General features: G+C 71.6%; 54 protein-coding genes (1 of these 54 cut by a window edge). 24 read left to right on the forward strand and 30 right to left on the reverse strand.

Annotated elements, in window-relative coordinates:
- Window positions 1-166: 166 nt before the first annotated feature.
- Entirely contained in the window at window positions 167-1444 is a 1278-nt protein-coding gene (locus AC3E6M_RS14990; protein WP_490530402.1) for an isochorismate synthase, read from the forward strand.
- A 3-nt stretch (window positions 1445-1447) separates the two neighbouring features.
- Here the strand turns inward: AC3E6M_RS14990 and AC3E6M_RS14995 are convergent, their stop codons facing one another.
- From AC3E6M_RS14995 to AC3E6M_RS15005, 3 genes are read right to left on the reverse strand one after another with little or no spacing between them, the layout of a single operon-like run.
- Window positions 1448-2305 carry a polyphosphate kinase 2 family protein gene (locus AC3E6M_RS14995; RefSeq protein WP_490530403.1) on the reverse strand — a complete coding sequence of 286 codons (858 nt, stop codon included), beginning with the start codon at window positions 2303-2305 and terminating at the stop codon, window positions 1448-1450.
- A 54-nt stretch (window positions 2306-2359) separates the two neighbouring features.
- Window positions 2360-4135 (reverse strand): 2-succinyl-5-enolpyruvyl-6-hydroxy-3-cyclohexene-1-carboxylic-acid synthase, encoded by a 1776-nt coding sequence (menD, locus tag AC3E6M_RS15000; protein ID WP_490530404.1) that lies wholly within the window; start codon window positions 4133-4135, stop codon window positions 2360-2362.
- A gap of 2 nt (window positions 4136-4137) precedes the next feature.
- The gene (locus tag AC3E6M_RS15005; protein WP_138174276.1) at window positions 4138-4566 is read right to left on the reverse strand and encodes a PLD nuclease N-terminal domain-containing protein; all 429 of its coding nucleotides are present in this window, start codon (window positions 4564-4566) and stop codon (window positions 4138-4140) included.
- Window positions 4567-4641: 75 nt separating this feature from the next.
- Here AC3E6M_RS15005 and AC3E6M_RS15010 point away from each other — a divergent pair, with 75 nt between their 5' ends.
- Window positions 4642-4953 carry a DUF4229 domain-containing protein gene (locus tag AC3E6M_RS15010; RefSeq protein ID WP_138174274.1) on the forward strand — a complete coding sequence of 104 codons (312 nt, stop codon included), beginning with the start codon at window positions 4642-4644 and terminating at the stop codon, window positions 4951-4953.
- A gap of 20 nt (window positions 4954-4973) precedes the next feature.
- On the opposite strand, the gene AC3E6M_RS15015 is transcribed toward AC3E6M_RS15010, so the two are convergent.
- From AC3E6M_RS15015 to AC3E6M_RS15030, 4 genes are read right to left on the reverse strand one after another with little or no spacing between them, the layout of a single operon-like run.
- Window positions 4974-5945 (reverse strand): 1,4-dihydroxy-2-naphthoate polyprenyltransferase, encoded by a 972-nt coding sequence (locus AC3E6M_RS15015; RefSeq protein ID WP_490530405.1) that lies wholly within the window; start codon window positions 5943-5945, stop codon window positions 4974-4976.
- Between the two features lie 11 nt (window positions 5946-5956).
- On the reverse strand, window positions 5957-7108 hold the full coding sequence (locus AC3E6M_RS15020) for an AMP-binding protein (protein ID WP_490530406.1): 1152 nt from the start codon (window positions 7106-7108) through the stop codon (window positions 5957-5959).
- A gap of 28 nt (window positions 7109-7136) precedes the next feature.
- Window positions 7137-8039 carry a 1,4-dihydroxy-2-naphthoyl-CoA synthase gene (locus tag AC3E6M_RS15025; RefSeq protein ID WP_490530408.1) on the reverse strand — a complete coding sequence of 301 codons (903 nt, stop codon included), beginning with the start codon at window positions 8037-8039 and terminating at the stop codon, window positions 7137-7139.
- A gap of 4 nt (window positions 8040-8043) precedes the next feature.
- The gene (locus AC3E6M_RS15030) at window positions 8044-8841 is read right to left on the reverse strand and encodes an LLM class F420-dependent oxidoreductase (RefSeq protein WP_490530409.1); all 798 of its coding nucleotides are present in this window, start codon (window positions 8839-8841) and stop codon (window positions 8044-8046) included.
- 47 nt (window positions 8842-8888) lie between these two features.
- On the opposite strand from AC3E6M_RS15030, the gene AC3E6M_RS15035 reads away from it, so the two are divergent.
- The gene (locus tag AC3E6M_RS15035) at window positions 8889-9890 is read left to right on the forward strand and encodes an o-succinylbenzoate synthase (protein ID WP_490530410.1); all 1002 of its coding nucleotides are present in this window, start codon (window positions 8889-8891) and stop codon (window positions 9888-9890) included.
- On the opposite strand, the gene AC3E6M_RS15040 is transcribed toward AC3E6M_RS15035, so the two are convergent.
- Window positions 9877-10503 carry a TetR/AcrR family transcriptional regulator gene (locus tag AC3E6M_RS15040; RefSeq protein WP_138174262.1) on the reverse strand — a complete coding sequence of 209 codons (627 nt, stop codon included), beginning with the start codon at window positions 10501-10503 and terminating at the stop codon, window positions 9877-9879. The genes AC3E6M_RS15035 and AC3E6M_RS15040 overlap by 14 nt on opposite strands.
- Before the next feature lie 126 nt (window positions 10504-10629).
- Between AC3E6M_RS15040 and AC3E6M_RS15045 the strand changes: the two genes are divergently transcribed.
- Both AC3E6M_RS15045 and AC3E6M_RS15050 read left to right on the forward strand, forming a co-directional pair.
- Complete coding sequence (locus AC3E6M_RS15045) at window positions 10630-13527, forward strand: MMPL family transporter (protein ID WP_490530411.1); 2898 nt, start codon at window positions 10630-10632, stop codon at window positions 13525-13527.
- On the forward strand, window positions 13524-15608 hold the full coding sequence (locus AC3E6M_RS15050; RefSeq protein ID WP_490530413.1) for a YhgE/Pip domain-containing protein: 2085 nt from the start codon (window positions 13524-13526) through the stop codon (window positions 15606-15608). The genes AC3E6M_RS15045 and AC3E6M_RS15050 overlap by 4 nt, the downstream gene beginning before the upstream one ends.
- A gap of 336 nt (window positions 15609-15944) precedes the next feature.
- Here the strand turns inward: AC3E6M_RS15050 and ccsB are convergent, their stop codons facing one another.
- From ccsB to AC3E6M_RS15085, 7 genes are all read right to left on the reverse strand, one after another.
- The gene (gene ccsB / locus AC3E6M_RS15055; protein WP_490530415.1) at window positions 15945-16961 is read right to left on the reverse strand and encodes a c-type cytochrome biogenesis protein CcsB; all 1017 of its coding nucleotides are present in this window, start codon (window positions 16959-16961) and stop codon (window positions 15945-15947) included.
- 4 nt (window positions 16962-16965) lie between these two features.
- Window positions 16966-18675: a cytochrome c biogenesis protein ResB gene (gene resB / locus AC3E6M_RS15060; RefSeq protein ID WP_490530416.1), complete on the reverse strand. Its 1710-nt coding sequence runs from the start codon at window positions 18673-18675 to the stop codon at window positions 16966-16968.
- 13 nt (window positions 18676-18688) lie between these two features.
- The gene (locus tag AC3E6M_RS15065) at window positions 18689-19438 is read right to left on the reverse strand and encodes a cytochrome c biogenesis CcdA family protein (RefSeq protein ID WP_138174252.1); all 750 of its coding nucleotides are present in this window, start codon (window positions 19436-19438) and stop codon (window positions 18689-18691) included.
- Window positions 19435-20028, reverse strand: coding sequence for a TlpA family protein disulfide reductase (locus AC3E6M_RS15070; RefSeq protein ID WP_138174250.1), 594 nt, complete (start codon window positions 20026-20028; stop codon window positions 19435-19437). The genes AC3E6M_RS15065 and AC3E6M_RS15070 overlap by 4 nt, the downstream gene beginning before the upstream one ends.
- Entirely contained in the window at window positions 20028-20672 is a 645-nt protein-coding gene (locus tag AC3E6M_RS15075; protein WP_138174248.1) for a histidine phosphatase family protein, read from the reverse strand. Before AC3E6M_RS15075 ends, AC3E6M_RS15070 begins: the two co-directional genes overlap by 1 nt.
- Before the next feature lie 87 nt (window positions 20673-20759).
- Window positions 20760-21446 (reverse strand): DedA family protein, encoded by a 687-nt coding sequence (locus tag AC3E6M_RS15080; protein WP_138174246.1) that lies wholly within the window; start codon window positions 21444-21446, stop codon window positions 20760-20762.
- Window positions 21447-21543: 97 nt separating this feature from the next.
- The gene (locus AC3E6M_RS15085) at window positions 21544-21936 is read right to left on the reverse strand and encodes a DUF6264 family protein (RefSeq protein ID WP_138174244.1); all 393 of its coding nucleotides are present in this window, start codon (window positions 21934-21936) and stop codon (window positions 21544-21546) included.
- 68 nt (window positions 21937-22004) lie between these two features.
- Between AC3E6M_RS15085 and AC3E6M_RS15090 the strand changes: the two genes are divergently transcribed.
- From AC3E6M_RS15090 to AC3E6M_RS15105, 4 genes are read left to right on the forward strand one after another with little or no spacing between them, the layout of a single operon-like run.
- Window positions 22005-22769, forward strand: a complete 765-nt coding sequence (locus AC3E6M_RS15090; protein ID WP_138174242.1) for a hypothetical protein — start codon at window positions 22005-22007, stop codon at window positions 22767-22769.
- The gene (locus AC3E6M_RS15095) at window positions 22766-24022 is read left to right on the forward strand and encodes an adenosylhomocysteinase (protein WP_171024248.1); all 1257 of its coding nucleotides are present in this window, start codon (window positions 22766-22768) and stop codon (window positions 24020-24022) included. Before AC3E6M_RS15090 ends, AC3E6M_RS15095 begins: the two co-directional genes overlap by 4 nt.
- Window positions 24019-25314 (forward strand): amidohydrolase family protein, encoded by a 1296-nt coding sequence (locus AC3E6M_RS15100; protein ID WP_138174238.1) that lies wholly within the window; start codon window positions 24019-24021, stop codon window positions 25312-25314. Before AC3E6M_RS15095 ends, AC3E6M_RS15100 begins: the two co-directional genes overlap by 4 nt.
- On the forward strand, window positions 25307-26674 hold the full coding sequence (locus tag AC3E6M_RS15105) for an NtaA/DmoA family FMN-dependent monooxygenase (protein WP_138174236.1): 1368 nt from the start codon (window positions 25307-25309) through the stop codon (window positions 26672-26674). The genes AC3E6M_RS15100 and AC3E6M_RS15105 overlap by 8 nt, the downstream gene beginning before the upstream one ends.
- 42 nt (window positions 26675-26716) lie before the next feature.
- On the opposite strand, the gene AC3E6M_RS15110 is transcribed toward AC3E6M_RS15105, so the two are convergent.
- Window positions 26717-27709, reverse strand: coding sequence for a nucleoside hydrolase (locus tag AC3E6M_RS15110; RefSeq protein WP_138174234.1), 993 nt, complete (start codon window positions 27707-27709; stop codon window positions 26717-26719).
- Window positions 27710-27889: 180 nt separating this feature from the next.
- Here AC3E6M_RS15110 and AC3E6M_RS15115 point away from each other — a divergent pair, with 180 nt between their 5' ends.
- The 5 genes from AC3E6M_RS15115 to AC3E6M_RS15135 all read left to right on the forward strand — a co-directional run bounded on the left by AC3E6M_RS15115 (window position 27890) and on the right by AC3E6M_RS15135 (window position 33460).
- A complete protein-coding gene (locus AC3E6M_RS15115; RefSeq protein ID WP_138174232.1) occupies window positions 27890-29125 on the forward strand; it encodes a sugar ABC transporter substrate-binding protein in 1236 nt (411 codons plus the stop codon).
- Complete coding sequence (locus AC3E6M_RS15120) at window positions 29122-30069, forward strand: carbohydrate ABC transporter permease (protein ID WP_138174230.1); 948 nt, start codon at window positions 29122-29124, stop codon at window positions 30067-30069. The genes AC3E6M_RS15115 and AC3E6M_RS15120 overlap by 4 nt, the downstream gene beginning before the upstream one ends.
- The gene (locus AC3E6M_RS15125) at window positions 30066-30947 is read left to right on the forward strand and encodes a carbohydrate ABC transporter permease (RefSeq protein WP_138174228.1); all 882 of its coding nucleotides are present in this window, start codon (window positions 30066-30068) and stop codon (window positions 30945-30947) included. Before AC3E6M_RS15120 ends, AC3E6M_RS15125 begins: the two co-directional genes overlap by 4 nt.
- A 41-nt stretch (window positions 30948-30988) precedes the next feature.
- A complete protein-coding gene (gene aspS, locus AC3E6M_RS15130; protein ID WP_138174226.1) occupies window positions 30989-32329 on the forward strand; it encodes an aspartate--tRNA(Asn) ligase in 1341 nt (446 codons plus the stop codon).
- Window positions 32330-32401: 72 nt separating this feature from the next.
- Window positions 32402-33460: an ABC transporter ATP-binding protein gene (locus AC3E6M_RS15135; RefSeq protein WP_138174224.1), complete on the forward strand. Its 1059-nt coding sequence runs from the start codon at window positions 32402-32404 to the stop codon at window positions 33458-33460.
- 9 nt (window positions 33461-33469) lie between these two features.
- On the opposite strand, the gene AC3E6M_RS15140 is transcribed toward AC3E6M_RS15135, so the two are convergent.
- The 6 genes from AC3E6M_RS15140 to AC3E6M_RS15165 form a co-directional block, all read right to left on the reverse strand.
- A complete protein-coding gene (locus AC3E6M_RS15140) occupies window positions 33470-33772 on the reverse strand; it encodes a Dabb family protein (protein WP_138174222.1) in 303 nt (100 codons plus the stop codon).
- The gene (locus AC3E6M_RS15145; RefSeq protein WP_138174220.1) at window positions 33769-34047 is read right to left on the reverse strand and encodes a glutaredoxin family protein; all 279 of its coding nucleotides are present in this window, start codon (window positions 34045-34047) and stop codon (window positions 33769-33771) included. The genes AC3E6M_RS15140 and AC3E6M_RS15145 overlap by 4 nt, the downstream gene beginning before the upstream one ends.
- Before the next feature lie 31 nt (window positions 34048-34078).
- A complete protein-coding gene (locus AC3E6M_RS15150) occupies window positions 34079-34372 on the reverse strand; it encodes a rhodanese-like domain-containing protein (protein ID WP_138174218.1) in 294 nt (97 codons plus the stop codon).
- Between the two features lie 84 nt (window positions 34373-34456).
- Entirely contained in the window at window positions 34457-34555 is a 99-nt protein-coding gene (locus AC3E6M_RS15155) for a 30S ribosomal protein bS22 (protein WP_003792170.1), read from the reverse strand.
- Window positions 34556-34638: 83 nt separating this feature from the next.
- Window positions 34639-34830, reverse strand: coding sequence for a helix-turn-helix domain-containing protein (locus AC3E6M_RS15160; RefSeq protein WP_056224003.1), 192 nt, complete (start codon window positions 34828-34830; stop codon window positions 34639-34641).
- Between the two features lie 140 nt (window positions 34831-34970).
- Window positions 34971-35366 carry an ArsR/SmtB family transcription factor gene (locus AC3E6M_RS15165; RefSeq protein ID WP_138174216.1) on the reverse strand — a complete coding sequence of 132 codons (396 nt, stop codon included), beginning with the start codon at window positions 35364-35366 and terminating at the stop codon, window positions 34971-34973.
- A 95-nt stretch (window positions 35367-35461) separates the two neighbouring features.
- On the opposite strand from AC3E6M_RS15165, the gene AC3E6M_RS15170 reads away from it, so the two are divergent.
- Together AC3E6M_RS15170 and AC3E6M_RS15175 are read left to right on the forward strand one after the other, a co-directional pair.
- Complete coding sequence (locus AC3E6M_RS15170) at window positions 35462-36877, forward strand: TrkH family potassium uptake protein (RefSeq protein WP_171024249.1); 1416 nt, start codon at window positions 35462-35464, stop codon at window positions 36875-36877.
- Window positions 36870-37541 carry a potassium channel family protein gene (locus tag AC3E6M_RS15175; protein ID WP_138174212.1) on the forward strand — a complete coding sequence of 224 codons (672 nt, stop codon included), beginning with the start codon at window positions 36870-36872 and terminating at the stop codon, window positions 37539-37541. Before AC3E6M_RS15170 ends, AC3E6M_RS15175 begins: the two co-directional genes overlap by 8 nt.
- Before the next feature lie 146 nt (window positions 37542-37687).
- Here AC3E6M_RS15175 and proC read toward each other — a convergent pair whose 3' ends face one another.
- Window positions 37688-38533 carry a pyrroline-5-carboxylate reductase gene (gene proC, locus AC3E6M_RS15180; RefSeq protein ID WP_138174210.1) on the reverse strand — a complete coding sequence of 282 codons (846 nt, stop codon included), beginning with the start codon at window positions 38531-38533 and terminating at the stop codon, window positions 37688-37690.
- Window positions 38534-38632: 99 nt separating this feature from the next.
- On the opposite strand from proC, the gene AC3E6M_RS15185 reads away from it, so the two are divergent.
- The gene (locus AC3E6M_RS15185; protein ID WP_138174208.1) at window positions 38633-39745 is read left to right on the forward strand and encodes an alpha/beta fold hydrolase; all 1113 of its coding nucleotides are present in this window, start codon (window positions 38633-38635) and stop codon (window positions 39743-39745) included.
- A 10-nt stretch (window positions 39746-39755) separates the two neighbouring features.
- Complete coding sequence (locus AC3E6M_RS15190) at window positions 39756-40685, forward strand: LLM class F420-dependent oxidoreductase (RefSeq protein WP_138174206.1); 930 nt, start codon at window positions 39756-39758, stop codon at window positions 40683-40685.
- 4 nt (window positions 40686-40689) lie between these two features.
- Here AC3E6M_RS15190 and tadA read toward each other — a convergent pair whose 3' ends face one another.
- Entirely contained in the window at window positions 40690-41124 is a 435-nt protein-coding gene (tadA, locus tag AC3E6M_RS15195) for a tRNA adenosine(34) deaminase TadA (RefSeq protein ID WP_138174282.1), read from the reverse strand.
- Between the two features lie 86 nt (window positions 41125-41210).
- Between tadA and upp the strand changes: the two genes are divergently transcribed.
- A complete protein-coding gene (gene upp / locus AC3E6M_RS15200; RefSeq protein ID WP_138177245.1) occupies window positions 41211-41843 on the forward strand; it encodes a uracil phosphoribosyltransferase in 633 nt (210 codons plus the stop codon).
- A 62-nt stretch (window positions 41844-41905) separates the two neighbouring features.
- Here upp and AC3E6M_RS15205 read toward each other — a convergent pair whose 3' ends face one another.
- The gene (locus AC3E6M_RS15205) at window positions 41906-45442 is read right to left on the reverse strand and encodes a TM0106 family RecB-like putative nuclease (RefSeq protein WP_490530420.1); all 3537 of its coding nucleotides are present in this window, start codon (window positions 45440-45442) and stop codon (window positions 41906-41908) included.
- A 109-nt stretch (window positions 45443-45551) separates the two neighbouring features.
- On the opposite strand from AC3E6M_RS15205, the gene AC3E6M_RS15210 reads away from it, so the two are divergent.
- Window positions 45552-47612: an NAD(+) synthase gene (locus AC3E6M_RS15210; protein WP_138177239.1), complete on the forward strand. Its 2061-nt coding sequence runs from the start codon at window positions 45552-45554 to the stop codon at window positions 47610-47612.
- A 2-nt stretch (window positions 47613-47614) separates the two neighbouring features.
- Here the strand turns inward: AC3E6M_RS15210 and AC3E6M_RS15215 are convergent, their stop codons facing one another.
- Window positions 47615-48112 carry a DUF427 domain-containing protein gene (locus tag AC3E6M_RS15215; RefSeq protein WP_138177236.1) on the reverse strand — a complete coding sequence of 166 codons (498 nt, stop codon included), beginning with the start codon at window positions 48110-48112 and terminating at the stop codon, window positions 47615-47617.
- Window positions 48113-48225: 113 nt separating this feature from the next.
- On the opposite strand from AC3E6M_RS15215, the gene AC3E6M_RS15220 reads away from it, so the two are divergent.
- From AC3E6M_RS15220 to AC3E6M_RS15235, 4 genes are all read left to right on the forward strand, one after another.
- Window positions 48226-48423: a hypothetical protein gene (locus AC3E6M_RS15220; protein WP_138177233.1), complete on the forward strand. Its 198-nt coding sequence runs from the start codon at window positions 48226-48228 to the stop codon at window positions 48421-48423.
- On the forward strand, window positions 48420-48566 hold the full coding sequence (locus AC3E6M_RS15225; protein WP_171024365.1) for a hypothetical protein: 147 nt from the start codon (window positions 48420-48422) through the stop codon (window positions 48564-48566). The genes AC3E6M_RS15220 and AC3E6M_RS15225 overlap by 4 nt, the downstream gene beginning before the upstream one ends.
- Before the next feature lie 70 nt (window positions 48567-48636).
- Complete coding sequence (locus tag AC3E6M_RS15230) at window positions 48637-49581, forward strand: aldo/keto reductase (protein ID WP_138177230.1); 945 nt, start codon at window positions 48637-48639, stop codon at window positions 49579-49581.
- Between the two features lie 58 nt (window positions 49582-49639).
- Window positions 49640-50197 carry a phosphorylase family protein gene (locus AC3E6M_RS15235; RefSeq protein WP_138177227.1) on the forward strand — a complete coding sequence of 186 codons (558 nt, stop codon included), beginning with the start codon at window positions 49640-49642 and terminating at the stop codon, window positions 50195-50197.
- On the opposite strand, the gene AC3E6M_RS15240 is transcribed toward AC3E6M_RS15235, so the two are convergent.
- From AC3E6M_RS15240 to AC3E6M_RS15255, 4 genes are all read right to left on the reverse strand, one after another.
- Window positions 50185-51672: an MFS transporter gene (locus AC3E6M_RS15240; protein ID WP_171024364.1), complete on the reverse strand. Its 1488-nt coding sequence runs from the start codon at window positions 51670-51672 to the stop codon at window positions 50185-50187. The two genes, AC3E6M_RS15235 and AC3E6M_RS15240, sit on opposite strands and share 13 nt — an antisense overlap.
- A 94-nt stretch (window positions 51673-51766) precedes the next feature.
- Window positions 51767-51949, reverse strand: coding sequence for a hypothetical protein (locus AC3E6M_RS15245; protein ID WP_138177224.1), 183 nt, complete (start codon window positions 51947-51949; stop codon window positions 51767-51769).
- 9 nt (window positions 51950-51958) lie between these two features.
- Entirely contained in the window at window positions 51959-55030 is a 3072-nt protein-coding gene (locus AC3E6M_RS15250; protein WP_138177221.1) for an AAA family ATPase, read from the reverse strand.
- Window positions 55027-55354: the final stretch of an exonuclease SbcCD subunit D gene (locus AC3E6M_RS15255; RefSeq protein ID WP_138177218.1), read on the reverse strand. The gene runs 827 nt beyond the window's last position; only the last 328 of its 1155 coding nucleotides appear in the window; its start codon lies off the right edge, out of view; the stop codon is at window positions 55027-55029. Before AC3E6M_RS15255 ends, AC3E6M_RS15250 begins: the two co-directional genes overlap by 4 nt.

Raw genomic sequence — 55354 nt, forward strand, 5'->3', positions numbered from 1 at the left:
CATACAACGCCGTCACCTACCTGCTGCAGCCGTCGTGCTGAACCGAGGCGTGAGCTCACCCCAATAATCGCAGTCGCGGTCGGCACCAGAACGGACGGTGCCGACCGCGAGCCGATCACGACGGGAGCTCATGCCGCGAGTCTCAGTGGCGGTCTACTGTGGAAAGGTGCAGCAACCGGCGGACGACACCGTGCCTCGTCTGCGCGTCGTCACGCGGGAACTGCCGCCGATGGACGACGTGCTCGACTACACCACCGGCTACGACCCCCTGTTCTGGAGTCGCCGCGGCGAGTCCCTCGCGGGTTTCGGCGACCTGCTGACGATCCGCTACACCGGCTCTCAGCCGGGTGACACGACGATCGCAGACCGCTGGCGGCGGATCGCCGCGGCCGCCGAGGTCGATGACCCGGTGAACCTCCCCGGAACAGGTCTCGTCGCATTCGGGTCGTTCGTCTTCGACCCCCGCTCGGCGCGCGAGAGCGTCCTGCGGGTTCCCGGCACGATCGTGGGACGCCACGGCGGTCGCGCGTGGGTCACGCGGCTGGCCTTCGCCGACACCCCCGACGAGCCCGAACCCGAGCTGCCGCCCCGCTCCCCGTTCGGTCCGCACTGGTCGGCCACGCTCGGTCCCGGGAGGCAGACCGCCGAGGGATACCAGGAGGCCGTGCACCACGCCGTCGAGGCGATCGGAGTGGGTGAGGTCCGGAAGGTCGTGCTCGCCCGCGACATCGTCGGCACCGTCCCCGCCGGATCCGACCTGCGCCGTCTCGCGCGGTCGCTGCTGGAGGGGTACCCCGACTGCTGGGTGTTCGCCGTCGACGGCCTGATCGGTGCGAGCCCCGAGACCCTCGTCACCGTGTCCCGGGGCACGGTCACCGCCCGGGTGCTCGCCGGGACGACCGCGCGCGGCGGCGACGCCGACAGCGACGTCGCCGCCGCGCTCGCACTGACCGAAAGCGCGAAGGACCAGGAAGAGCACCGCTTCGCCGTGCAGAGCGTCCTGGCGGCCCTCCGCCCGCACACGTCGGCACTCGCCGCCGCCGAGGAGCCCTTCACCCTGAAGCTCCCCAACGTCTGGCACTTGGCCACCGACGTCGAGGGAGAGCTGTCCGAAGCGGCATCCTCGCTCGATCTCGTCGCCGTGCTGCACCCCACCGCGGCCGTCGCCGGGACCCCCACCGCCACGGCGATGGAAGTCATCCGACGCCTGGAGCCGTTCGACCGCGGGCGCTACGCCGGAGCCGTCGGCTGGATCGGCGCCTCGGGCGACGGCGAGTGGGCCATCGCCCTGCGGTGCGCGCAGATCGATCCCGCCGCGCCGTCGTCTCCGACCGCCCCGATCACCGCCTACGCCGGCGCGGGGATCGTCGCCGACAGCGTGCCCGAGTCGGAGCTGCTCGAGACACGCGTGAAGTTCCGGCCCATCGTCGAGGCGCTCGCGTAGGACTCAGGATGCCGCGAGGCGCTGCTTCTCGGTCTCGATGTCGTAGTCGGCCGCGGGCCACTGCGGGTCGATGTCCGCGAGGGCGTCGATGAGCAGCCGCTGCACGGCGAGCCGCGCGTACCACTTGCGGTCGGCGGGCACGACGTGCCACGGGGCGAGCGGCGTCGAGGTCCGTTCGAGCGCCACCTGGTAGGCATCCATGTAGTAGTCCCAAAGGGCGCGCTCGTCGACGTCGGACGGGTTGTACTTCCAGTGCTTGTCCGGGCGGTCGAGGCGTGCGGCCAGACGGTCGCGCTGCTCCTCCTTCGAGATGTGCAGCATGACCTTGACCACCCGGATGCCGAGCTCGGCGGCCTCGGCTTCGAAGGCCGTGATCGCGCCGTAGCGACGCTCGATCTCGTCGGCGGGCGCCAGTTCGCGCACGCGCCCGATCAGCACGTCCTCGTAGTGCGATCGATCGAAGACACCGAGGCGACCGGCATCCGGGAGGCGCTTGCGGATGCGCCAGAGGAAGTCGTGCGACAGTTCTTCGGCCGTGGGCTTCTTGAACGAGGCCAGCTCGACCCCCTGCGGGTCGACGGAACCGACGACGTGCTTGACGATGCCGCCCTTGCCCGCGGTGTCCATCGCCTGGAGCACCAGCAGCACCGATCCGGTGGCCGTTCCGGCGATACTCTGCGCGAAGAGGCGTTCCTGCAGGTCGGACAGCGGCTCGACGCCGGCATCGAGGTCGGCCTTTCCGTGCTCCTTGTCGCCGTCGTACCCCGGGGTCGACCGGGTGTCGATGTCGGCGAGACGGAAGCCCGGCGCGACGCGGAGGGCGTCGGCGACGGGCGTGGACCAGCGGTTCGGCGTGCTCATCGTCACATCGTGGCGGGTGGGAGCGTGCCGCGCCAGAGGTTGACGGCCCCCGGCTCAGCGCTCGAGCGGCACTTCGATGAGCTGTCGTCCACCCGCGGGCGCGGTGAGAGCCTGGTCGAGCGCGACCCGCGTGGTCACGCGGCGATACTCCCACCCGTAGGCGAGCGCAAGCTGCTCGAGCCGGGCGTTCTGGGGGGTGTACTGCACGCGGCGCATCACGTCGTCACCGGCCACGGCGGCGACCTCGAGCCCGTCGAAGATGGTGCCCCCGCCGTCGTTGCCGACGATCACCTGCAGGCGCGGCTCGTGCTCACCGGGCGGGAGGAGCAGCGCGCCGACGTCGTGCAGGAACGCCAGGTCGCCCAGCAGGACGCGCGTGACGCCGGGACGCTCGCCGTCCTGGCTGGCCACGGCCACCCCGGTCGCGGTCGCGATCGTGCCGTCGATGCCGGCGAGCCCGCGGTTGGCGTGCACCGCGACCTTCTTGCCGCCCAGCACGTCGTCGGCGACCCGCACGAGCCGCGACGAACCGAACACGAGCCGGTCGTGCGGCCACGTCGCCCGCCACAGCGCGTCCACGAGGGCCGCCCGATCGACGGGGGCCCGGATGACCTCGACCTCGGCGTTGAGGGCGCCCAATCGCTCGTGCGGCACCGCGGACGACAGCCCGTCCGCATCGGGGGCGGGCGGGGTCAGGTCGACCGCGGCGGCGCGCGACGCGCGCATCCACTCCCCCAGCCACACCCGGTCGGCCTCGCCCGTCGCCTGCACCGCGTCGACCGCGTGCGTCGCGCCATTGAGGTTGACCGGCTCGCCCGGACCTCGCACCGCGATCACCTCCACGTCGTCGCGACCGAGGAGGTGCGTGACCTCACGGCTGAGGGTGGGGTGGCCGAACACGACGACGCGCTCGATGCGGTCGCCCAGCCCCGGGGCGCGGAGCAGAGCGCGGTACGAATGGACGACGTGGCGCCCGAACCGTGCGCCGCTGACGATCTCGGCCACCAGGGGAAAGCCGCCGTGGTGGGCGAGGTCCTCGGCCGCGGGCCCGGCATCCGCTCCGGCGACGACGACGGTCCGCGGCCCCGGGACGAGGGCGAAGGCGGCCTCGGGCTCGGGCGGCACGTCGGCGATGCCGATCCCGCCCCCGCCCTGGTACAGGGCCCCGGATGCCTCGTCGTCGGCGACCGCGTCGACGGGAGCCGGACGTGCGGCGCGGGCGATCAGCCACTCGGGGGACGCTCCGGCGAGCGGCTCGCGGAGAGGGATGTTCAGGTGCACCGGACCGGCGGCGCGGGTGCCTTCGCCCAGGGCCGCGGCGAGCGCCGTCGCCGCGACGGCGTCGAAATCGGCGGTCTGTTTCGCCGTGGCATCCGGATCCACCTTCTCGGGGACCGGGAGATCGGCCTCGTACCGGACGGCCGCGCGGAACAGGCCCGGCTGCCGCGTCGTCTGATTCGCACTGATGCCCCGCAGCTCGGGCGGGCGGTCCGCGGTGAGGACCAGGAGCGGGACCCCCGCGTGGTGCGCCTCGAGGACGGCGGGAAGGAGGTTGGCGACGGCGGTGCCCGACGTGCAGATCACCGCGGCCGGCATCCCGCTCTCGCGAGCGATGCCGAGGGCGGTGAACCCGGCGACGCGTTCGTCGATGCGCACGTGCAGGCGCACGAGACCGGCTCGCTCGAGGTCGGCGGCGACGAGCGCGAGCGCCTGCGAGCGGGATCCGGGGCTGACGACGAGGTGACGCACGCCGCGCGAGACCAGGCCCGCCAGGAGGGCGGCGGCCGCGTCGGTGGCCGGGGCCGAGGCACCCCGTTCGGTCGGTGCCACGGTCAGCCGACGGCGCCGCGCTGACCGCGGCCGTCGTCGTCCGTGCCCGGCTTGCCGCCGGGGCCGTCCGTGTTCGGGCCCGGCGCCGGGGGCGTGTCCCGCGGGTCGTCGGCCTCGGAATCGAGCTGCGCGAGCTCTTCTTCGAGCCGGCGGATCCGCTCGTCCTGATCGGCTCGGGCGCGAGCGGAGAGGCCGCCGAGGAATTCGGGGTCGTCGTCGGGGGCGCGGCGCAGCAGCGGGCGACCCGCACGGCCGCGACCGATGACGAACCACAGGATGCCACCGAGCACCGGCAGCACGATGACGATCACCATCCACGCGGGCTTGCTGACCCCGCGGTGGCGGGCGGCCGGTTGGACGGCGCAATCGACGATCGTGTAGACCCAGAACGCGGTCGCCACGAGCGCCAGGATCAGCAGCAGGCGTGCCATGCACCGATTCTACGTGTGCTGCCTGGACACGGGCCGGGCGCCGGGGCCTGAGGCGGCGGTCGTAGAGTGGGGGGTATGCGTGCCCGTTCCGCCCTGGTCTACACGGTGCTGCGTCTGCTGGCGTTCCTCGTGCCGCTGGGCGTGCTGCTGCTCTTTCCGATCTTCCGCGAGCTGCCGTGGCTCGCCGCGGTCTTCGCCGCCCTCATCGGCCTGAGCCTGTCGCTGCTGTTCTTGCGCCGCCCCCTCGACCAGGTGACCGGCGACCTCGCCGACCGCCGCGAGGCACGGCGCGCGGCGAACCGCCGCACCGCGGCCGAGGCGGACGCCGACGCCGAGGATGCCGCCGTCGACGCCACGCGCGACGAACGGCCCGACGCCGCCCGCTGAACGCCCGGGCCGGTGCCCGCTCAGGCCACGAACGCCCAGAAGAGCAGGGCGCCGTACGCGACCGACGTGAAGCTCGTCACCTGCAGGGCCGTGACGAGCTCGCGCGGTGCGCGGTAGGTCCACACGATGAGGGTCGCCGCTAGTGCGCCGAGCAGGGCGATCAGGGTCAGCCACGCGACGGGATACACCAGGGCGAGGAACACCGCGATGCCGAAGGGGGCGAGCACGAACAGCGTGAACAGCGCTTGCGTGGCCCGGCGGCCGATGAGCACCGAGAGGGTGCGCTTGCCCGCGAGACGGTCCTGGTCGATGTCGCGCAGGTTGTTCGCCAGCAGCACGGCACAGGCCAGCAGGCCCGCCGCCACCGCGCCGAACCACGCCTCCTGCGTCAGCGACTGCACCTGCAGCCACGTGGTGCCGAGGGTCGCGACGAGTCCGAAGAAGACGAAGACGAACACTTCGCCGAGCGCGTTGTAGCCGTACGGGCGCTTACCTCCGGTGTAGAACCAGGCAGCGACGATGCACGCCGCCCCCACCGCGATGAGCCACCACTGTCCGGTGCGGATCACGAGCGCGAGACCGATGACCGCGGCGAGGGCGAAGAACGACAGCGCGACGATCAGCACCGTTCGCGGCTTTGCCTTCTTGCCGCCCGTCAGCCGGCCCGGTCCGACACGGACGTCGTCGGTCCCGCGGATGCCGTCGCTGTAGTCGTTGGCGTAGTTCACGCCGATCTGCAGCGCGAACGCCAGCGCGAGGCACGCCAGGGCGATGACCCAGTGGAAGCGGTCGTCGACGAGTGTCGCTGCCCCCGTGCCGATGAGGACGGGCGTGACCGCCAGCGGAAGGGTGCGCAGCCGCGCGGCCGCGATCCAGTCGCGCGCCGTCGCGGGGGTCGCTGCCCGCGGCGCGGGACGCTGCGCTTTCTGGGGGTTTCCGCCGGGACGTCGTTTCGGTGCGGGACGCGAACGCTTGCGAGACTGTGCTGCCACGGAGGGACAGCCTAATTCCTGGCGGAGCCGAACCGACGCCGGAGGGCCGCCCGGTCGGGTTTGCCCGAGGTCAGCAGCGGCAGCGCGTCGATCGTGATGACGCGTGCCGGGCGGGCGACCGCGCCGACGGCCGCGGCGACCGCCTCCCGCACGCGGGTGAGCAGCACCTGCTCGTCGAGGCCGGGCGCTCCCGCGACCACGACCGCCGATCCCTGGCCCCACCGCTCGTCGGCGACGGGCACGACCACCGCCGACTCCATCCCGGGGAGCGCGCGCACCGCGGCCTCGACGCGGTCGAGCGAGACGTTCACGCCGCCCGACACGATGACGTTGTCGAGACGGCCCGTGATCCTCAAGACGCCGTCGACCAGTTCGCCGCCGTCCCCGGTGCGGTACCACCGGACGCCCGCGGCATCGGTCGGGAACACCTCCCCGGTGCGGTCGGGATCCCCCACGTATCCGTCGGCGAGGGTGGGACCCGAGATGCGCACCTCGCCGTCGACGATCGCGAGGTCGACGCCGTCCAGGGGGACGCCGTCGTAGACGCACCCGCCGCTCGTCTCGGTCGATCCGTAGGTGCGGACGATCCGCGCCCCGACGGCGTCGGCGCGTTCGCGCAGAGAGACGGGCAGAGCCTGACCGCCGATGAGGATGCGCTCGAAGGACCGCAGCGCCCGGGCGACCTCGGCGTCGGTCTCGGCCGCATCCAGCAGGCGCTGCAGTTGCGCGGGCACGAGCGAGGTGTAGGTGGGCACCCGGGAGCCGTTCTCGTACGAGGCCATCCCGAGGGCCGCGGCCGCGAAGGGTTCGGGGCGGAAGGCACCGGAGAGCACGGCGGGCTCGCGCCCGGCCGCCAACGCCCGCACCAGCACCTGGACGCCCGCGACGTACGTCGCCGGCACAGCGAGCAGCCACGCGCCATCGCCGATCCGTGCGGCGGTCGCGAACGCGCTCGCGATGAGCGCGTTGCGGCCGATCGCGACGGACTTGGGCACCCCGGTCGACCCCGACGTCGTGATGACCACGGCGGTGCCGGCGGGCACCTCGGCCGGCAGATCCGTCCCCCCGCCGAGGCTCACGGCGGGCCCGGCCCCGAGGACCGCGTGTCGGAGCGTCCGCAGGACGTCGCGCGGATCCTCGGATGCCACCGCCTCGAGTCTCACGGGAGCACCGGGCCGCGGCATCCGGGGCTCAGTAGTGCCACGGGACGTCGGACCAGTCGGGGTCGCGCTTCTCGAGGAACGAGTCGCGGCCCTCGGCGGCCTCATCGGTGCCGTAGGCCAGACGCGTGGCCTCGCCGGCGAAGATCTGCTGCCCGACGAGTCCGTCGTCGACGGCGTTGAACGCGAACTTCAGCATGCGCACGGCGGTGGGCGACTTGGTGAGGATCGTCCGTGCCATCGCCAGCGCCTCGCGCTCCAGATCGGCGTGCGGCACGACCCGGTTGACCGCCCCCATCTCGTAGGCGCGTTGGGCGGAGTACTCCTCCGCGAGGAAGAAGATCTCGCGGGCGAACTTCTGCCCGATCTGCCGGGCGAAGTACGCGGAACCGTAGCCGGCGTCGAACGAGCCGACATCGGCATCCGTCTGCTTGAAACGCGCGTGCTCCGCGCTCGCGATGGACAGATCGCAGACGACGTTGAGCGAGTGCCCACCGCCCGCGGCCCACCCGGGGACGACCGCGATGACCACCTTCGGCATGAAGCGGATCAGCCGCTGCACCTCGAGGATGTGCAAGCGTCCCGCGCGACCGTGGTCGGCGACCGCGGTCTCGTCGTCCGAGTACTTGTAGCCGTCTCGTCCGCGGATGCGCTGGTCGCCGCCGGAGCAGAACGCCCACCCGCCGTCCTTCGGACTCGGGCCGTTGCCGGTGAGCAGCACGACGCCGATGCGGTGATCCTGCCGGGCGATGTCGAGGGCCCGGTGCAGCTCGTCGACCGTATGAGGGCGGAAGGCGTTGCGCACCTCCGGCCGGTCGAAGGCGATCCGCGCGATGCGGCCGTCGTGCGTGACGTGCGCCGTGATGTCGGTGTAGTCCTCGGCACCGGGCGCCAAGGTCCACTCCGCCGGGTCGAAGATGTCGGAGACGGTCATGGGATCAGGCGTTCTTGCTGTCGCGCCAGGCCAGCCAGCGCTCGATGAGCGAGTAGTCCCACTCCGGGCCCGAGAAGCCGAGGGTGAACAGACGCGTTCCGGCGTCGTACAGGGCGTCGGCCATGTCTTCGTCACGGTCCTTGAGCTCGTTCGAGACGAGGAGCCCGGACAGGTCGCGCTCCTCGGTCTCGGCCCACCGCTGGATGACGTCGAACTTATGCGGCAGCTCGTCGGGGGTGACGAAGCTGTGCCAGATGTCGGCGTGCCGGGCGACGATGCGCAGCGTCTTCTGCTCACCCTTGCCCCCGATCATGACGGGGATCTTGCGCGTGGGGGCGGGGTTGAGCTTTCCCCAGCGCTCGACGATGCGGTCGAGGTCGCTCGCGAGGGCGTTCAGCCGCGAGCCGGCGGTGCCGAAGTCGTAGCCGTACTCGTCGTAGTCGCGCTGGAACCAGCCCGAGCCGGTGCCGAAGAGGAAGCGGCCGGTGTCGCCGCCCTTCTTGCTGATGTGATCGATCGTGCGGGCCATGTCGGCCTGCAGGTCGGCGTTGCGGTAGCTGTTGCAGTTGACGAGGGCGCCGAACTCGACGCGCTCGGTCTGCTCGGCCCACGCGGCGAGCATCGTCCACGCCTCGAAGTGCTCGCCGTCGGGGTCCCCGTAGAGCGGGAAGAAGTGGTCCCAGTTGAACAGGACGTCCACGCCCATCTCCTCCAGACGGAGGACGGCGTCGCGGATGTCGGAATACTGCACGTGCTGCGGCTGGATCTGGACGCCGAGCCGGACCGGGGTGTCGAAGAGCATGGGCCCAGCCTATTCCCGGGGCTCCGGACGGAGGCCAGGATGGGACGATGAGCCCGCTCCCCCCTCTCTCCGACGTCCTCGCCACGGCGCGGGTCGTCGCCCTCCCGCTCGCGACCCGCTTCCGCGGCATCCGGACCCGGGAGGCCGTCGTCTTCGAGGGCCCCGAGGGATGGACGGAGTTCTCCCCGTTCGTCGAGTACGACGACGCCGAGGCGGCGACGTGGCTGGCGGCCGCGATCGCCTTCGGATGGCATCCCGCTCCCCCCGCGGTGCGCGCGAGCATCCCCGTCAACGCGACCGTGCCCGCCGTGGCGGCGGCAGAGGTCGCCGCGGTGCTCGCCCGGTACGACGGATGCCGCACGGCCAAGGTGAAGGTCGCCGAGCCCGGTCAGGTGCTCGCCGACGACGTGGCGCGGGTGCGGGCGGTGCGCGAGGCGATGGGTCCCGAGGGCCGCGTGCGGGTGGACGCGAACGGCGGCTGGAACGTCGACGAGGCCGAGCGCGCCGTCCACGCCCTGGCCGGATTCGACCTCGAGTACGTCGAGCAGCCCTGCGCCGAGGTCGAGGAGCTCGCGGAGCTGCGCGAGCGCATCGGCTACCTCGACATCCCGATCGCCGCCGACGAAAGCGTGCGCAAGGCCGCCGACCCGCTACGCGTGGCCCGGGCCGGCGCCGCCGACCTACTGGTGATCAAGGCGCAGCCGCTGGGCGGCGTGCGCGCGGCGATCGCGATCGTGGCGGAAGCCGGCCTGCCCGCCGTGGTTTCCAGCGCCCTGGACACCTCGATCGGCCTGTCGATGGGGCTCGCCCTCGCCGCCGCGCTGCCCGAGCTGGAGTACGACTGCGGGCTGGGCACCGCCGCCCTGTTCACCGCCGACGTCGTCGCCGAGCCCTTGCGCCCCCGGGCAGGCGCCCTGGCGGTCACGCGTCCGTTCCCGACGACGTCCGGGCTCGACCGCGTCGAGGCTCCCGCCGATCGGTGCGACTGGTGGCTGCAGCGGCTCGCGCGGTGCTACCGGATCCTGGAGGCGGACGTCACTCGAGGATGAGCGCCACGATGTGCGAGAGCCGGTGGGCGAGATCGCGGCGTGCGCCGTCAGGGTCGCTTCGCGTGATGAGCGCGTGCTCCGACACCGACACCCACGTCGACAGCAGCAGATCCGTCGCTTCGTCGAGGGGCACGCGCAGCGCGAGGCCGCGCGCGTGGGCGACGTCGCGGATAAGGTGCGAGACGTTGTCGGACAGCCCCCGGTCCAGCGCGAGATAGGCCTCGGCGAAGTCGGCGTTGCGCAGCGCCTGCATGCGGATCTCCGCGCCCAGCAGCACGTCCAGCCGATCGTGTCCGGCGACCTCGAGCACCTCCTGCACGAGGTTGCGCACTTCCATGTCGGCATCCAGGCCGCGTACCTCGAGCGACTCGATGCGCTCGCGGACCGCCGACAGCGTCGTCTCGCCGGAGCGTTCGCACAGGGCGAGGAAGAGCTCCTCCTTGGACGCGAAGTTGGAGTAGAAGGCACCACGGGTGAATCCGGCGCGTTCGCAGATCGCCTCGACCGATGAGGCGTCGATGCCCTCTTCGGCGAACATCTGGGCCGCGGCATCCATCAGGCGCGTGCGGGTGTTCTCGCGTCGACGCGACGGCGCCGGTGCCGTGTCGGTCATGCCCCGACTCCTTCTGGCTTCACGGGCGAGACTCAGGTTGATGCCCACCCCGAGTCACTACGATACATTGTTGTATCCGATACGGTGCTGTATCGACCATCCGCCGACTTTCCGGGAGCAGCCACCGTGTCCACATTCCTGTACACCCTGGGCCGCTGGTCATTCCGGCACCCGTGGCGCGTCCTGTCGGCCTGGCTGCTCATCCTCGTCCTCGCCGGGGGTGGAGTCGCCCTGTTCGCCAAGGGCACCGACAACACCTTCGCGATCCCCGGTACCGAGTCGCAAGCCGGTCTCGAGATGCTCTCTCGCACGTTCCCGCAGGTCAGCGGGGCCAGCGCCGACATCGTCGTCGTCTCCGCGGACGGCACGACCGTGCGCGACCAGGGATATCAGGATGCCATCGGCACGACCGTCTCCGACATCCAGAAGCTCGATTTCGTCGAGGCCGTGACGAACCCCTTCGACGAACGGGTCTCCGGGGGCGTGTCCGACGACGGCCGCGCGGCGATCATCCGCATCCAGTTCTCCGGCGAGTCCACCGCCGTTCCCGCCGCGACCGAGGACGGCCTGCGCGAGCTCAGCGCCACGCTCGGCACCGACCTGCCCTCCGGGTCGCACACCGTGCTCGGCGGCCAGCTCTTCGCCACCGAACTCCCCGCGCCCAGCATCACCGAAGCACTCGGCGTGGTCATCGCCGCGATCGTCCTCATGCTGACGTTCCGGTCGCTCCTGGTGGCCGGGATGCCGCTGGCCACCGCGATCCTCGGTGTCGCGCTCTCGGTCGCACTCATCTTCATCGCCACCGGCTTCGCGACCGTCTCCTCCACGACCCCGCTGCTGGCGGTGATGCTGGGGCTGGCGGTCGGCATCGACTACGCCCTGTTCATCGTGTCGCGACATCAAGACCAAGTGCGCGGCGGGATGGACCCCGAGGAATCCGCCGCGCGGGCCACGGGTACGGCCGGATCCGCCGTCGTGTTCGCCGGCATCACCGTGCTCATCGCGCTCATCGGCCTCGGCTTCGCCGGCATCCCGTTCCTGACCACGATGGGCGTCGCCGCCTCGGTCGCCGTCGCGATCGCCGTGTGCATCGGACTGACCCTGACGCCCGCGTTCCTCGGGTTCGCGAAGGGGCGCGTCGTCGGCTGGGGCTTCGCGAAGAAGCGCACGAGCGCGCGCCGGCGTCGGGGGATGTCCGCACAGGAGGACACCGACGCCCTCGCGGCCGCCGCCGCGGACCGCGGAGAGAAGATCGCCGCCCAGAAGGTCCGGGCCGCGCGCAACGGCCCCGCCCGCCGTTGGGTGGGTCTGGTGACGCGGCATCCCGTGGTCACGTCCGTGGCCGTGATCGGACTTCTCGGGGTGGCAGCCATCCCCGCCGGCAGCCTCGCCCTCACCCTCCCGACCGCCGGCCAGCTGACCCCGGGCAACGAAGCGCGCACCGCCTACGAACTGACCGACGAATACTTCGGCCCGGGCGCGAACGGCCCGCTCATCATGACCGGGACGATCGTGACCTCCAACGATCCGCTCACCCTGATGCAGAACATCGGCGACGAGGTCGCGAAGATCCCCGGCGTCGCAGAGGTGGCCCTGGCGACCCCGAACGAGACCGCCGACACCGGCATCGTGCAGATCGTGCCCGAGACCGGCCCCGAGGACCCGCGCACCGCCGACCTCGTGCGCGAGCTCCGCGCCGCCGAGGACCGCTTGTACGACGAGTTCGGCGTGCGGCTGCTGGTGACCGGCTACACCGCCGTCACGATCGACATCTCCGATCAGCTGGGAGCGGCGCTCCTCCCCTTCGGTGTGTTCGTGGTCGGTCTCTCGCTGATCCTCCTCATGATCGTCTTCCGCTCGATCTGGGTGCCGCTGACCGCCGCGGCCGGCTACCTGCTGTCGGTCGCCTCGTCCTTCGGCGTCGTGGCCGCGGTGTTCGAGTGGGGGTGGTTCGCCGACGCGCTCCACGTGGCCAAGGTCGGCCCCGTCATCAGCTTCATGCCGATCGTCGTGATGGGTGTGCTGTTCGGCCTCGCGATGGACTATCAGGTGTTCCTCGTCTCGCGTATGCGAGAGGACTACGTGCACGCCGACCGCGAAGGTCGCACGCCGCGCGAAGTGGCCCTCGGCGCCGTCCGCAGCGGATTCGTGGGCTCAGCGCGTGTGGTCGTGGCCGCAGCCGTGATCATGTTCTCGGTGTTCGTCGCGTTCGTCCCCGAGGGCGATTCGAGCCTCAAGCCCATCGCCCTCGGCCTCGCTGTCGGCGTCGCCGTCGACGCGTTCCTCGTGCGCATGACCCTGGTCCCCGCCGTGCTCGCCCTTCTGGGCGCGAAGGCCTGGTGGATGCCGCGCTGGCTCGACCGACTGCTCCCGAAACTCGACGTCGAGGGTGAGGCCGTCGAACGCGAACTGGGGTTGTCCGACTGGCCGAGCGAGCCCTCCATCGCGATCGCCGCCGACGACCTGCGCGCGACCCCGGCCTCCGACGACGCCGAACCCGCGTTCGCCGACGTGAACCTGCGCCTCGGCTACGGCGGAACGCTCCTCGTCACCGGCGAGACGCGTGTCACCCGCCCGCTGCTGCTCGCACTCGCCGGCCGCCTGTCGACGCTCGAGGGTCGCCTGCGCGTCGACGGGCTCCTCCTCCCCGAACGCGCGGGTGCCGTGCGCTCGCGCGTCGGTGTGGCGCTGCTGGACGACGCCGAAACCGCCGTCGACGAGGTCGCCCGCGCCGTCGCCGGCCGGACCCGCCTCGCCGTCCTGTGCGACGTCGATCGGCTGGACGCCGATGCCCGCGCCGACATCGCCGAGACGCTGCGACGCGCCGCCGTCGAGGCGCGCGAGCGCAACGACGACGCCGGGTCGGCCTTCACGCTCGTCGTGTCGGCCCGCGACGAACGCCGCGCGCTCGCCCTCCTCTCCGACGCGCATCGGCCCGATGTGACCTCGCTCGCGCTGCCTGCGCCCCACCGGCATCGCCCGGCCCCCGAGTCCTCCCCCGATCCCTCCGAGGTGTTCGCATGACCGTCCCCGTCGAGCGCTCCCGCTCGCGCCGCCCCGTGACCTGGCTCACGCTGATCGGTGTGCTCCTGCTCCCCGCCGTGATCGGCGGCATCCTGGTCGGTGCGCTGTACAACCCGACCGACCGCCTCGACAACATCACCGCCGCGATCGTCAACGACGACAAGGCGGTCGAACTGAACGGCCAGCTCGTGCCACTCGGCCGTCAGCTGACGGGCGGCCTCGTGAAGGGGGCCGACGACCAGCCGAGCAACATCGACTGGGTCATCTCCAATGACGCGGACGCCGCCGCCGGTCTCGAGGACGGTACCTATACCGCCGTCGTCACGATCCCCGAGAACTTCACCTCGGCCGCCCTCTCCACCCGCCCCGGTGAGACACCCGAACGCGCGACGATCGGCGTCGAGACGGCACCGAACGCGCGAGTGGTCGACGGTGCGATCACCGCACAGCTGGCCACCACCGCCTCCACGGTGTTCGGCAGCGAGCTGTCCTCGCAGTACCTCACCAACGTGTTCCTCGGCTTCACGACGCTCGGCCAACAGCTAGGCACCGCGGCCAGCGGCGCGCACCAGCTCGCCGACGGCGCGGGCCAGGCCGCCACGGGCGCGACCGGTCTGCAGGATGGACTCGGGCAGCTCTCGAACGGCGCCGGGCAACTCGCCACCGGCGCGCAGCAGTTGGCCGCGGGAACGGGTCCGCTCGCCGACGGCGCGGCCCAGGTCGCGGGGGGCGCGACGGCCCTCGCCGGTGGCACGCGCGAAGCCGCCGCGGGTGTCGGTGACCTGGCGGGGGGCGCGAACGGCATCGCCGACGGCAACCAGGCGCTCGCCACCAACGTCAACGCCCTCGCCGACCGGATCCCGCCGCAGTTCGCGCAGGTGGCGACCGACCTGTCGAAAGCCGCTCCCCAGGTGAACGACGCGCTCGTGAAGGCCGCGGCCGCGCTGCAGAAGGCCGCCGACGACTGCACGGGCACCCCCGCGCAGTGCGATGCCCTGCGCGCCGCCGCCGCCGACGCGAACGCGGCGCTGCCGCAGGCGACGGCGACCGTGACGCAGATCGGCGAGCTCGCCGGTGAAGCCGCGCAGCTCCCCGCCGGAATCAGGTCGATCGCGGAAGCGAACCAGCAGCTCGCGAACGGCGCCCGGGGCCTCGCCGGGGGCGCGACGAAGGCGGCGAACGGTCTCTACACGATCGCCGGCGGCATCGACGGCCTCGCGGGCGGGGCGAGCCAGGTCGCCGACGGCATACGCCAGCTCGGCACGGGTGCGGCGGGCCTCAGCAGCGGCGCCGCCCAGGTGGCATCCGGAGCCTCCGGGGCCGAGGATGGCGCGGGCCAGCTCGCCGACGGCGTGCAGCAGGTCGCCTCGGGCACGTCATCCCTCGCCGACGGCCTCGACACTGCGGTCGCGCAGCTGCCCACCTACACCGACGCGCAAGCGAAGAGCCTCGCCGCCATCGTCGCAGACCCCGTGTCGGCGAACGGTGTCAGCGACTCGCTGTTCGGCACCGCCGCCGTGCCGCTGCTCGCGATGGCCGTGCTGTGGTTCGGCGGCGTGGCCTCGTACGTCGCCTTCCAGGCCGTGTCGGCGCGATCGCTCACGAGTCGGCGCGCGTCGGGGCTCGTCGCCCTCCGCAGCTTCGCCCCCGCCGCGATCATCGGCGCCGTGCAGGGGCTGCTCGTCGCGGGCGTCGTGCAGGTGGCATCCCGCTTCGACTGGGGAGACTGGGCGCTGTTCGCCCTCGTGTGCGTCGTCGCCGGAGTCGCCTTCGCCGCAGTGAACCAGGCGCTCGTCGCCCTCTTCGGGGGCGCCGGACGCTGGATCGCCGCGATCGTAGGCGCCCTGGCCCTGGCGGCGAACATCGTCTCGACCGTCCCACCGGTGCTCGCGGGCCTCGCCTCGCTTCTGCCGACCTCCCCGGCGTACGCGTCGATGCTCGGCGCCCTCGCCTCCTCGGGCGGGGTGGGCGCGGGAATCGTGGGTCTGGTCGTCTGGGCCGCGCTCGCGCTGATCGTGACGACCCTCGTCGTGGTCCGTCGTCGTACCGCATCGCTCCGCGCCGCCGCCCAGCCCGCGTAGGCGGGCGCGCGGTCGGGGCGGTGGCGGCGGGGTGTCGACCGCCCAGCCCGGGCCGCGCAGTCGGGGCGTACTCGGCGGCCGAACTCCTGGGTTTCGAGCCGTGAGGCGCTGTGCCCGTGGCCGCGACCGCCACGGCCTCCGTTTCTCAGGAGTTCGGCCCCCACGCGTGGCCAGCGGGATGCCGCGACCCCGGCCGAAACTCCTGAGTTCGGGGCAGCCCCGCCACCAGACGTGCGCCCGAAACCCCCACGGTCCCCGGTTTCTCAGGAGTTCGGCCCCACGGGCACCGGGCACAGTCCGCTGCTCAGGCAGCGACGGCCACGCAGCGGCGGGGTGTCAGGACGTCAAACCGGAGTAGGCGTGCAGGCCCTTGAAGAAGACGTTGACGATCGTGAAGTTGAACAGCACGGCGGCGAAGCCGATGATCGACAGCCAGGCCGACCGGGTACCGCGCCAGCCGCGCGTCGCGCGGGCGTGGATGTAGCCGGCGTAGAGGACCCAGATGACGAAGGTCCACACCTCTTTGGTGTCGAAGCCCCAGAAGCGGCCCCACGCGTCATTGGCCCAGATCGAGCCCGCGATGAGGGTGAAGGTCCAGAAGATGAAGCCGACGATCGCGAAGCGGTAGGCGAGCGACTCCAGGGCGTCGGCCGTCGGCAGCGTCTGCAGGAAGCTCCGGCGCGGGGCTGCGGCATCCGAGGACGCGGCGGCGGCGAGCTTCCGTTCGCGACGCGTCTGCAGCAGCTGCATTACCGACAGACCGAACGCAAGGGCGAAGAGGGCGGTGGCCAGCGAGGCGACGAAGACGTGGATGACGAGCCACACCGACTTCAGCGGGTCGGCCAGCGGCACGACCTCGACGTGGAACGCCAGCGTCGCGCCGCCGAGCAGCACGACCGCGAGGCCGGTGATGAGCGAGCCGAGGAAGCGCAGATCGAAGCGTGTCAAAACGATGAGGTAGACCGCGACGACCAGCAGCACACCGGTCAGGGCGAACTCGTACATGTTCGACCACGGCACGCGCTCGGCGGCGATTCCGCGCAGCACGGTACCGGCGAGGTGGAAGAGGAAGCCGAGGGCCGTGAGGGCCGTGCCCATGCGCGCCCACAGGTAGCGCGGCTTCGCGGGGGTGTTCCCGGATGCCGTCGACCCCGAGGACGCGTCGAGCACACCGCCGCCGCCCGCCGTGACGAGTTCGCGCGCGACGACCTCGTCCTTGGCCTTCAGCGCGAGGTCGGAGCGCCGTGCGAGGTCGATCGCGTACGCGATGAAGGCGAGCACGTAGATCGCGACGGCCGTCCACACCAGAAGGAGCGAGATCTCATCGAGGAGGAGCGGGTCGGTTCCGGGCATGGTGTCAGTCTACTTTTCCGGTGTCGGGGCGGGTCTGATCTTCCGGGACCGGAAGCGAGGGGCGGTGGCGCTCGACGACCTGGTCGACGGCGGCGGCGAGAGTGGGGTCCTCGCCGCGGGCGAGGCCGGCGTACTCGACGAGCACCGCGCCGTCCTTCGGCGTCGCCTTCACCCACATGCGTCGACGCGGCACGAACAGCGCGGCGAGCAGACCGAGGGTCGCGAGCGTGGCGAACCCGAGCACCCAGGGGCCGGCGAGATCGCGGTGGATCGACAGCGACGCGAAGCGCTTGACCGAGCCCTGGTATCCCGTCGCCCCGGCCGGCGCTTCGTTCTCGAACGTGATGGTGCCGAGGCCGTTCGGCAGGTCTTGGGTCTCGCCGGGCATGAGCCGCAGGGCGGGGGTCCCGCTGTCGCCGCCGGCGATCTGCGTCATGCCGCTGGGATCGAGGGTGTAGACCGACCGCGGGGTGCCGTCGTCGATGCCGAGGTCTCCGGCGTAGACGCGCAGCGTCAGGACGGGGTACTCGAGATCTCCGAACGTCGACGTGAGCGCTCCGGTGTCGAGGGTGTCCATCGTCGGGTAGAAGAACCCGATGAGACCGAGCTGCTCGGGCATCCCGTCGGCGACCTTGACGACGCCGAGCGAGGTCATGTTGGCATCCTGCGGGAGGAAGGCGACCGAGTCGTGGAAGACCTCTTCGCCCTGGGCGTTGCGGATCGTGACCGTGGGGGCGTACCCGTTGCCGAGCAGGTAGACGCGGTCGCCCTGCACGTCGAGCGGGTGGTTGACGCGCACTTGGCCGTCCTGACGCTCGCCGTCGGGAGTCAGGGTCGTGACGTTGGCGGCGAAGTCGCCGGCCTGCCCCGATCCGGGCTGTCCCGGCGGCACGTAGCGCACGTCGAAGCGGTCGAGGGTCATGGAGTACGGCGCGAGGGCGTTGCTGTCGACGAAGCGGCCGGGGTTGAACGAGGAGTAGTCCAGCAGGCTGTTGGTGAACGCCTGACCCTCCACGAGCACGCGCTGGCCCGTGTAGGTGAAGCCGCCGCCCACGCCGACGGCGATCAGCACGCCCACCAGCGCGGCGTGGAAGACGAGGTTGCCGGTCTCGCGGAGGTACCCGCGCTCGGCCGAGGCCGAAAAGGTGCCGCGCCCGTCGTAACGGGCCACGCGGTAGCCGGCCTTCCGCAACTGCGCGGAGGCACTGTCGACGGCTGCGGCCGCGACGGAGGCGGCATCCTGCCCCGCCGGCACCGGCACGGTGACGGTGCGGTGATCGTCCAGGCGCGCGAGGCGCGCGGGCGTGCGCGGGGGCTGCGAGCGCAGGGCCTTCCAGTGGTGCTTGGTGCGCGGGAGCACGCAGCCGATCAACGAGATGAACAGCAGGATGTAGATCGCCGAGAACCACGGCGAGGTGTACACATCGAACAGGCTGAGCTTGTCGAGCACCGGCGCGAGGTCGGGGTTGTCGGTGAAGTACTGCGTGACACCGTTCGGGTCGGCACTGCGCTGCGGCACGAGCGAACCGGGGACCGCCGCGATGGCCAGCAGCAGCAGCAGCACGAGGGCGGTGCGCATGCTGGTCAGCTGACGCCATCCCCAGCGCAGCCAGCCCACGACCCCGAGGCGGGGCGAGGCGACGTCGTCGCCGGAGGGCGACGCGGAGTCGGCGTGGTCCGAGGGCCGGAGCACGCCGTCGGTGGATTCGGTCACGGTGTTCCCTCGATCAGAGCGGGAGCTGGACACTGCCGATCACCCCCTGCAGGTTCGACATCCACGAGCCCCAGACTCCCGTCACCATCAGCAGACCCAGCGCGATGAGCAGGCCGCCGCCGATGAGGTTGACGACGCGGATGTGCTTCCGCACGAACGCCACCGAGCGCGTGGCCCAGCCGAAGCCGACCGCGAGGAGCAGGAACGGGATGCCGAGCCCCAGCGAATACGCCAAGCCCAGGAGCGCGGCCCGCCCCGGGTCGCCCATGTTGTAGGACACCGACAGGATCGCCGCGAGCGTCGGGCCGATGCACGGGGTCCAGCCCACGCCGAGGGCGATGCCCAGCAGCGGAGCGCCGATGAGGCCGAGGTTGCCGCGCGCCCGGAGCCGCACGGTGCGCTGGGCGAGGCCGAAGAGGCCGATGAACACCAGTCCGAGCAGGATGATGACGACGCCCATGATGCGGGTGATGACGTCGGCGTAGCGCAGGAAGAACAGGCCCACGGTGCCGCCCAGGACGTTCACCGCCATGAACACGAGTGTGAATCCGGCGATGAACAGCAGCGTCCCGCCGACGAGGCGCCCGCGACCGGGGGCGGATGCCGAGCCCCCGCGCGGCGCGACGGATCCGCCGATGAAACCCAGGTAACCCGGCACGAGGGGCAGGACGCACGGGGAGAGGAAGGAGATCAGCCCGGCCGCGAGAGCGACGGGCAGGGCGAGCCACAGTGCTCCGTCGAAGACGAGGGCTCCCGGGTTCACGCGCTCTCCGCGAGCACGGTGCGCACCATGGCCTCGAGGATCGACGCCTCGGGCAGCTCGCCGATCACGCGGGCGGCGACCCGGCCCTGCCGGTCGAGCACGAGGGTCGTGGGGGTGGCGTTGATCGGCGTCTTCTCGGCGAAGGCGAGCTTGAGTTCGGCGTCTCCGACGGCCATGGCGCTGGAGTACGACACCCCGTTGTCGCGCGCGAACGACAGCGCGGTGGCGGGCTGGTCGTACGTGTTGATCCCGAGGAAGGACACGCCCTGACCCTCGAACGATTGGTAAGCCTGCTCGAGACGCGGGGCTTCGATGATGCACGGACCGCACGTGGCGTACCAGAAATTCACCACGAGCACCTGTCCGGCGAAGTCGGCGCTGGATACCGCGGAACCGTTGTCGAGCGATCCCGAGAACTCGACCGCCTCACCGCGCTGGTCGGGCGCGATCTCTTGCGTCTGGAACCCGTTCGCGGCGATGTACCCCTTGTTGTCACCGGCACGGTACTGATCGGCGAGCGGGTCGGCACTGCATGCCGCCAGTGTCACGGCCAGCGCCGCGGTCACGGCGAGCGAGAGGATTCGGCGCATCAGACGGCTCCTACGTCGACGGCTCCGGCGGTCGCGGCCGGCTCGGCGTACGCCACCTCGACCCAGCGGGACGTCCCGGCGGCGCCGTCTCGCCGCTCGAAGCTCGTCACGCTCGACAGCGCGCAGCGGCGCTTGCGGGGGTCGTGGCGGGTGGGTTGGTGGGAGAGGGCGAGGTGCGTGACCCAGATGGGCAGCTGGTGCGAGACCACCACGACGTCGCCCGAGGGTACGCGCTCCCATGCGTCGGCCATCGCCTCGGTCACGCGCGCGACGACGCGCTCGTACGGCTCGCCCCAGCTCGGGACGGCGGGCCGGGCGAGGTGCCGCCAGTTCAGCGGGTTCGCGAGGGCCTGCTTCATGCGCCGGCCCTCGAAGACGTTGGTGGGCTCGATCACCCGATCGTCGATGAACGGCTCGATGCCGAACAGCTCGACGAAGGGCTCGGCGGACTCGCGCGTGCGCTGCAGCGGCGACGCCACGAGCGCGCTGACCGGTCGCTCCAGGCCGCGGATGTACTCGGCGGCCTGCCGAGCCATTCGGCGTCCGTCGACGCTCAGACCGAAACCGGGGAGCCGCCCGTAGAGCACGCGGCGGGGGTTGTGGACTTCCCCGTGGCGCACGAGATGAAGGCGGTCGGCGGGCACGGCGTCCAGTCTACGGTGGCGTCTTGTGGGCCGGCTGAGCGGGGGCGGCCGTTGGTTCGACGCCGTCCTACCTCGTCGGCACCGCGCTCAGGCGTCGCGGCGGGAGGCCAGCAGCGACCGGATCCGCGCGTACATGAACCACGCGACACCCACGGCCACGCCCACGATGACGACGTACTTCAGGATGTCGGCGTACTGCTCGATGACGTGCCAGTTCTCGCCCAGGAGGTAGCCGGCCAGGACGAAGATCGTGTTCCAGATGAGGCTGCCGGCGGCCGTCAGGAGCCCGAACCGCCAGAGCGGCATCTTCGACACCCCCGCGGGGATCGAGATGAGGCTGCGGAAGATCGGCACCATCCGTCCGAAGAACACCGCCTTGCCGCCGTGCCGCTCGAACCAGGCGACGGTGCGGTCGACGTCTTCGGGGTGCAGCAGCGGAACCTTCGCCGCGATCGCCCGCAGGCGGTCGACTCCGAGCCAGCGGCCGAGGCCGTAGAGCGCGAAGGCGCCGACGACTGACCCGAGCGTGGTCCACAGCAGTGCTTCGAAGAGGGTGAACGATCCGCGGCTCGCGGTGAGGCCCGCCATGGGGAGCACGACTTCGCTCGGCAGCGGCGGGAAGAGGTTCTCGAGGGCGATCGCGATGCCCGCGCCCACGGGTCCGATGACCTCCATGAGCGAGACGGTCCAGTCGGCCAGCGAGGTCAGCCAGGACTGGTCGCCCGACGAGGAATCCGCGGACGCGCGGTGCAGGGAGAGGGTGCTGTCGGTCATCGGGTGCCTTCGCGCTCGGTGATCGGCCGCCCGTCCGGGCGCCCGCCGAGAGACTACGGGCAGCGGCTTCGCAGCACCTGTGAGGGGTGCAGGCGATTCAGGATGCCGAGACCCCGGCGCTGACGATCGCCGCGGCGACGAACCACGTCGCCGCCATCGCCACGACGCCCACCAGCGGCACCCAGAAGCTCACGCGATGACGGACCAGACGCACGATCGCGAGAACGACGGCGAGCAGCAGCACGACCCACGGGGCGATGACGGCGGACCAGAACCCGACGTTCATCAGCCCGAAATTGCACGTCATCGACCCGCACGCGTCCGAGGCGAACGCGAGGAAGAACCCGGCGTACGAACAGGCCAGGGCCGCGAGCGGAAGAAGGACGAGCAGCACGATCGTGAGCACGAGATCCCACGCCCGCCGCGCGGGGCGGGACGGCCGCTCAGGCCGGAGCATCCGATAGGACTCCGGGGAGAGGGAGTAGGTCACGAGCCACATCCTAGAGACGCGGCGTCACGAATTGGCGCCGGGGCGCCTTCGCGCCCTACGTTCGAGCCGTGTCGTCCTCCTCGTCCGCTCTGCCCGCCGGGCTCGACGGCGCGTTCCCGATCTCCTCGCGGATCCGGGACGCGCGGTCCGCCGCACCCGCCGCCGTCGCGTACGGCGGCCCACTGCCCGACCTTCCGCCCGCGATCCGTGCGGCTCTCCGCGACGCGGAGCGCATCGACGTGGTCCATGACCCGGCGGCGCCGGACCCGCTGGAGTCACGGGTGTTCGGCCTCCTGTACGCGCACGTGCGCGCCGAGCAGGTCGTCCTCGCCCTCTCCGCCCGAACGAATCTCACCCTCGCCGGCAGCACCGTGCGCATCGTCGGCGACGGCCGCGTGGCGGCAGCGCTGACGACGGTGCTGCGCCGGCTGGGCGCCGCGGTGGTCCGCGCCAGCGACGACCCGGTCGAGCGGCTCGCGGCGGCGCTGGACGGCGTGCGCGTCGAGTCCGTCGCGGCCCCCGAAGCAGCCACGGTGCACGTGACGCTCCTGACCGGTGTCGGTCACGACGCCGTGACGGCCACGGACGTGGACGGCCTCGTCGCCGACGCTTCCCCCCGACCGATGGATGCCACGGCCTGGCCCTCACCGCGCGCGCACGTGCGCACGACCCCGAAGGGAGCGCTCGTGGAGATGCCCTCACCCCTCCCCACCGCGGCGGAGCCGCCCACGGCGGCGCAGTGGCACCTCGCCGACGCGCTGCTGGCCGCGTTGCTCGTGGACGGCGGCCCCGACGACGGCCGCGGCGTGTTCGCGGCGGCGGTGACCCCGTGAGCGGCCGGATCGCCGACGCGAGCCTGTGGCGCTCGGGCCTCGATCGGATCGAGTGGGCCCGCGCGCACATGCCGGTCACCACGGCGCTCGCGGCACGACTGAGCCGCGAGGGCACCGTCGCGGGAGTACGCATCGGCGTCTCCGACGTCCTCGAGCCGAAGACGGCCACGATCGCGCTCGCGCTGGCCGAGGCGGGCGCCGAAGTGACCGTCACGTCCGCGGGACGCAACACCGACGACGCCGTCGCCGCGGCGCTGGACCACGCCGGCATCCCCGTCTACGCCCGCGCGAGCGCCGACCACGCCGAGGACCGCGCGAACGCCCTGGCGTTGATCGATCACCGACCCGAGGTGATCGTCGACGACGGAGCGTCCACGATCCGCCTCGCCCACCTCGAGCGCCCCGACGTCGTCGACCGGATGCGCGGGGCGACCGAGCAGACCACGTCGGGCGTGCGGCCCCTGCGGCGCATGGAGGCGGCCGGCGCCCTGCGCATCCCGGTCGTCGCCGCCAACGACGCCCGCTCCAAGTCGCTGTTCGACAACATGCACGGCACCGGACAGTCGGTCGTGTTCGCCGTGGCCGATGTCGCCGACCGCTCGTTCCGCGGGGCGACAGTCGTCGTCGTCGGCTTCGGCCGCGTCGGAACCGGCATCGCCCAGCACGCCGCCGCGCTCGGAGCGCGCGTCGTCGTGACCGAGACCGACCCGGTCGCGGCCCTCCAGGCCGCTTTCGCCGGGTTCCGGGTGCAGACCCTCGCCGAGGCCGTGCGGCACGCCGACATCGTCATCTCGGCCACCGGTATCCGGCACACGATCGATGTCGCCCACCTCGACGCCCTGCGCAGCGGCGCGGTGGTCGCCGTCGGCGGCGGTGTCGGTCAGGAGATCGCGCTCGACGCGGCGCACGCGGCCGGTGCGGTCGAGATCACCCGCGACGGTGCCGTCTCGGTGCTCCGGATGCCGAGCGGGGGCGAGGTGCGGGTGCTCGACGACGGCAATTGCCTCAACGTCAGCGCCGCCGAGGGCAACCCGGTCGAGATCATGGACCTCTCGTTCGGCGTGCAGTTGGCCTCGGTCGCCCACGTGCTGACGTCCCGCGATCTCGCCGCCGGCGTCCACGAGCTGCCCCGCGCGGCCGACGACGAGGTCGCCGCGATCGCCCTGGCCTCGTTCGGCGGGACGCTGGACACCCCGTCCGCGGCGCAGCAGGCGTTCCTCGCCGCCTGGAACCCCGAGGCGGACGAAGAATGACGGTCGTCGTCCACCGCGCGCCGGTCGTCCTTTCCGCGGGCTCCGCCCCGCTGTCCGACGGCGCCGTCGCGGTCACGGGCGACCGGATCCTCGCGGTCGGCCCGACCGACGAGGTCCTCGCCTCCCTCGCGGGCACGGATGCCGAGGTGCACGAGTGGGACGGCGCGCTGACCCCGGGACTCGTGAACGCCCACACCCACTTGCAGTACAGCGACATGGCCGCGGTCGGTCAGGCCGAGCACGGCGGCTTCGAGGCGTGGATGAGCGCCTTCATGGAGCTGTACCCCCTCCCCCGCGACTGGAGCGCGTCGGCGGCGGCGGGGGCCGCGCTGTGCGTGCGCGCGGGCACGACCGCGGTCGCCGAGATCGTCACCGACGCCGAGGCCGGGTCGGCGGTGCACGACGCCGGCCTCCACGGCATCGCGTTCTGGGAGGTCCTCGGCTGGACCGATCGGGCGTGGGCCGAGGGCGGCGAGAGCATCGTCCGCGCCGAGCTCGCGGCGCTCCCTCCGCACCCCGCCGTCGGCCTGTCCCCGCACGCGATCTACTCGCTCGACACGAGTGTCATCCGCGATCTCGCGCGGCTCGCCGGCGAGCTGGGCGTGCGGCAGCACATCCACGCCGCCGAGTCGGCGTGGGAGGACGCGTACGTGCGCACCGGAACCGGCGACCTCGCCGAGCGGTGGCGACAGAACGGCCGCGGCGAGTTCGCCCTGCTCCGCGACGGCGGCGTCGGCACCGGCGTCCTCCGTTATCTCGACGGCCTCGGCGCGTTGACCCCGACGACGCACCTCGCCCACGGCATCTACGTCGACACGGACGACCGCGCCCTGCTGCGCGAACGCGGGGGCAGCGTGGCGCTGTGCCCGCGCTCCAACGCGGTCATCGGTCTCGACCCGGCCCCCGTGGCCGCGTACCTGCGCGAGGGCAACGCGATCGCGGTCGGCACCGACTCGCTGTCGTCGTCGCCGAGCCTGTCGCTGTGGCATGACGTCGCCGCCCTGTACGGCATCGCCCGCAGCCAGGGGTACGACGGGGACGATCTGCACGCCCGACTGTTCGCCGCCGCGACCGCCGGAGGGGCCCACGCCCTGGGGCTGGCGGACACCGGCGTGCTCCGCGCCGGCACCCGAGCCGACCTCGCCGTCTTCCCCGTCTCGGCCTCCGCGCCGCGCGACGTCCTCGCCGAGCTCGTCGAAGCCGGGCCCGCCGAGGCCTCCCTCACCCTCATCGGCGGGCGCGTCCGCTGGGCGAACTCCTCCGATCACGAACGGACCACCGCACATGTCTGATCCCCGCCCCTTGCTGTTCGGCCTGTACGAACAGGCCTGCGTCGGCAACGGCTCCTCGGCGGCGAGCCTGTGGACGCACCCCGCCGACGACCGGCTCTCGGCGACGTCGTTGCGGTACTGGATCGACCAGGCGCGTCGCGTCGAGGACGCCGGCATGGATCTGTTCTTCTTCGGCGACGTGCTGGGCCTCTACGACACGTACCGGGGCGGTGCCGACACCGCCCTGCGGCACGGCGTCGAGGTCCCCGCCCTCGACCCGATGCTGCACATCCCCGCGCTCGCCGCCGTGACCGACCGGCTCGCGTTCGGCACCACCGTGTCGACGACGTACGAGCACCCCTTCGCCCACGCGCGCCGCTTCTCGACCCTCGACCACCTCACCGCCGGCCGCATCGGCTGGAACGTCGTGACCTCCTACCTGCCGGGCGCCGCGGCCAACTTCGGCCTCGACGTCGTGGCGCACGACAGCCGGTACGACCGTGCCGACGAGTTCCTCGACGTCGCGTACGCCCTGTGGGAGCGCAGCTGGGACGACGACGCGTTCGTCGGCGACACGGCATCCGGAGTGTTCGCGGACCCCGCGAAGGTGCACCGGATCGACCACGTGGGTGAGTACTTCCGCGTGGCCGGCCCCCATCTCGTGACCCCGTCGCCGCAACGGACCCCGGTCATCATCCAGGCGGGCTGGTCACCCCGCGGCCGCGAGTTCGCCGCACGCCACGCCGAGCTGATCTTCGTCGGGGACTCCGACCCCGTGGCCGTGCGCGAGGGGCTCGCCGGCATCCGTCGCCGAGCCGAGGAACTAGGCCGGGATGCCTCGCAGACCCGCGCGGTGGTCGGCATGAACCTCATCGTGGCTCCGACCGCGATCGCCGTGCAGGAGAAGATCGACTCGCTGCAGGCGCACTACTCCTCGGAGGCGCAATTGGCCGCCTACGCCGGGTGGGGCGGCATCGACTTCTCGCAGTACGCCGACGACGAGCCGCTGGTCAAGCGCGCGACGAACGCGACGCAGACGAAGGAGACCCGCGGTGACGCCCCCGTGCTGACCGCCGGGGACGTCCGCCGGCAGTTCTCGAAGGTCACCGCGTTCGCGGACGAGCGGTTCCTGGGAACCCCGGATGCCGTCGCGGACGCGATCGGGGCGTTCGTGGAGGAATCCGGGGTGGACGGCTTCCTGCTGCACCCGTTCCTGTCGCCGGCCTCGGTCGAGGACTTCGCCGAGCTGCTGGTGCCCGCCCTCCGCGAGCGGGGCCTGTACGGCGGGTTCCCCACCGACGGCACGTTCCGCTCGCGCCTGCGCAGCGACCGACGGGATCGTCTCGGCGACGACCACCCCGCGCGCTCCGGCGCCCGGTGAGACCGGTGCCGCGGGGCGGTCCCCGCGGCACCGACCGTCGGATCAGTCCCGCGGCGCGGGTCCCGTCGACAGAGCGTGCACGAACCGCCGCAGGAATTCGGTGCCGTCGAACGCCGTGACCGCACGCACCGTCGGGCCCTCGGGCGTGCCCCACGCGAGCGGCAGACCGTCGTGGGTCAGCGCGATGCGCGTGGCCAGCGAGTCGGCGTACGGCGTGTAGTCCACCGGTCCTTCGATCCAGCCCGTGACGATCTCGGGCCGGTGCAGGATCACGGTGGCCAGGCCGTCGTGAGCGGACGAGATCCGGCGGCCCCACTTGTACTGGTAGAAGTCGTTGTACGCGTCGAGGACCTCGCCGGCGAACGTCGCCCACGGGGTGCCCGTTCCGCGCAGCACCGCGAGGACGTGCTCGTCGAGGATCGCCGTCGCGGTGACGTTGACGCCCACCATCACGACGTTGCCGGAGTTGCGCGCGCCGAACACGATCTCGGCGGCCCGGCGGTCGTTGGCCGTGTTGGCATCCGTCAGCGTCGCTCCCCCGGGCGCCGGGTAGGGGCCCGCTCCGCCCATGATGACGACCGAGCGGTACTTCAGGAACAGGTCTGGGTCGCGCTCGAGCGCGCGGGCGATGTTGGTGAGGGGTCCGAGCGGGTGCAGATCGACCTCGCCGGGGTGCTCCGCGGCGATGCGCACGATGGCATCCACCGCGCTTTCGTCCTCCACGCGCAGCTCGGCGCGTTCGAAACGGTCGCCGAGGCCGTCGGTGCCGTGCACGAAGTCCGCGATCGAGGCCTCGCCCTCGATCGGCGCGGCCTCACCCAGGTGCAGCGGGATGTCCTCTCGGCCGGCCAGTCGCAGCACCGTCCGGACGTTGCGCGCGGAGTCCTCCACGGGGGTGTTGCCGTAGATCGTCGTGATCGCCGCGATCTCGACGTCGGGCTGCGCCAGCAGGTACATCAGCGAGTGCGCGTCGTCGAGGCCGGTGTCCGTGTCGACGAGGACGCGCCGGACGGAAGGAGAAGAGAGGGATGCCATGCTCTCACCCTGCCGGTTCCGCACCGACGACACGGCGCGGTGTTACATCACGTGACATGCCCGTTCCCTGTTCGTCACGCGAACACCCCAAAGTGATCAGTGACACGGGCGGCCCCGACCCGCGTCCCACACAGCACAGGTCGACCGGCGCCTCCGGCGTCGTCGGGAAACGGACACACCATGGCTTCCTCTCAGCGACTGCGCCGCGCCGCTCTGCCGGCGGTCGGTCTCACCGCCGCCCTCGCCCTCACCGCCTGCTCCGGCGGGCAGACGACCCCCGCCGCGACCGACGGCTTCGAGGGCGTGCAGCTCACGGTGTGGAACAACATCGACTTCGAGCCCTACCAGGGGCTGCAGAAGAAGTACTTCGAGACCTGCGCCGCCGACCTCGGCATCACCGTCGACGTGCAGACCCAGTCCGGTGACTACACCACCCGCCTGCTCCAGGCCGCGGGCGCGAAGTCGCTGCCCGACGTGGCCCTCCTCTCCACCGACACGCAGCTGCCCCAGCTCGCCTCGCAGGGGGTGCTCGCCGATCTCGGCCAGTACGACGTCTCCACCGACGGTCTCGCCGACAGCGCCGCCGACCTCGGCCGGTACGACGGCACGCTCTACGGCCTCCCCGTCCAGGTCGAGGACTACGCGATCTTCTACAACAAGGCCGCCTTCGCCGCCGCGGGGGTCGCCGAGACCGCCCCGAAGACGTTCGACGAGTTGGTCGCCCTCGCCGGTGCAGTGACAACCCCGGCGCAGAAGGGCATCGCCCTGCCCGGCATCGGCGGCGACGGCTCCACGTCGTCCTACTTCCTGCCCTTCCTGCTCTCGGCCGGGGGCGACCCTGCCGACCCCACCGGCAGCGGTGCCGTGGAGGCCGTCGACCTCTACAAGAACCTCGTCGCGAACGGCTCGCTCTCGTCGGAATTCGTCAACTGGGGCTGGAAGTCCATCGACCAGTGGACCTCCGGTGCCGCCGCCATGACCGTGTCGGGCCCGTGGAATCTCGTCGACACCTCGATCCCGTTCGAGTGGGGCACGTTCCCCTTCCCCACGGCGGAGGCCGGTGAATCGCCGAAGGTCAACCTCCTCGGCTACGCGTACGGCGTCGCCGCCAACGCGGACGCGAACAAGGAGGCCGCCGCCGCCGCGCTGGTGAAGTGCCGCGCTTCGGAGGAGAACCAGATCGAGACCGCGACCCAGGGCGGGTACATCCCCGCGCTGCAGAGCGCGCAGAAGGCCTTCGTCGAGAAGGTCCCGGCAGCCGCTCCGTTCGTCGACGCGGTCGACGGCGCCTACAACTCCGCGCAGCTCGGCACCGAGTGGAACAAGCTGCAGCAGCAGTACGTCGACGCCATTCAGGGTGCGACGGTCGGCGGGCAGACGGCTCAGGCCGCGCTGGAGCAGGCCAGCGGCAAGTGACGGCGGACACGCTGACGACGACCGGCCGGTCGGGGGCTCGTACCCCCGGCCGGTTCCGGCGTTCTCTCGCGACCCGTCAGCGGCAGGAACTGTGGGCCTTCCTCGCCCCCGCGGTGGTGTTCTTCGTCGTCTTCTTCCTCTTCCCGCTCGGGTACGGCGTGTTCATGAGCACGACGGAGTTCCGCACCGGCACCTTCATCACGGGGCGAGCCCCATTCGTGGGGACGGCCAACTTCGAGGCGATCCTGGCCGAGCCGGTGACCTTCCGGGCACTGGCGAACACGTTGACCATCACGATCGTCTCCGTCGTGATCGAGCTCGTGCTCGGGCTCCTCCTCGCCCTCCTCTTCGCCCGCACCTTCCCCGGCAGCCGGTGGCTGCCGACGTTGATCCTCCTGCCGTGGCTCCTCCCGGCGGTCGTCGTGGCGACCGTCTGGAAGTCGCTCCTGGCCGGCGACGGGCCCATCAACGACGTGCTCGGATCGCTCGGCATCCCGGTCGAGGCCTGGCTGGCCAACCCCGCCACGGCCCTGCCGGCCGTCATCGTCGTCGCCGTGTGGGCGAGCCTGCCGTACTGGGCGACCATCCTCGGCGCCGCCCTCAAACAGGTACCCGCGGAACAGCTCGAGGCTGCACAGCTCGACGGCGCGGGGGCATGGCGGCGGCTCACAGCGATCGTGCTCCCCACGATCTGGCCGGTCGTCTCCGTGCTCGTGGTGATGAGCGTGGTCTACACCCTGCTGATCGTCGACCTCGTCCTCGTCCTCACAGCCGGCGGTCCCGCCAACAGCACGGTCACCCTCGGTCTGCTGTCCTACCGGCAGGCCTTCCAGCAGTTCGAGTTCGGACTCGGCGGAGCGTACGGGATGCTGCTGCTCGGCATCAGCGTGCTGTTCGCGATCGTGTACACCGTGATGTCGATGCGCCGGGAGCGTGACGAATGACCGCGACCCTGCCTTCCGCCCCCGTGACGGTGTCCGCCCCTCCGTCCGAGCCGGTGCCCGCCGTGCGCCGTCGCCGTCGCGGCTGGACCTGGACGCTCCTGACCGTCGTGGTGCTCGCGGTCTACCTCTTCCCGGTGTATTGGATGGTCTCGGCGTCGCTGCAGCCCTCGGCGAACTCCGCCGACACCGCCTGGATCCCCGCATCGCCCGGCCTCGGTGGCTACGAGAAGGCCCTCGACGACGCCGGGGTCAGCGGGCTACGCGTCTCGATCCTCGTGTCGCTCGGCTCGGTGCTGGTCACCCTCCTCGTGGCGATCCCGGCCGCGTACGCCCTGAGCCGCTTGCGCTCGCGCGCGGTGAGTCTCGCTCTGATCCTGCTGCTGCTGGCGCAGATGATCCCCAGCGTCGTCCTGGCGACGTCGTTCTACGCGATGTTCAACTCCTGGGGCCTGCTCAACACGTTCATCGGCCTCATCCTCGCGAACTCCACCGCGGGCGTGCCGTTCGCGGTGATCGTGATGCGGGCGTTCATGCTGCGCCTGGACACCGAGGTGATCGAGGCGGCCACGGTGGACGGCCTCGGGCCCCTCGGGACGCTCTGGCGCATCGTCGTGCCGCTCTCGCGCAATGCGATCGTCACCGCCGGCGTCTTCGCGTTCCTCTTCAGCTGGGGCGACCTGCTCTTCGGACTGACGCTGGTCAACCGCAACGAGATGTACCCGATGTCGGTGCTGATCTTCGCGCTCTCGAACTCGAACCTGAACACGTGGGCCGCGACCATGGCCGCCTCGCTCATCGCGAGCGTCCCGGCGCTCGTGGTCATCCTCGCCGCGCAGCGGCACGTCAAGGCGGGTCTGACCGCCGGCGCCGGACGCTGAGACGCGGGAGGGCACCCGGCCCGCACGTAGACTGGGGGATCGTGAGCGAACGCGTCCTGGTCAACCAGCTGAAATCCCTTCCCGCCGGCCCCGTCTCGGTGTCGGGGTGGGTCGAGACCGTCCGCGATCAGAAGAAGGTGCAGTTCGTCGTACTGCGCGACGAGACCGGTGCGGTGCAGCTCGTGAACCCGGCGACGCGTCCCGCCGAGGACGCCGGTGAGCAGGATGCCGCGGCCCTTGCTCTGACCGAGACCATCGGGGCCCTCGCGAACGGCACGTTCCTCACCGTCCACGGTGAGCTCAAGCACGACGAGCGCGTGAAGCTCGGTGGCGTCGAGATCAAGGTCGGCGAACTCGACATCGCCGCCGCGGCCAACCCCGAGACGCCCATCGCCGCCGACAGCGGAATGGACAAGCGCATGGACTGGCGCTTCCTGGACCTCCGCCAGCGCCGCAACAACCTCATCTTCCGGGTGCAGACGACCCTCGAGCACGCCATGCGCACGTACTGGGTCGAGCGCGACTACATCGAGATCCACTCCCCCAAGCTCATGGCATCCCCGTCGGAGTCCAACGCCGAGCTGTTCGAGGTCCCCTACTTCGAAGACAAGACGGCCTACCTCGCGCAGAGCCCGCAGTTCTTCAAGCAGATGGCGCAGGTCGCCGGTTTCGGCAAGATCTTCGAGATCGCCCCCGCCTTCCGCGCCGACCCCTCGTTCACCAGCCGTCACGCGACCGAGTTCACCTCGATCGACGCCGAGATCAGCTGGATCGACTCGCACGAGGACGTCGCGCGCATGCAGGAGGAACTGCTGCAGACGGCCATCCGGGCGGTCAAGGACAAGCACGGCGACGAGATCCGAGAGCTGTTCGACGTCGAGGTCGAGGTGCCGAGCCTGCCCTTCCCGCGCATCCCGCTCGCCGAGGCGCGCGAGATCGTGGCCGCCCGCGGGTACGAGATCCCCCGCACCGACGGCGACCTCGACCCCGAGGGCGAGCGTCAGATCGCGGCGCACGTGCGCGAGGCCTTCGGCCACCAGTTCGTCTTCGTCACCGACTACCACCCCGAGATCCGCGCGTTCTACCACATGCGCGACGCCGAGACCGGGCTGACCAAGTCGTACGACCTGCTGTTCAACGGCGTCGAGATCACCACCGGTGCCCAGCGCGAGCACCGCGTCGATGTGCTCGTGGAGCAGGCGAAAGAGAAGGGGCTCGACCCCGAGCACCTCGACTTCTACCTCGACTTCTTCCGCTTCGGCGCCCCTCCCCACGGCGGGTTCGGCATGGGCCTCGCGCGCGTGCTGATGCTGCTGCTCGGTGAGTCGTCGATCCGCGAGGTCACGTACCTGTTCCGCGGCCCCACACGCCTGGCCCCCTGAGTTCGCCCGCCCGACTCCCGAGGTTCACTCGCCGGGCCGGGTCGGTCCACCCGTGACGCCTAACGTGTCGTCATGGTCGTCGACAGCGCCGCGTTGACCGTCCCCGCGGACGGCTCCTCCGGTGCGGGTCGGAGCATCCGCCTCGCGGATGTGGGGCGGATGCGCGCCGGCCGACGCGTGCTGGACGGCATCCATCTCGATGTGGCCGCCGGTGGCATCCTCGCCGTCGTGGGCGAGTCCGGCTGCGGCGCGACGACCCTCGCGCGGATCATCGCCGGGCTCGAACGGCCCGACGGCGGGGAAGTCCGCATCGACGGACGCGCCCGCCCCGACGCCCCGAGGATCGCCGGGGTGTTCGACGACGCCGCTCCCCGCTTCGGACGGGTGCGCGAGGCCGTGCTCGCCCGCGCCCGTCGACGCCAGCCGAGCGCCCGCGACGAGGCGGATCGCCTCCTCGCGCTCGTGGGCCTGTCCGCGCCGGACGCGCCGGTGCGCCGTCTCTCGCGCGGCGACCGCCAGCGGTGGGCGCTCGCGCGCGCCCTCGCGACCGACCCCGAGGCGCTCGTGCTCGACGACGCGCTCAGCGCGCTGCACACATCCGGGCGCGAACGTCTGCGCGACGCACTCGTGCGCGAGCTGCGCCGACGCGGGACCACCACGATCTGGATCACGCGCGACACCGCCGAGGCGATCGCGGTCGCCGACCGAGTGATCGTCCTGCATCGGGGGCGCATCGCCGCCGACGGCACGCCCGAGAAGGTGTACGCCCGCGCCGGAGAACCGGCGGTCGCGGCCGTGCTCGGCCCCGTCAGCACGGTCCCGGGCATCGTCGAGGGATCCGTCGTCGACGTCTGGGGGCAGCACGTCCCCCTCGCCGAGTCGGCACACGACGGACACTGCGAGGTCGTCGTGCGTCCGGAGAACGTCGTCCTCGTGGCCGCGGACGCCCCCGGGATGGATGCCGTCGTCGAGGAGAGCACTTTCCTGGGTAACGTGCGGCGGTCACGCGTGCGCACGAGCGACGGGAGCCTCGTCCACGTCGATCACGCGGCCGGGGCCCGCTTGGACGATCATGCTCACGTGCGGATCGCCCTCGCACCGGTGCCGGTGGCGACGCGTCCGCTCAGCTGAGCTCGGAGATCACCCGGGGAAGTCGATGGCCGCGCGGTCGGCGACGACCGAACGGATGAAGACGCCCGCCTCCTGGTGCGCGGGATGCACCTGGTAGCGCTCGAGCGCCTCGACGTCGGCGAACTCACTGACCAGCACGATGTCCCAGTTCGTCTGCGGGTAGGCGACGTTCCGTCCCACCTCGAGGTGCAGGATCTCGGGGATCTCGGCGCGCAGCGACAGCAGGCGCTCTTCGACCTGCTCTGCGTGCAGCGCACGCGTGTCGGCGTCGTCGGCCGCGAGCTTCCACAGGACGATGTGTCGGATGCTCACGCGGAGGCTCCTTCGGTATCGGCCGCGAGGAGCGCGGCACGCAGACGATCGGCGGACACGCGCCAGTGCGCGTGCAATTCTCCGTCGATGAGGACGACGGGGATCTTCTCCCACCACCGCTCGAACAGCGTGGCGTCGTCGGCGATCGATGCCTGCTCGACGATCACGCGATCGGCGACGGCGGTCGGGAGTTCGCCCACGACGGTCTCGACGATCTGCTCCGCGACGTCGCAGAGATGACAGTCGGGCTTGCCGATCAGCGTGAGGGTGGTCACTCCACCCATCCTAGGAGGACGCGTCGAGGTGTCAGGACTCGACGTCGTACCCGGAGGCGATCCACTCGCCGGTGCCGCCCTCGACGTTCGTGGCGTCGTGGCCGCGGGCCGACAGTGCCTCGACGACGCGTGCCGAGCGGCCACCGGCCTGGCAGATGACGTCGAAAGGCCCCTCGGGGAGCAGGTGCAGGTTCTCACCGATGCTCGACATCGGCAGGTTCACGGCACCCGGGACGTGCCCGGCGGTGAACTCGTCGACCTCGCGCACGTCGACGAGCGGACGGTCGCGTCCGGCGTGCAGGTCGTGGACCGAGATGGACTGCATGATGCTCCTCGAAAGGACGGAGTGGACGGAGGCCGGATACACGAAGCGCCCGTCGGGTGACAGGCGCTCGGTGTGGTGGTCGCGTTACTTCTTGTTGCGACGCTGGTGACGAGTCTTGCGAAGCAGCTTGCGGTGCTTCTTCTTCGCCATGCGCTTACGGCGCTTCTTGATGACAGAACCCACGGAAAACCTCACTAAGTCGGGGTCTGGGTGCCGATGTCGGCTCCCGGGAACGGGCAGGCGTTGTAAAAAGGCCTCGGATCAGTCTAGCCGACGTCGGACACCGGACGCTGCACAGCTTCCGCGACCGCCGATTCCGGCACCCGATAACTGCGTCCGAACCGGACGGCCGGCAGTTCTCCGGCGTGCACGAGACGGTAGACGGTCATCTTCGAGACCCGCATCAGTTCGGCGACCTCGGCGACCGTCAGGAAACGCACGTCGGGCAGCTCTGCCATCGATCACCCTCCGCACGGGTGACCTTCACCCTCTGATGTGGGAGACACTCTAGGGTCTGCCCGCGACGGCTGTAAACCTATGGGGCTTCTGTGACGGATGTGAGATGCGGATGCCGCGTTCCCGCGGCTCCGGGCCCGGCTCAGCGCCCCGGTAGCTTGCGGAACGCGGAGGCGACCGAGTGCTTGACCGAGGCGGCGGCACGCCCCACGACCTCGGCGGCATGAACCGCCGACTCGGGCAGAGCGGGTTCGTTCTCGACGTCGACCGAGAAGAACGGAACGAGCCAGTCGTCGACCTCGTCGAGCGGGGCGACGGCGAGGCTGTAAAAGCGGTGCTGCCCCTCCTCGCGGACCGAGACCAGCTCGGCCTCGCGCAGCACCTTCAAGTGCTTCGACACGGTCGGCTGGCTCACCCCCAGCGCGTGGACGATCTGCGAGACACTCGTGCCCCGCTCGCCGCCCGTCGCCCGATCCAGGAGCAGCTGAAGGATGTCGCGACGCGTGCCGTCAGCGATCACGTCGAAGATGTCCGCCATGGCATTAGGTTAGCCGCGAGCCCGCCCGAGTACCATGATCCTGGTTCCGGCCGCGAAGGGAGTCACGCATGGCGGCGACGCCCGACGAGGTGCGTATGTCGGTGCGGGTACGCCGCATCGCGTTCCGCGCATGGGACGGACTGCGCGATTTGACCACCGCCTCGCCGGCGCGTTTCGCGGTGCTGGTCTTCGTCATCCTGATCCTGCTGTTCACCGCGCTCTTCTCCCTCCCCGCCGCGTCTGCCGACGGCCGGCGCGCGCCGCTCGCGGATGCGCTGTTCACGGCGGTGTCCACGATCTGCGTCACGGGCCTGTCGACGGTCAACATGTACAGCGACTGGTCTCCGCTGGGCCGCGTGATCACGTACGTCGGCGTCAACGTCGGGGCCCTCGGCGTGCTCACCCTGGCGTCGATCCTCGGCCTGGTCATCTCCAAGCGCCTGGGACTGCGCGCCAAGCTCATCGCCGCCGGCGACAGCAATCCTCTGCGCGCGCACGGCGGCCCGGTCAACGAGGGGCAGACCATCCGCCTGGGCGAAGTGGGTCAGCTGCTGCGCACCGTCGCGCTGTCGACCCTGGTGATCGAAGCCGGTCTCGCCGTCCTCATCTACCCGTCGCTCGTCATCGGGGGGATCGACCCGCTCGTGGCGCTGTGGGAGGCGCCGTACTACGCGGCGATGTCCTTCACGAACACCGGCTTCGTGCCCAACGCCGAAGGTCTCGCCCCTTTCGCGCAGGACTACTTCCTGCTGACCGTGCTCATGATCGGCGTCTTCCTCGGGTCGATCGGCTTCCCCGTGATCTTCACGCTGTGGCGGCACTGGTGGCGGTTCCGGTTGTGGTCGCTGCACGCGAAGCTGACGATCATCACGACCGTCGTCCTGTTCTTCGCCGGCGCCGGGGTCATTCTGCTGCTGGAATACGACAACCCCCTCACCTTCGGGAGCATGGACGCGTGGGACACCACGTTCCAAGCCTTCTTCCTCTCGGCCATGACGCGTTCGGGCGGTTTCTCGGTGGTGAACGTCGGCGACCTCAACGGCGCGACCCTCGTCGTGGGCTCGATGCTCATGTTCGTCGGCGGGGGCTCGGCATCCACCGCCGGCGGCATCAAGGTCACGACCCTTGCCGTGCTGGCCCTCGCGGTGTGGTCCGAGGCCAAGGGCCGCCCGTCGGTGCAGGCGTTCGGCCGCCGCATCCCCAGCGATGTGCAGCGAGTGGCCCTGTCGGTCGTCGCGTGGGGCGCCACGATCGTGGCGCTGTCGACGGTGATCATCAGCCGGATCACGGATGCCCCGATCGAATACGTGCTGTTCGATGTCATCTCCGGCTTCGCCACGGTGGGCCTGTCGACCGGCCTGACCGCCGAGCTCCCCGATCCGGCCGTCTACGTGCTCGCGGTCACGATGTTCATGGGGCGCATTGGTACTGTGACACTCGCCGCGGCCGTCGCGGCATCCTCCCGTTCGCAGCTGTACGCGCTGCCCGTCGAAAGGCCCATCGTTGGTTGAACGGATCCGCAGCGACGCGCCCGTCCTCGTCATCGGTCTCGGGCGCTTCGGCGCGGCGTGCGCCGGCGAGCTCGACCGCCTCGACCGAGAGGTGCTCGCCGTCGACGGCAACCTCGACCTCGTGCAGAAGTGGTCGGAGCGCGTGACGCACGCGGTCCAGGCCGACGCGCGCAACATCGACGCCCTCCGGCAGATCGGGGCGCAGGACTTCCAAGTGGCGGTCGTCGCGGTGGGCTCTCTCATCGAGGCCTCGGTCCTCATCACCGCCAACCTCGTCGACCTGAAGGTGCCGCAGATCTGGGCGAAGGCGGTCTCGCAATCGCACGGCAAAATCCTCGCCCGCGTCGGCGCGAACCACGTCATCTACCCCGAGGCCGAGGCCGGCGAGCGCGTCGCGCACCTCGTCAGCGGCCGCATGCTCGACTTCATCCGCTTCGACGACGACTTCGTGCTGGCCAAGATGTACCCGCCCAAGCTCGTGCGCGGAGTCGGTCTGAACGAATCCGGCGTGCGGACGAAGTACAACGTGACCGTCGTGGGCGTGAAGAGCCCCGGCCGGGCATTCCGCTACGCGGAGGCGAACACCGTCGTCACCAACCACGACCTCATCATCGTGTCGGGCACCAACAGCGACATCGAGCGGTTCGCCGCACTGGACCGCTAGCCGTCATTGCCCAGCCCGAGCGATAAACGCTTCCTGCACTGAGAAACGCTCGCCGAAAGCGTGTCTCGGTGCAGCATGCGTTTCTCGCGGAAGAACGCGCCGGCCCGCGCCAGTATCAGATCGTCCCCTCGAACCGCAGGCGCATGTCAGGCTCCGGCGGCGAGCTCTTTCGCGCGCGCCAGCGCGGCCTCGGCGGCGTCGGCGAACGTGTCGTCGAGGCGCGCGTGCTGCAGCACCGCGACCGCGCGCTCGGTCGTGCCCTTGGGGCTCGTGACGCGGCGGCGCAGTTCGGCCGGGTCGACGTCGGACGCCGCCAGCAGCGCCGCAGCCCCGATGAAGGTCTGCTCGGCCAGCAGGCGCGCGGCGGCGTCGTCGAAGCCCATGCGCACGGCGGCTTTGGTGAATTCCTCCACGAGCAGGAACACGTACGCCGGACCCGATCCCGAGATCGTCGACAGCGCGTCGATCTGCGACTCGGGGACCTCCACGACGTGGCCGACGGTCTCGAAGAGCGACCGCACGACCGCGACGTCCTCGGCCGTGGCGGCGGGTCCGGCGGCGAGCCCCGTGACCCCCTTCCCGACGAGGGACGGGGTGTTCGGCATCGAGCGGAGCGTGGCGACCCCGTCGCCGAGGTGCCGCGCGAACGTCTCGAGCGTGACACCCGCGGCGAGGCTCACCACGACCGCGCCGGGTCGCAGATGCGGGGCGATCTCGTCGAGCAGATCGGGCACCATGGCGGGCTTGACGCCGATGAGGACGATGTCGGCGGATGCCGCGGCGGCGGTGTTCCCGTCGGGGTTGGCCTCGAGCGCCACGCTCGTGACGCCCTCGAGCCCGGCCAGCTCGGAGGCCTTGGCGATGGACCGATTGGTCGCGGTCACTCCCCCGCCGGTGAGGCCGGCAGCGACGAGACCGCGCAGGATCGCCCCTCCCATGGAACCGGCGCCGAGGAAGGCGAGCGGGGGCAGCGAGGAGGTGGCATCCGTCATGCGGGCCAGTCTACGAAGCCTGAGTGCGGGGCGCAGGGGCGGGCGTTAGAGTCGGAACGCGTCCGTAGCGGTGCGGACACGTGCGACACGGAGGACCCCATGACTCTCTTCGACGGCATCACCTCCCGCCTGGTCGACACCGGCCGGCTGAGCGTCAACGTGCTCGAACGCACGGGCGACGACCCCGGCACCGCGGCCGACCAGACCGTCGTCTTCGTGCACGGCAATGTCTCCTCCTCGCTGTTCTGGCAGGAGATCATGCAGGACCTCCCGAGCGAGCTGCGGGTGCTCGCGATCGACCTGCGCGGCTTCGGCGGAACCGAGCACACCCCGATCGACGCGACCCGCGGTGTCCGCGACTTCAGCGACGACGTGCACGCGACGCTCGAGGCCCTCGGCATCCCGTCCGCCCACTTCGTCGGCTGGTCGATGGGCGGTGGGGTCGTGATGCAGTACGCGCTGGATCACCCCGTCCTCTCGCTCACCCTGCAGGCCCCCGTCTCGCCGTACGGCTTCGGCGGCACGCGCCGGGACGGGTCGCGACTCACCGATGACGACGCGGGCGCGGGTGCCGGCGGCGCCAACCCCGACTTCGTCCAGCGCCTCATCGACCACGACACCACCGACTCCGCCCCCACCTCCCCGCGATCGGTGTTCCGCTCCGGGTACGTCGCACCGGGGTACACGAGTGCGCACGAGGACGTCTGGGTCGAGTCCATGCTCACGACCTCGACGGCCGGCGGGAACTACCCCGGGGATGCCGTGGCGTCGCCGAACTGGCCGGGCTTCGCCGCCGGGAACATCGGCGTGCTCAACACGATGGCGCCGAAGCACTTCGACGTCTCGGGCATCGTCGATCTGCCGGCCAAGCCCCCGATCCTGTGGATCCACGGGACGGCGGATGCCATCGTCTCGGACGCCTCGTTCTACGACCTCAACCACCTGGGTGCCCTCGGCATCGTGCCGGGGTGGCCGGGAGACGATGTCGCGCCGGCGCAGCCGATGGTGTCGCAGACGCGCGACGTGCTCGACGCGTATGCCGCCGCCGGCGGCGAGGTCACCGAGATCACCGTGGAGGGTGCGGGACACGCGCCGCACCTGGAGCGCCCGGCGCAGTTCCGGCAGGCGCTCCTGACCCACATCGGCTATGTCGGACGGCCGGCCGACCCCGCTCCGCCGACCGAGGCGATCATCCTGCGTTCGGCCGACTGAGGGGTCTCCGGTGGAATACTGCCTGTTCACGGAGCCCCAGCAGGGCTTCTCGTACGACGATCAGCTGGCGTTCGCACGTTCGGCCGAGACCCACGGGCTGGACGGGTTCTTCCGCTCCGACCACTATCTGCGGATGGGCGAGGGCGATCCGCTCCCCGGCCCGACCGACGCGTGGACGACGCTCGCCGGCCTCGCCCGCGAGACGTCCCGCATACGCCTGGGCACCCTGGTGTCGTCCGTGACCTACCGCGTGCCCGGCATCCTCGCCATCCAGGTCGCCCAGGTCGACGCGATGTCGGGCGGACGTGTCGAGCTGGGTCTGGGCACGGGGTGGTTCGAGCGAGAGCATGCCGCGTACGGCATCCCCTTCCCCGCCCGGCGCTTCGACCTGCTCGAGGAGCAGTTGGCGGTCGTCACCGGCTTGTGGTCGACGCCCGCCGGAGAGACATTCACCTTCGACGGCGCGCACTACCGACTGGATGCCGCGCCCGCCCTGCCGAAACCCGTGCAATCCCCCGTCCCGGTGATCGTGGGCGGAGGCGGCCCGCGGCGGACACCGGCCCTCGCGGCGCGCTTCGCGACCGAGTACAACATCGGGTTCGTCTCGGAGGACGTCGTCGCCGAGAAGTTCGCGGTCGTGCGGGCCGCGTGCGAACAAGCCGGCCGTGACCCCGGTACGCTCAAGCTCTCGGTCGCCCTGCCCACGATCCTCGGCGCCGACGATCGCGCCCTCGAGCGCCGGGCGGCGGCGATCGGTCAGACGCGCGCGCAATTCGACAACGGCGCCAACCTCATCGGGAGTGCCGACGAGATCGCGGCGAAGGTCGAGCGCTTGCGCGCGGTGGGGGCCGACCGCGTCTACTTCCAGCTGCTCGATCTGCGCGACATCGAGCACGCCGACGAGATCGGCACCGACCTGCTGCCGCTCCTGCCCCGCTGACCGGTCAGTCGCGACGGTCCTCGAAGAACTCGCGCAACAGGGTGGATGCCGCAGCCTCGGCGACACCGCCGACCACCTCGACGCGATGCGGCAGACGCCGATCGCGCAGGACGTCGTAGAGGGAGCCGGCGGCTCCCGCCTTGGCGTCCCACGATCCGAACACCACCCGCGGGATTCGCGCCTGCAGAATCGCGCCCGCGCACATGACGCAGGGCTCCAGGGTCACCACGAGCGTGCAGTCGGCGAGGTGCCACGAGCCGAGCTGCGCGGCCGCCGCGCGGATCGCGACGACCTCCGCGTGGGCGGTGGGGTCACCCGTGACCTCGCGCAGGTTGCGCCCCTCGCCGATCACACGGCCCTCCGCATCGAGGACCACCGCGCCCACGGGGACGTCCTCATGCGCTCCGGCCGCGCCCGCCAGCGCGAGCGCGCGCTGCATCGCAGCGAGGTCGGCGGCGGTGGGGGTCACGGGGCTCCGGAAAAGACGGGGTGGAGGGTCGGGGTTGACCGGCTAGCCTTGAGCCTATGCGTGTCCACGTCGCCGACCACCCCCTCATCACCCACAAGCTCTCGGTGCTGCGTGACCGGCAGACGTCGTCGCCGGTCTTCCGCCAGCTCACCGAGGAGCTCGTGACGCTGCTGGCCTACGAGGCCACCCGCAACGTGCGCGTCGACCCGATCGAGATCCAGACTCCCGTCACCCTCACGCAGGGCGTCAAGATCAGCGAGCCCCGCCCCCTCGTCGTGCCGATCCTGCGCGCGGGCCTCGGCATGCTGGAGGGCATGGTGAAGCTCCTCCCGACGGCCGAGGTCGGCTTCCTCGGGATGCTCCGCGACGAAGAGACCCTGCAGCCCTCCACGTATGCCGAGCGTCTGCCCGACGACCTCAGCGATCGTCAGTGCTTCGTGCTGGACCCGATGCTCGCGACGGGTGGGTCGCTCGGCGCGGCGATCACGTTCCTCTTCAACCGCGGCGCGCAGGACGTCACCGCGATCTGCCTGCTCGGCGCGCCCGAGGGCGTCGCCGCGATCGAGAAGCAGGTCGAGGGCCACGACGTGACGCTCGTGCTCGGCGCGCTCGACGAGCGGCTGAACGAGAAGGGCTACATCGTGCCCGGCCTCGGCGACGCCGGAGACCGCCTGTACGGCACCGCCTGACGCGGGGCGTGCCGGGCGCGGTGATCCCGGATTCGTGAGGTGTCGCGAGGCCCTCGCGCGGCTCAGCGGGCGTCGGCGATCAGGCGTGCGAACCCACTGAGACGGGCGACGCCCTCGGGCGTGCGCGGGAGATCGTCGAGCAGCGACGGCGAAGAGACCACGTAGGCGGTCTGCATCGCCCGCGAGATCGCGACGTTGATGCGGTTGCGCAACAACAGGAACTCCAGGCCCCGGGGCGCCTCGCGTCCGGAGGAGGCCGCGAGCGTGAGGATCGCCACCACCGCCTCCTTGCCCTGGAAGCGGTCGACGGTTCCCACGGGCACGTCCGCGAAGCCCGCCGCGGCGAGCGCTTCCTCGACGGCGACCTGCTGCGCGTTGTACGGCGTGATGACGATGATGTCGTCGGCTCGGAGGGGACGCGGCGGCGCCACGACCGCGGTGTCGCCGACGCCGCCCTCGGCACCGGTCCACGTGCGGCCGACCAGATCGGCGACCAGCTCGACCACCGCCGCGGCCTCCTCGGGCGACGACGTGGCGTTGCCGCTGTGGCGGACGGGGATGGCGTGCAGGCCCGGCTCGACGCCCTCGAGCTCGCGCAGCGCCGTCGAGGGATGCGCGGCGAGCCGCCCCTCGTACGACAGACGCGAGACCGGTCCGGCGACCGCCGGATGCATGCGGCGGGTCCGCGCGAGGAAGTAGCCGAACTCGGGCGGGACGACTTCGGCACCGTCGATGACCCAGCCGAGGGCGGAAGTGTCCACCGGCTCGGGGTGGGTGCCCTGGCTCACTTGCGGCAACTGCTGCGGATCGCCGAGCAGCAACAGCCGCGGGGAGGACAGCGACACCGCGATCGTCGAGGCGAGGGAGAACTGGCCCGCCTCGTCGATGACGAGCAGATCGAGGCTGCCGCGGGGAATGCGCCCCTCGTGGCTGAAGTCCCACGCCGTTCCTCCGACAACGAATCCGTGCGCGGCGTTCTCGGCGGCGAAGGCGGGGACGCCGTTCTTGGGCAGCACGGTGAAGGCGTGCGCTGCGCCGGCGTCTTTCGGGGCCTTGCCCACGCGCGAGGCGGGCACGCCGGCCGCGATCACCCGTTCGAGCATGTGCTCGACGGTCGCGTGCGACTGCGCCACGACCCCTACGCGGTACCCGCGCTCGGCGACCAGCCGGGCGATGACATGCGAGCCGACGTAGGTCTTGCCGGTTCCCGGCGGGCCCTGCACCGCCAGGTAGCTGCGGTCGAGTTCTGCCACCGTCCGGGCGATCGCAGTGATCTCGTCGTCGCCCGGACCACCGTCCACTGCAGTCACCGGGGCCAGCGACCCCGAGAGCGTCCGCGGCGGATGACGGCGAAGGATGTCGGCGGCTGGACCGTCCGGCAACGCCGGTGCCGCGGCGAGCACCTCGTCGGCCCACGCGTCGATCGCCTTCTGCTGGTTCCCGGCGCGCGGCGGCGCCGGCGGGGTCAGGGCCAGGGGAAGCGTGTCCCACGTGACGCCGTCCACGGCGACCTCTTCGATGACGGCCCCGTCGTCGAGGACGTCGCGCACCGTGACCCGACGCGCCCCGTGGATCCAGCGCGGGCGGGCCTCGAGCGGGAAGGGGGCGGGGAGGTCGTAGACCGCGAACGGCTCCGCATCGACGCCGAGTCGGCTGCCCGGGGCGACCTCGCCGCGCACCTCGACCAGTCGGCGCTCGGCGCCCCGACCCGACTCGGAGATGTGCCAGTCCGTCACGACCCGAGACCGGGCGGCATCCACGACGACGACGTCGCGCGTGTCCTCCCAGATCGACACGGGCTCGCGCAGACGCAGGAAGTGCGTGGCCCAGTAGGTCTTCTCTTCGCGCGGGTAGTAGTCGATCGCAGCCGCCGCGAGCCGGAGCGCGGTCGCGTCGGGCTCGGCGGCATCCGTCGCCCACCGCTGCAGTGCGGTCGCCCGGGGCGACGGCTCGTAGGCCTGCTCGTCGGGCTCGGCTCCGCGCGCGGGCATCGCACCGCCCTCGCGAGCGCGCTCGACGAGCCAGTCGCGCAAGCGCCGCGTCGAGACGCAGTCGTAGCGGTTGTAGTCGGCGAGGTCGTCGAGCACGCGCTGCGCGGCTTCGGCTTCTCCGTCGGCGGCGAGCGCCCGGGCCTCGACGTACTTCACGATCGAATCGTCGCCGCGCTGGACGTCGCTCGTGCGCACCTCGTCGCCCATGTACAGCGGCTCGAGCTTCTTGATCGAGTACGAGCGCGAGCCGACGCGCAACGCACGTCGCACCACGGGGTAGAGATCGACGAAGACGCCGTCGCGCAGCAGCCGGTCGACGTCCGCCTCGCGGACGCCGTAGCGCGCCGCCATCGTCAGCAGATGCGTGGGCTCGTACGGCGCGTAGTGGTAGATGTGCATCTCGGGGAACTGCTCGCGCCGCACCGCCACGAAGTCGAGGAAGCGTTCGAGGGCGGCGCGTTCCTCGTCGAAGGTGTGGGCCCACAGCGCGCCGTAGCGCTCTCGGGTGTCGACCCAGCCGAAGAGGTAGTCGATGCCCCAGTGCGCGCGGTCGCCCTCGGTGTAGAGCGGATCGCCCTCGAAGTCGAAGAACAGGTCGCCGTGGTCAGGACGGGGAAGGACGCCGAGCGCCTTGGGCGCGACCACCTCGAACGTCGGAACGACGTGCTCCGCCGCCGCCCCGTCGCCCGCCGGGCTCTCGAGCTGCAACCGGGCCTGCGTCCGCAGGGAGGCGAACGTGTCGGCGCTCATCGCCGGGGGTGCGGCCACAGCCGCGGCGAGGGCGTCGATCGTGTGGATCCCGCCGGCGCGCAGACGATCGCGCTGGACAGGCCGCATGCCGGCGACGAGGAGCAGGTCGCGGTGGGCGACGACCTCGATCTCGCACGTCGCGCACCGGCCGCACGCGATCACGGCGAGATCGCCGCGGGGATCTCCCCACGGCACGATCTCCCCGTCGATGCCGAGCTCGACCCGCCGGTCGGCGATGAGGGCGCGCAGGCGCGCACGGCGCAGCGCGAAGACGGGCATCAGGTCGTCGACTCGATGGGTGCTCGTACCGCCGTCGCCCAGGAGCAGCTGCACCTCGTCGGACCGCGCCACCCCGAGCCGATCGAGCTGGTCGACATAAGCGGCCAACTGCATGAGGGCCGTGACGCGGGCGCGGCGGGCGAGCTTGGTGTCCTGCACGATCCACGGCCGCGGGCCAGCGTCATCGGACGCCGGTTCGCGGACGAGGAAGTCGGCGAACCCCACGAACTCGTCGGTCGCGAAGGCGGCCTGGTACACGACCTCGGCCGCGGGATCGGCCAGCGCCTCGCCGGTGAGGCGCACCGCCTCGGCAAGCGCAGCCGCGTCGGAGGATCGGGCAGCCGGGATCTCGCGGACGGCCGGACCGAGGCGCCGACGGTAGTCCTCGAGCACGCGCAGTTCGTGCGCGGTCCCCAGTGCCGCGGCGCGCTCGAGGATGGCATCCTCGGGGTCGGGCACGGCAGCGATGCGGCCGATCTTCGCGTCGATCGCCCGCAGCCAGGCGAACTCGCACTCGGCTGCCGCTTTGAGGTCGCTGGCGCTCCAGACGATCCGGGCCTCTTGCTCGATGTACCGCATGGTGGTCAACGCTAATCGGGACCGCCGACATCGCCGGTGCGGCGTCCACAGCGTGCAGCGGGCCCCCGCTCCCCGCCGCGGTGTCGGAACGACCTGCCAGACTGGGGGCGTGATCACCGAGCTGCCGTTCGAGAGCCTGTACCGGCACGGCTTCGCGCGCGTGTCCGCGTGCACCATCCCCGTCGCCGTGGCCGATCCCGACACCAACGCGGACGCGGTGCTGGTCGCCGCGCGCGAGTGCGACGTCGACGGCGTGGCCGTGGCCGTCTTCCCCGAACTCTGTCTGACGGGGTACGCGATCGACGACCTCGTGATGCAGGACCCGCTGCTGGATGCCGTCGAGGCGGCCGTCGCGCGGATCGTCGCCGCATCCGCCGAGCTGTTGCCCGTCCTGCTGGTCGGGGCGCCGCTCCGGCACCGCAACCGGCTCTTCAACTGCGCCGTGGTCGTCCACCGCGGTCGCATCCTCGGCGTGGCCCCGAAGTCGTACCTACCCACCTACCGGGAGTTCTACGAGAGCCGCTGGTACGCCCGCGGCGACGACCAGACGGGCCAGCACATCACCGTGGCCGGTGCCACGGTGCCGTTCGGGCCCGACCTGCTGTTCGACGCCGTCGACGTCCCCGGACTCACCCTGCACGCCGAGGTCTGCGAAGACGTGTGGGTGCCGATCCCGCCCTCGTCCGCGGCGGCCCTGGCCGGCGCCACCGTGCTGGCGAACCTGTCGGGCAGCCCCATCACGATCGGACGTGCCGACGACCGCACCCTGCTGTCGCAGTCGCAGTCGATGCGCTGCCTCGCCGCGTACGTGTACGCCGCCGCCGGTCAGGGCGAGTCGACCAACGACCTGTCCTGGGACGGCCAGACGATGATCTACGAAGGCGGGCAGCTGCTCGCCACGACCGAGCGCTTCCCGGACGGGCCGCGACGCAGCGTCGCCGACGTCGACCTCGACCGGCTGCGCCAGGACCGCCTCCGCCAGGGGACGTTCGACGACAACCGCCGCACCGCCGGCACACCGTTCCGGACCGTGTCGTTCGAGTTCGCGCCACCCGCCACCGACCTGGGGCTCCGTCGCCCCCTCGACCGGTTCCCCTTCGTTCCGGACGACCCCGCGCGTCTCGCACAGGACTGCTACGAGGCGTTCAACATCCAGGTCTCGGGGCTCGTGCAGCGCCTCGAGGCGATCGGGCGGCCCCGGCCCGTGCTCGGTGTGAGCGGCGGCCTCGACTCCACGCACGCTCTGCTCGTCATCGCCCGGGCGATGGACCGCATGGGGCGTCCCCGCAGCGACATCCTCGCCTACACCCTGCCGGGCTTCGCCACGAGCGAGAAGACCAAGCGCAACGCGATCGCCCTCGCCGAGGCCATCGGAGCGACGATCGAAGAGATCGACATCCGGCCCGCGGCATCCGAGATGCTCTCGCGCATGGGCCACCCCTTCGCCTCCGGCGAACCCGTGCACGACGTGACGTTCGAGAACGTCCAGGCGGGCCTGCGCACCGACTACCTGTTCCGCCTGGCGAACCAGAACGGCGGCATCGTCGTCGGCACCGGCGACCTGTCCGAGATCGCGCTCGGCTGGTCGACCTACGGCGTGGGCGACCAGATGAGCCACTACTCGGTGAACCCCGGCGTCCCCAAGACCCTGATCCAGCACGTCATCCGGTGGGTCATCTCGTCGGGCGAGCTCAGCGCCGCCACCGTCGAGGTGCTCCAGGCGGTGCTCGACACCGAGATCAGCCCCGAGCTCGTGCCGGCGGGCCAAGACGGACGGATGCAGTCGACCGAAGACCGGATCGGTCCGTACAACCTGCACGACTTCACGCTGTACCACGTGCTGCGTTTCGGATTCCGGCCGTCGAAGATCGCGTTCCTCGCCGCGAAGGCCTGGGAGGACCCGGATGCCGGGGCCTGGCCGCCGGGCTACCCCGAGGGGGAACGGCCGGCGTACGACCTCGTCACCGTGGCGCGGTGGATGGACGTCTTCCTGCAGCGCTTCTTCGGTTTCGCCCAGTTCAAGCGGACCGCGATCCCGAACGGTCCGAAGGTGTCCCCCGCGGGATCGCTGTCACCGCGCGGCGATTGGCGCGCGCCGTCGGACGGGAACGCCCACGCGTGGCTGGCGGACCTGCACGCGGCCGTCCCGCAGGCGTTCACCCGCGACTGAGGTCACCAGCCCATCGAGCCGGGGACGCCCTTGAACGGCCCCGCGAGGTCTGCCGTGACCCACCCGCCGTAGAACCCGCCGGGCTGCGGTTGCACCGTCTCGCCCGCCACGACGCACCGGTCCATGGCGGCGGCGTACACCGCGACACGGTCGGCGAGCACCTCGAATCCGGGCATCGGGTTCGGGTAGTTCCAGGCCGCGCGCTCGGCGAGCGCCCCCTCGCCGCCGTGCACGTCGAAGTAGCGAGCTCCGCCCTTGAACTCGCAGAAGGATGCCCCCTGACCGAGCGTCAGCGCGTCTCCGAAAGCAGAGATCGGCAGGTAGTACACCGGCGGGTGGCTCGTCTCGAGCACGCGCACGACGTCGTCGGTGTCGGCGATCCGGATGCCGCCGAAGTCGATCTGCACGCGTTTCGCGACCGGCTCGACGCGGGGCGGACGGGGGTAGTCCCACACGGACTCCTGGCCGGGACGAACGGGGTCGGGAACGGGGCGCGACATGCCCCCACGCTACGCCGCACCGGACCGGTCGGGGTCGAGGGCCGGGGCGGGCGCAAGGGCGGCGGCACGCGACCGCCCGACGGTTCGCTACCCTGGGGGCAGGAGGGGCACGAGTGAGCGGCGAACACGGCACCGGCATCAGTCGGCGGTACCGCGTCTACCAAGTGGGCGGGGTCGTCGTCGGCGTGCTGTTCCTCGGGCTCGGCATCGCCGCGCTCCTCGCGGGCGGCGGCCCCGTGATCGCCGCCATCGCCGGAATCGGAGGCCTCGCCGTGATCATCGTGTCGATCGTGATGATGGTGCGCTCGTGAGCACCCCCGAGGACGGCCAGGGCGACAAGCCCCGCAAGTATCCGCGCGGAACGGTCTTCATCTGGATCGCGGTGTCGGCGGTGGGCCTGTGGATGCTGGGCAGTGGGCTCATCGGCATCCTGTCCGGAGGCTCCGGAAACTGACCCGCGACGGGAATTCCCGACGGTCGGCGTCGTTGTCCTGAAGGCATCGATCACCGAACGAAAGGGCATCATGACGCGCATCGGACGCAGCGACCTCGACATCCGTCCCCTCTCCCTGGGCGGCAACGTGTTCGGCTGGACCGCCGACCGCGACACCTCCTTCGCCGTGCTCGATGCCTTCCACGCCGGCGGGGGCGACTTCATCGACACCGCCGACGGCTACAGCGCGTGGGTGCCGGGCAACTCCGGCGGCGAGAGCGAGACGATCATCGGCGAATGGCTCGCGAGCCGGAAGCCCGGAAACGTCGTCGTGGCGACCAAGGTCAGCACGCACCCGGAGTTCCGCGGCCTGTCGGCGGCGAACGTGCGCGCCGCGGCCGAGGCGTCGCTGACGCGACTGGGTGTCGACGCGATCGACCTGTACTACGCGCACTTCGACGACCCTGAGACGCCGCTGGAAGAGACCGTGGGCGCTTTCGCCGACCTCGTCGCGGACGGGCTCGTGCGCTACGTCGCGGTCTCCAACTACAGCGCCGCGCGCATCCGCGAGTGGATCTCGCTCGCCGAGGCCGCCGGCGCCGACCTGCCCGTGGCGATCCAGCCGCACTACAACCTGGTCCATCGCACCGCCGTCGAGAGCGAGATCGTCCCCGTCGCCGAGGAGTTCGGCCTCTCGCTCGTTCCGTACTACGCGCTGGCCAGCGGATTCCTCACGGGCAAGTATCGGACCACGGATGCCGCGGGCGATTCGCCCCGCGCGAGCGGCGCCGCGAAGCTCGCGACGCCGGCGGGGCTGGCGCTGATCGAAACGCTCGAGGACATCGGGCGCGCGCACGGAGCGTCCATCGCCACGACGGCGCTCGCGTGGCTGCGCGCCCAGCCCACCGTGGCCGCGCCCCTCGCGAGTGCGTCGAAGGTCGAGCAGGTCGCCGATCTGGTCTCGAGCATGTCGCTCGACCTCTCCCCCGACGACCTCACGCGGGTCGACGCCGCGTCCCGCCCCGCACAGGGCTGAGGAGCCCCGGCGGGGTCGTGCGGCATCGCGCGGCCCCGCCGTCGGGGAGAATGAGGGGGTGAAGCTCCTCGTCGCCGCCCACGCGTCCGAATTCGTCGCTTTCGAGCCCGACATCCCCGGCTTCGACCGGCTGCTCACCGGCGTCGGCAAAATCCCGGCGGCCTACGCGCTGACGCGGGCCCTGTGCGAGGGCCTGTACGACGAGATCGTCGTCATCGGCACCGCCGGTGCCATCGACCCCGAGCTCGAGGGCGGCATCTATGACATCTCCGCCACGATCCAGCACGACGTGAAGGGCCTGGACGGGACGTTCGGCGAGCACGTGTACCTGCCCGCCCGAGTGGACATCGCCGCCGAGGGCGTCGTCATCGCCACGGGCGACCACTTCGTGGACGACGCCGACGCCGTGGCGCTCATCCGCGGTCTCGATGCCCGCATGGTCGACATGGAGTCGTACGCGCTCGCCTGGGTCGCCCAGCAGTTCGACGTGCCGATCCGCATCCTCCGCGCGGTCTCGGACCGCGCTCAGGACGGCGCGACCGAGCTGTGGGACGACGTCGTCGAGCGGTGCAGCCACGAGCTGCGGGCGAAGTTCCGCGAGCTCTACGGCGTCTGAGAGCCGTTGCGGGCCCGACCCGCGAGGTCGGCGACCCCCACGATGAGCGCGAGACCGAGGAACACCCCGACCGCGATCATGCCGGTCGCGTAGGCGTCGTGGAACACCACGAGGGTGTCGCGGTCGCCCTGCTCGCGGTAGACCGTGGCATAGAACAGGGCCAGGGCGATGGCCGTGCCGACGGCCGTGCCGATCCGCTGGCCCAGCTGGCCGACGGATCCGGCCACGCCGCCGCTGGAGACCGGGATGTCGGCGAGCGTGAGCGTCTGGTTCGGTGAGATGACGAGTCCGCCCGCGAACCCGCCGGCCACCATCACCGCCGCCATCGCCCACGGCGTCCACTCGGGCGGCGTGATCAGCGCGACCAGGGCCAAGGCTCCGGCCGTGGCGACCATGCCGAGGATGCCGGCCACGACGAGCGGGCGTCCGAGACGGGCGACGAGGTTGCCGCCGATCCACGAGCTCCAGGCGGATGCCACGGCGAAGCCGATCGTGACCATGCCGGCGAAGACCGGCTCGAGGCCCAACCCGCCCTGGAGGAACAGCGTGCCCAGCAGGAACATCGCCGGGACCGCCGAGAAGTACGCGGTCGAGATCAGCACGCCGTTCCGGTACGACGCGAGCGAGAAGATCGAGAAGGGCATCAACGGCATCCGACCGCGATCGGCGTAGCGGCGTTCCCAGAAGACGAACGCGGCCGCGAAGACGACCGAGGCCACCAACAGCCACCACCGCCGGGGATCGTCGTCGGGCGATCCGGTCGTGAAGAGGAACGGCCACATGAGCGCCACGATCGTCAGGGCGAAGAACACCACCCCGACCGGGTCGAGGTCGAGGGCACGGTGCGACTTCGTGCGGGTGTCGGGGAGCAGCCACGCCGCCAGGACGATCACGATCGCGACGAGGGGGACGTTGATCCAGAAGATGAGCCGCCAGCCGTCGGTCGGACCGCCGAGGGCGATGAGCAGACCCCCCAGCGTCGGGCCGAGGGCCGTGGCGATACCGATGGTCGCGCCGAACAGGCCGAACGCCCGACCGCGCTCCTTGCCCTGGAACAGCTGCTGCACGAGACCGAGCACCTGCGGCATCTGGATGCCGGCGGCCACCCCCTGCAGCAGTCGCGCCGTCAGCAGCATCGTGGTGTTCGGCGCCAGCGCGCACGCGAGGCTCGTGACGAGGAACAGCGACAGACCGACCAGGAACAGCACCCGGCGCGAGCGCAGATCGCCCAACCGACCGGCGGGCACGAGCACGAGTCCGAAGGTCAAGATATAGCCCGACACCACCAGCTGCAGCTCGGTGGGGCCCGCGTTCAGGGCGGCCTCGATCGAGGGCAGGGCGACGTTGACCTTCGTGAGGTCGAGGATCGTCAGCGCGGCGACGGAGACCGCGATCCAGTAGGCACGCCAGCGGTGGCGGGACGAGAGCTCGATGTCTCGTGTGGGCGGGTGCGGGGACGTGCGTTCTTCTGGCATCGGCGATCAGGCTACTCCCGGCCGGGGACACCTCGGCCGGGCTTGCGCACTCGGGCCGAGCCGACCGCGCGCCGGGCCGACCCCACGTTCCGGGTCAGTCGACGTCGCGCCGGGAGAACACGGCCCGCAGCACGAAGAAGACCACGACGGCCACGATCGCGACGAGCAGCACCTTGAAGACGAAGCCCACGAGCGACAGCAGCACGTTGACCAGGAACCACGCGATGACCACGGCGGCGATGACACCGAGAACGGTCCAGAGGGTGTTCGTGCGCATGCTCTCAGCCTACGAGGACGCGCCTGCGAAAGCGCCCACCGTCGCCGCGTCCTGACGGATGATGCTCGGCCCGCGCGGCGTGGCCGAGACGCGCACCTGTGCCGGCAGCTGGTCCTTCATCGACGCGACGTGGCTGATGACGCCCACCGTGCGCCCGCCCTGCCGCAGCTCGTCGAGCGTGCGCATCGCGAGATCGAGGGTCTCGTCGTCGAGCGAGCCGAACCCCTCGTCGATGAACAGCGTGTCGAGCCGGATGCCGCCCGCCCGCGCCGTGACGACCTCGGCCAGTCCCAGGGCCAGCGCCAGGGAGGCGAGGAAGGTCTCGCCACCCGAGAGCGACTGCGGCGGACGGCACTGCCCCGTGAACGCGTCCATGACCTCGAGTCCGAGGCCGCTCGCTGCACCCCGCGCCGCCAGGGCGTCGGTGTGCTGGAGGCGGTAACGACCGGCCGACATGTGGTCGAGCCGGAGGTTCGCGGCATCCACGATCTCTTCGAGCTCGGCGGCGAGGACGAAGGTCTCGAGCGTCATGCGGCGGGTGTTCGGGGCGCGGCCGGCCAGCGTGTCGGCGAGGCGCGCGATGACCGCGTGCGCGTCGGAGAGCCGGGCCACGGCGGCGCTGCGGGCGTCGGCCCGCTCGGCGAGGTCGCGGACGTGCACGGCAGCGGCCGAGGCGGCGGCGTGCGCGGCGGCCGCGGCCTCGACGCCCGCGCGAGCCGCGGCGACCGCGGCCACGGCGGGAGCGAGATCGATCGGTTCGTCGGATGCCCCCACGAGGAGCAGCTCGAGTTCGAGCAGGCGCCGCCGCGTGGCCGCGAGGGATGCCGCGTGCTCGCTCACCGCCTCCTCGAGGGCACGGCGCGTGCCGGGTTCGCGCAGCGCGGCGCGCACGGCGGACTCGTCGGCGAAGACGCTCTCCGCGAGGAGGGCGTCGAGGGCCGCGCGGGAGTCGGCCGCGGCGCGCACGCGCGCGTCGTGGTCGCTGCGGGCCGCGCTCACCGCGCGCACGGCGTCGCGGCGGGCCGCCACGTCGCGGCGACGTTCACGCACGGTGGCGAACGCGCCCCGCGCCTCGGTGACCTCGACGCGGAGCGCCTCGACCCGCTGGAGGCTCAGTGCGAGCTCCTGGCGGGCGTCGGCGAGTTCGCGGGCGAGCCGGTCGCTCTCGGCGGCGTCGGCCATGTCGCGCTCGAGTGCGGCGGCGCGCTCGACGAGGAGCCGGTCGTGCTCGGCGGCGTCGGCCTCGGCGCGGGCGAGCGCGGCGTCGATGACGCTTCGCCGTTCGTGCAGCGCCGCGACGCTCTCGCCGCCGGCGCGGGCGGCGGCGAGAGCGTGAGCGTCGCGCGCGACACGGGATGCGTCCGAGGCCAGGCGATCCTGTTCGGCGGCGGCGTTCTTGCGCTCCTCGGCCGCCGACACCTCGGCGTCGGTGACCGGAGCGTCGGTCCCGTCGGCGGGTCGCGGGTGCTCCGCCGATCCGCAGACGGGGCAGGGCTCGCCCTCGACCAGCGAGTGGGCCAGTTCGCCGGCCGCGCCCGCCAGTCGTCGGCGCAGGAGGGAGCTCCACGCCTCGACGGCGCGCTGCAGGTCATCGGCGCGCACGAGCGCGGCCAGATCGGCCTTCTCGCGCTCCTCGTTCATGTGCTCGGCCTCGACGGCCGCTTCGATGCGGCGCGAGACCTCCGCCCGCTCCGCGAGCGCGGCATCCCTCCGGGCCGACGATCCGGCGAGCGTCGACAAGCGCTCGTCGAGCGCATCCCGCTCCGCCGGCGCGGTGGAACGGCGGGCCGCGAGAGCCTGACCGCGGGTCTCGGCGCTCTCGACCGCGCGCTGCCGCGCAGCGAGCTCGGCGTCGGCCGCGCCGAGATCGCCCTCGAGGACGAGCGCCTCGTCGACACGCGCGAGGAGCGCGGTGAGCTCGTCGTCGCGCGCGGAGAGGGCCGCGGGGGTCTCGAGCCCGGACTCGCCGAGCACCTCGGCGGCTGCCACGGTCTCGGTCCATCGGACTTCGGCCTGCGTGCGCGCACGTTCCGCTCGGTCGACCGCGTCGAGGGGCGCCCGCAGCGTCTCGGCCGCCGACGCGGCGAGGGACTCGGCACGGAGGACGCCGACGCGGTCGGCATCGGACTCGAGGACATCGAGCTCGTCGCGCGCGCTCCGACGCTCGACCTGCCGATCGTGCACGACCGTCGCCGCGCGTTCGGCGGCGAGCGCCGTGTCGAGCGCCGCGGTGGCCGTCTCCCGTTCGTTCCCGAGGGCATCGACGCGGTATTCCATCCGTTCGACGCCGCGGACCACGCGCGCGACGCGCTCGGCGATACCGGCGACGGGGCCCGTCGGCGGGTCCTCGCCGTCGCCGCCGTCGGTCGAGTCCGGTTCTCGGCTGCCGTCGGGAGTCGCCGCGGCGTCGAAGGCCGCGATCATGCGCTCGGCCTCGTCGATGAGCGTCGAGACCTCGGCACCCTCTGCCGAGAGACGTTCCGCGGCCCGCTTGCGGCGGTCGTCGAGGGCGACGGCGTACTGCTCGAACGAGCGCGTGCCGAAGAGCGTGCGCAACAGCGCCTGGCGTTCGTCGTTCTTGGCGAGGAGGAACCGGGCGAACCGGTTCTGCGCCAGCAGGATGACCTGGAGGAACTGCTGCTGCGTGAGCCCGAGGATCTCGTCGAGTCGCGCGGCGACGTCGACCGGCCGCGCGGCCACACCCGTCCACACTCCCGACTCGCGCACCTCGAGGGTCGCGCGATGCGGCTCCTTCGTGGTGCCGGTGCCGGTTCGTTTGGGCCGTTCGTATTCGGGCGAGCGCGTCACGCGCCACCGCTGCCCGTCGGCGCTGAACTCGACCGTGACGCTCGTGGGATCGTCGAGGCCGCAATGGTCGCTGCGCAGCCGTCGTTCGGCTCCGTCGTAGCGGGGCACTCCGCCGTACAGCCCGTAGCAGACACCGTCGAGCACGCTCGACTTGCCCGCGCCGGTGCGACCGGAGATGAGGAAGATGCCGTCGTCGGCGAACGCGTCGAAGTCGACGACCTGACGGTCGAGGAACGGACCGAATCCCTCGAGTTCGAGACGATGCAGCTTCATGACCGGGCCTCGGTCACCGCACGGGAGTCGAGCACCTCGCGGATGAGCTCGCGTTCGGCCTCGGAGGCTCCCTCTCCCTCGCGCACGTGCGTGAGGAAAGCGTCGATGATCTCGGCCTCGTCACGGGCCGCGCGCACGCGGCGGGCGTAGCCGAGACCGTCCTCGCGCCGGGGCTCGGCCGGGGTGTGCGCGACCGTCGCGCACCAGGGGAACCGGGCCTGCAGGCGCCGCATCGGGTCGAACTGCGGGGTGGCGTCGGTGTACTCCGCGCGCACCCAGTGATCGACGTGCTCCTCGAAGGCATCATCGCTCAGCAGGTCGTCG

Source organism: Microbacterium sp. SCPM-O-B-15248 (M128) (assembly GCF_058214835.1).

Excerpts from the sequence above, each read along its gene's own strand:
- AC3E6M_RS15160 (WP_056224003.1), bottom strand. The coding sequence starts at position 34,830 with ATGGCAGAGCTGCCCGACGTGCGTTTCCTGACGGTCGCCGAGGTCGCC.
- AC3E6M_RS15040 (WP_138174262.1), bottom strand. The coding sequence starts at position 10,503 with ATGACCGACACGGCACCGGCGCCGTCGCGTCGACGCGAGAACACCCGC.
- AC3E6M_RS15080 (WP_138174246.1), bottom strand. The coding sequence starts at position 21,446 with ATGACCGACAGCACCCTCTCCCTGCACCGCGCGTCCGCGGATTCCTCG.
- AC3E6M_RS15205 (WP_490530420.1), bottom strand. The coding sequence starts at position 45,442 with ATGCGGTACATCGAGCAAGAGGCCCGGATCGTCTGGAGCGCCAGCGAC.
- AC3E6M_RS15170 (WP_171024249.1), top strand. The coding sequence starts at position 35,462 with ATGTCGGTGCGGGTACGCCGCATCGCGTTCCGCGCATGGGACGGACTG.
- AC3E6M_RS15115 (WP_138174232.1), top strand. The coding sequence starts at position 27,890 with ATGGCTTCCTCTCAGCGACTGCGCCGCGCCGCTCTGCCGGCGGTCGGT.
- AC3E6M_RS15135 (WP_138174224.1), top strand. The coding sequence starts at position 32,402 with ATGGTCGTCGACAGCGCCGCGTTGACCGTCCCCGCGGACGGCTCCTCC.
- AC3E6M_RS15230 (WP_138177230.1), top strand. The coding sequence starts at position 48,637 with ATGACGCGCATCGGACGCAGCGACCTCGACATCCGTCCCCTCTCCCTG.
- AC3E6M_RS15240 (WP_171024364.1), bottom strand. The coding sequence starts at position 51,672 with ATGCCAGAAGAACGCACGTCCCCGCACCCGCCCACACGAGACATCGAG.
- AC3E6M_RS15250 (WP_138177221.1), bottom strand. The coding sequence starts at position 55,030 with ATGAAGCTGCATCGTCTCGAACTCGAGGGATTCGGTCCGTTCCTCGAC.
- AC3E6M_RS15070 (WP_138174250.1), bottom strand. The coding sequence starts at position 20,028 with ATGCGCCGAATCCTCTCGCTCGCCGTGACCGCGGCGCTGGCCGTGACA.
- AC3E6M_RS15050 (WP_490530413.1), top strand. The coding sequence starts at position 13,524 with ATGACCGTCCCCGTCGAGCGCTCCCGCTCGCGCCGCCCCGTGACCTGG.
- AC3E6M_RS15025 (WP_490530408.1), bottom strand. The coding sequence starts at position 8,039 with ATGACCGTCTCCGACATCTTCGACCCGGCGGAGTGGACCTTGGCGCCC.
- AC3E6M_RS15215 (WP_138177236.1), bottom strand. The coding sequence starts at position 48,112 with ATGTCGCGCCCCGTTCCCGACCCCGTTCGTCCCGGCCAGGAGTCCGTG.
- AC3E6M_RS15010 (WP_138174274.1), top strand. The coding sequence starts at position 4,642 with ATGCGTGCCCGTTCCGCCCTGGTCTACACGGTGCTGCGTCTGCTGGCG.
- AC3E6M_RS15100 (WP_138174238.1), top strand. The coding sequence starts at position 24,019 with ATGACGGTCGTCGTCCACCGCGCGCCGGTCGTCCTTTCCGCGGGCTCC.
- tadA (WP_138174282.1), bottom strand. The coding sequence starts at position 41,124 with ATGCAGCGCGCGCTCGCGCTGGCGGGCGCGGCCGGAGCGCATGAGGAC.
- AC3E6M_RS15030 (WP_490530409.1), bottom strand. The coding sequence starts at position 8,841 with ATGCTCTTCGACACCCCGGTCCGGCTCGGCGTCCAGATCCAGCCGCAG.
- AC3E6M_RS15005 (WP_138174276.1), bottom strand. The coding sequence starts at position 4,566 with ATGGCACGCCTGCTGCTGATCCTGGCGCTCGTGGCGACCGCGTTCTGG.
- proC (WP_138174210.1), bottom strand. The coding sequence starts at position 38,533 with ATGACGGATGCCACCTCCTCGCTGCCCCCGCTCGCCTTCCTCGGCGCC.
- AC3E6M_RS15125 (WP_138174228.1), top strand. The coding sequence starts at position 30,066 with ATGACCGCGACCCTGCCTTCCGCCCCCGTGACGGTGTCCGCCCCTCCG.
- AC3E6M_RS15245 (WP_138177224.1), bottom strand. The coding sequence starts at position 51,949 with ATGCGCACGAACACCCTCTGGACCGTTCTCGGTGTCATCGCCGCCGTG.
- AC3E6M_RS14995 (WP_490530403.1), bottom strand. The coding sequence starts at position 2,305 with ATGAGCACGCCGAACCGCTGGTCCACGCCCGTCGCCGACGCCCTCCGC.
- AC3E6M_RS15150 (WP_138174218.1), bottom strand. The coding sequence starts at position 34,372 with ATGCAGTCCATCTCGGTCCACGACCTGCACGCCGGACGCGACCGTCCG.
- upp (WP_138177245.1), top strand. The coding sequence starts at position 41,211 with ATGCGTGTCCACGTCGCCGACCACCCCCTCATCACCCACAAGCTCTCG.
- ccsB (WP_490530415.1), bottom strand. The coding sequence starts at position 16,961 with ATGCCCGGAACCGACCCGCTCCTCCTCGATGAGATCTCGCTCCTTCTG.
- AC3E6M_RS15035 (WP_490530410.1), top strand. The coding sequence starts at position 8,889 with ATGAGCCCGCTCCCCCCTCTCTCCGACGTCCTCGCCACGGCGCGGGTC.
- AC3E6M_RS15185 (WP_138174208.1), top strand. The coding sequence starts at position 38,633 with ATGACTCTCTTCGACGGCATCACCTCCCGCCTGGTCGACACCGGCCGG.
- AC3E6M_RS15165 (WP_138174216.1), bottom strand. The coding sequence starts at position 35,366 with ATGGCGGACATCTTCGACGTGATCGCTGACGGCACGCGTCGCGACATC.
- AC3E6M_RS15105 (WP_138174236.1), top strand. The coding sequence starts at position 25,307 with ATGTCTGATCCCCGCCCCTTGCTGTTCGGCCTGTACGAACAGGCCTGC.
- AC3E6M_RS15110 (WP_138174234.1), bottom strand. The coding sequence starts at position 27,709 with ATGGCATCCCTCTCTTCTCCTTCCGTCCGGCGCGTCCTCGTCGACACG.